The organism is Aeromonas sp. FDAARGOS 1419 (assembly GCF_019047045.1).
In the GTDB taxonomy this organism is placed as follows: Bacteria; Pseudomonadota; Gammaproteobacteria; order Enterobacterales; family Aeromonadaceae; genus Aeromonas; species Aeromonas veronii.
Genome location: NZ_CP077209.1, coordinates 1,381,088 through 1,436,490, shown reverse-complemented (window position 1 = coordinate 1,436,490; position 55,403 = coordinate 1,381,088). Strand labels below are relative to the sequence as shown.

The window sequence follows — 55,403 nt, the reverse complement described above, 5'->3', positions numbered from 1 at the left end:
GCCGCAGGCGGTGACGCCAACCCTCTCCTGGGTGTCGCTGGATGTGGAGTGCGCCATGGACGGGGCGCTGTTCTCGATCGGCCTTTACAGCGAGCAGGATGCACGGGTCATCATGATCGGCACCCCGGAGGCGGATGCCGAGAGCTGGGGAACCCAGGTCCAGTGGGTGGCGGACGAGAGCGCCCTGCTTGGTGCGCTGGAGAGCTGGTTCAGTCTGCATGACCCCGACTTGGTGATTGGCTGGAACGTGGTTAATTTTGACTTTCGCCTGCTGCTACGCCGCGCCGAGCTTAACAAGCGGCGACTGCGGCTCGGGCGGGGGCGCGAGCTCTGCTTCTGGCGCTCGTCACGGGGCGATCCCCAAACCGGCAACGTTATTATCCCCGGGCGCATGGTGCTCGACGGCATCGATACCCTGAAAAGCGCCACCTGGCAGTTCCCGAGCTACAGTCTGGATGCGGTGGCGAGCGAGCTGCTCGGCCGTGGCAAGGATATCGAGGATGTGGCCAACCGGGGGGAGAAGATCACCGAGCTGTTCCACTCCGACAAGGAGGCGCTCGCTCGCTATAACCTGGAAGATTGCAAGCTGGTGTGGGAGATCTTCGATTACTGCCACCTTATCCCTTTTGCCATCGAGCGCGCCTCCCTCACCGGTCTTGAGCTTGACAGGGTGGGGGGCTCGGTGGCGGCCTTTACCAACCTCTATCTGCCGCGGCTGCATCGTGGCGGCTACGTGGCGCCCAATCTGCCAGCCGACGGGGGGCTGGCGAGCCCTGGCGGCTATGTGATGGACTCCAAACCCGGTCTCTATCGCCATGTGCTGGTGCTCGATTTCAAGAGCCTCTACCCCAGCATCATCCGCACCTTTTGCATCGACCCCATGGGACTTATCGAAGGGCTGCAGCATCCCGAGCACGCCATTCCGGGCTTTCGCGGCGCCATGTTCTCCCGCGAGCGGCACTTCTTGCCGGATCTCATCGCTACCTTGTGGGCGGCGCGGGACAGAGCCAAGGCTGCCAGCAATAAGGCACTCTCCCAGGCCATCAAGATCATCATGAACTCCTTCTACGGCGTGCTGGGGTCGGGGGGCTGCCGTTTCTATGATCCGCGCCTAGCCTCATCTATCACCCTGCGTGGCCACAGCATCATGCAGCAGACCCGCGAGTGGATTGAAGAGAAGGGGTTCGAGGTGATTTATGGCGATACTGACTCCACCTTTGTCCATCTGGGGCGCGAGACCAGCCCGGATGAGGCGGACGAGATCGGCCAGCGACTGGCGCAAATGATCAACGATAACTGGGCTGCACTGATCAGGCGCGAGTTCGACCTGCCGAGTTATCTCGAGATCCAGTACGAGACCCACTACCGCCGCTTTCTGATGCCCACCATTCGCGGCTTGGAGAAGGGGAGCAAGAAGCGCTATGCGGGGCTGGTTGGCAAGGCCAGTGAGGGGAGTGAACAGCTGGTATTCAAGGGGCTCGAATCGGTGCGCACCGACTGGACCATGCTGGCCAAGCAGTTCCAGACCCGCCTCTATGAGCTGGTGTTTCACGATGAAGATCCCAGCGGCTATGTGCGCACCATGGTGGATGAGACCCGCGCCGGTCGTCACGACGATCTGCTTATCTACCGCAAACGGCTGCGCCAGAAGCTCGAAGAGTATCAGAAGAATGTGCCGCCCCATGTGCGGGCGGCGCGGCTGGCCGATGAGGAGAACCTGCGCCGCGGTCTGCCCCAGCGCTATCAGCATCGGGGCGCCATCGCCTATCTGATGACTCTCAATGGCCCAGAGCCGCTGGAGTACCGGCGCAGCGCCATCGATTACGAACACTATATCGACAAGCAGTTGCGGCCCATTGCCGATGCCATCCTGCCCTTTATCGGCGAGTCGTTCGACCGGATCTGTGGTCAGCAGCTGGATCTTTTCTGATTGGTGCAAGATGGCACTTTACTTCCCATAAATACTGTATAAAAATACAGTTATAAATCATGGAGAAGTTTCCTATGCGTCTTGAAATCATCATCGACAGAAAACATCAGATCCCGACCTCGACCATGGAGGCGCTGCGTCAGGAGCTGCTCAAGCAGCTTGGCGAAAAATTTCCCGACATCCATGTGCGGGTCGCACCGGGCAGTGCCATGGCCCTGACCGTCAGCCGTGCCAGCAAGGAAGACAAAGAGCTGGCCGAAGCCATGGTACAGGAGGTGTGGGAGAACGCCGACAGCTGGATGCCGGAAGAGAACGTCGCCTCCTGATCCCGCACGGTCAGTGGATAACACGGGCGTTGGATAAATGGGCGGCGGATAAACAGGCATGCCCGCTAATGCACTGCTGATACCCATACAACAAAAAACGCAGCCAAGTGGCTGCGTTTTTTGTTGGTGATGAGTTCGCGATGGCTTGTCTGGCTCTGGGTTGAGCCATGCCCGTTACAACCCCGCCCAGCTTTTCAGGCTCTGCTGCTGCACCCGGCGATTGGCTTCGCGGATCTCCCCTTTGGCGCGCAGGTCGGCCAGTGCGATAGGCAGTGCGGCGCGGATCTCTGCACTGCTCATTCCGGCTTTGAGGGCCGGGTGATAGGCCATCTTGAGCAGCACATAGTCCAGCCCGGTCAAAAAGCTGTCGATGCTGTTGTCATTGAAGATGGAGGGAAACACCTTGTCCGAATCGTTGGGCAGCCCCATCACCTGGGTGAACTCCTCCACTACACAGTCGAGAAAACGCCCCTTGGCCCGGCTGTAGTCTACCGGAATGATGATGGTGGCACGGCTGATCTCGTGTTTCGCATTGGTTGCGAAGTTGGCAAGGCAGAGCCCCTCCTTGAGCGCCATCTTGACCGATGGATCCCCCCCCATGGTGCGGTTGGCCCAGCTCTTCATCTTGCTGTAGTCGGTCATGATCAGGGTGAGGTTGGGCTTTGCGGCCACCATGCTGATGGGGTGGCCGGTGATGCGGGCCAGATGGACCGCCTGTACCTTCACCACGTCGGCCTGCAGCGGCTTGTCACCCGACTCGTTGATAAGTTGCAGCCGGATCGGCTGCTGCCAGCGGGCAAAACGGGTCTGCCTGGCTTCGCCATACTCCCGCTCCATGGCGATGGCCATAAAGCTCTCGGTGAGATAGCTGTCGCTCTGCCAGCGCTCATCGGCACGGGCGCTGTGGCCCGCGAGCAGAAGCAGCAGCGCCAGCAGCCCGCGTGACGCGCGGCGGGGATGGGCAGCGCAGCCCAAGTTGGCCATTACCAAAGTGGCAATAAAGCGGGTGGCACCAAAGGGGGTTGCGGCAAATGACATGTTTCCTCCCTGAAACGGTTGTCAGCCTAGCGGTTGGCCTTGTCGATATCGCGCCAGGTGAGCCAGAGCCTGAGATCAAACTCCAGTTGATGATAGTCGGGCTCCATGTGCTGGCAGAGCTGGTAGAAGCTCTTGTTGTGATCCTTCTCTTTGATATGGGCCAGCTCGTGCACCACGATCATTTTCAGGAACGGGGGCGGTGCCTCCTTGAACAGGGCGGCGATGCGGATCTCGTTCTTGGCCTTGAGCTTGCTGCCCTGTACCCGGCTGACGTAGGTGTGCAGGCCGAGGGCATCCTTGATCACGTTGATCTTGCCATCGAACACCACCTTTGACAGGGGCGCCGAGCTCTTGAGGTAGCGGTTCTTCAGCTCCATGGTGTAGGCGAGCAGCGCCTTGTCGCTCTGGATCTGGTGGCTCTCCGGATAGCGTTTGGCCAGCATCTCCCCCAGCTTGCCTGCCGCAATCAGCTGCTGTACCTGTGCCTTGAGAGGGTCGGGATAGCCGCCCAGATAAGTCAGTTCCGCCATGGTGTCACTCGTTACATCAAAAAGAGCGTCATTGTAGTTATCTCGGGCGGGCTTGCCTACTGCGGGCCGCCGCTGCAAGGCGAGCTGGCGCAATAAAAAGGGCGACCATTGCAACAATGGCCGCCCTGCGGGGCGTATTGACGATCAGCGTCGGCGATAGAGACCCGGATCCACCTCTTCGTAGTGGCTGGTCAGGAATTGATAGAAGGCGAGATGGGAAGGGGAGCTCGGCTTTTTCAGCTCCTCGCTTACCCGATCCGGCTTGGCGATGATGAACTTCGGATTCTGGCGCTGGATATCGGCCAGCACCCGTTCGCGTACGTCATAGGGCGGATTGACGTTGGCAAAGAAGAGATAGGCGGACGCCGGCTGGCGATCGGTCCAGAGATAATATTGCGGCTGGATACCATCGACCCAGATCTTGTCGCTCGGGACTGTCTCGGCCTTGATGCGATCAACCCGTACCTGCGCCGCCGGATTGAAAGGGCGACCCTTGAGGGTCCCTTCCCAGGCGTTGTTGATCATCAGCAGCAGCATGGCCAGCGTCGCCAGCCAAGGGGTGGCAGTGCGCACATCCCAGGCGCGCCAGAGGGGGATGAGGATCAGCACCGGCAGCGCCCACAGCAGGCTGGTGCCGAGCACCTCGTTGACCCGCTCGAGGGACCACTCCTTAGTGCTCCAGCCAAAGGCGAGTTGCTGGGCCAGCAGCCAGCTGGCGGTAAGCACCACCAGCGAGATGCAGAGCAGGCCGATGGCATCAGCCTGCTGTTCGCTGCGATCCAGCAATACCGCCAGCGGTAGCACCGCCAGTTGCAGATAGAGCACGTCGTAGTGATCGAACACATGGCCGGAAACCGAGTTGGCGATCAGGGTGAACAGCACCCCAAACAGGGTCGCCAGCAAGGCGGGCAGATACCACTCTTGGCGGCGGCTCAGCATCAGAATGATGAAGGCGGGTAGCAGCATCACAAGGCCGGTACGCAGCAGGCCGACGGCGCCCACCATGGGTGAGAAGCCATTGCCGTAGCTCCCCTCGAAGAAGATGTCGAAGGCGTAGTATTTGAAGGCCGCCAGCAGATCATGTTGCTGGAAGTAGGCGTAAAGCGGGCCGCCAATCAGCGCCAACCCCAGCAGGCTGGAGATGAGCAGCAAGATGGCGTCACGCCACTTCTCGTGCAGACACCAGTGGCAGAACAGCACCAGATACCAGGCCCCCCAGAAGGCGCCGTTGTTGGTGCGCATCCAGGCGACGATGGCGAAGGTAAGGGCCGCCACCAGCGCGGGCCACCAGCGAAATCCCTTGTCCAGCAGCAGGGTAATGAAGGCCCACTGGGCGATGAGGGCGAGGTGGAAGGTCCAGTCCTCGGTCATGTTGCCGTAGTAGTAACGGGTGCCGTAGAGAGCCAGCACCGCCAGCATGGCGCCGAGGCGCGCCTTGAACGAGAGTCCGAGCTGGGCAAAGGCCTGCCAGCTGGCCAGCAGCCCGAGCCAGCAGAGCACCCACTCCAGTGTCCAGATCCCGACAAATCCCCCCATTCGATAACCCAGCGCGTCGAGGGCGAAAATCATCGGCCCCTTGATATCGATCATGTCGCGATAGAGCACGCCCCCTTCGCTCCACATCTTGCCCATCACCGCGAACAGCGAGGCATCAAAGCCCGGCGCCATGGCGTGGAAGAGCGGATTGCGCAGACAGAAGAGCAGCGCCAGCAGGGCGGTCAGCAGCACGATGGCTGGCTTGATACCCGGGTTGACGCGAGGGGGAGTGAAACGGATGGAGTGATTCATGAAGTCGCCTGTTCCTGCAGCTGGTCTTGAAAGCGGGCCTATCTTGCCGAGCTAGTGAGTGCGATGCAATGGGGCGGGCCCGTGTGGGGCAAATATTCTCGAAAAAGCCCGGTTCTTGCAGGGAATCGGGCGCTGGCTGCGGCAATTTTGGCCGTCAGGGGGATGTGGCAAAGCCATTCCCCCTCTGCATCAATGGATGTACTCAAGCAGGGGCGGCTGCGCTTCCAGTGTCGGCAGGTGACGGGCCCAGCGGATAAAGGCGTCGGCCAGGGTGATGCCGAGCTCCTGATTGTGCTGGGTCAGGGTACGCGCCAGTGCGGTGTAGCCCTCCTTGCCGGAGGCGGTATAGGCGCTCGACACTCCGCGATAGACCTGTTCGGCATTGACCGCTTGCCACTGGCCGGGGGCGGCTTCCCACTCCAGTCGGGTGATGCGCTGACCCTTGGGCCGGTCGGCCTGATAGGTGAATCGCACCCCCGCGGTGTAGGGGAAGCTGCCGTTGCCATTTCCGACCACGCCGTTGTTGGTGGCGTTGTCGATGGCATTTTCCAGCGCTTCCGCCAACTCGTGACCGTGCACCCGATAGAGGGTGAGGGGAATGGCAAACGGCAGCAGGCGACCGGCGATATCTGCTTCGCTTAGGGGGCCCGGCTCCAGCGAGCAGCGCACGCCGCCAGCATTGTGCAGGGCAAAGTCCACCTCGCCTACCTGTTCACGGGCGGCGGTCAGCATGGCGCGGGCCACCAGCGGGGCGAGCTGGCTGCCGTGGGGCAGGGTGGCATCCGGCAGCCGCTGATGGGGCAGTGGCGCCGCCAGTCGGGTGACGATGCGCTGGCTCATGGTTTCAATCTCCGGCCGGTAGCGTTTGGCCAGATGTTGTTCAAGCTGTTGATTCGGCTCGCAGAAGGTGAGCCCGGCGGGTGGGGTGGAGGCAAATGGCCAGGGCTGCCAAGGGAGCCACTCCAGCTGACCCTCACTTTGCACGACGCGGCCCGCCTCATCGAAGGTGAGCTCGCAGACACCGAGGCAGAGGGCGCTGTGGCCAGCGTGCAAAATGGCCACTCCGTTGTTCATCAGCGGATAGCTGCCTTCGCTTGGCAGACCCAGCGGCGCGAGATCGCCGAGCAGGCTGTGGGTATGGCCACCGATGATGAGACTGAGCTCGGGGAAGCGCTCTGCCAGCAGCTTGTCCTGATCCAGCCCGAGGTGGCTCAGCAGCACGATATGCTGGATCCCTTCGCGCCTGATCTCCCGCAACACTTTAGTGAGGGTCTCGGCGACCGCGTGGAAACGGGTGTGGGGATCCGGGTTGGCGATGGCAGCCATCTGGGCGAGGGTGATGCCGAGCAGCGCAAAGGGAACCCCATCGATCACCCGGCGATGCCAGGGCTGATGGGCGTCGTAGAGGTGGGGAATATCCCACAGCCCAAGCGGCGTGTCGGCAGGCTCCTGACTGTTATCCAGATTGGCGGCCAGCACCGGAAAATCGAGCTGGCGCAAGAACTCCACCAACGGGCCATTGCCCAGATCGAACTCGTGGTTGCCGAGCACCATGGCATCGGGGGCCAGCATGGCGAGCAGGTCGGCGTTGGCACGCCCTTTGAAGCGGTTGAAATAGAGAGAGCCCTGAAAGGAGTCGCCACCGTGCAGAAACAGAAAACGCTGGCCGGCTGCTGCGGCTTTGGCACGCAGTTGGGTCAGTCGGGTCAGGATCCGGGCATAACCGCCGCACTGGGTGCGCCATTGGCCTTCACCGACAGGGGAGAAGCTCATGGGCGCGCCATCGAAGTGGGAGTGGCAATCACTGAAATGGGCAAGTTGAACCGTAATACTCATCTCGGTCCTCCTTAGGGGGAAAATGAGCACCGAGTCTACTGCAAAGGGGGGGGAGGATACCAGCCCGGCAGGGTGCCGGGCTGGTCAGCGATCAGGCGGGTACCATGATCTGGGTGGCGACGATCACCACCAGCAGGCCGACGGCGACCGGCATACTGGTGCGCTTGACCACCTCGAACGGCGAGAGCTTGCCCATCCCAGCACAGGCGACCACCACCCCGGATACCGGCGAAATGGTGCGACCCAGGTTGGAGGCTTGCAGCATCGGGATCACCAGATAGGCCGGATTGATGCCAAGGCTGCTGGCCAGGTTGGGGATCAGCTCCACGAAGGCGTAGAAGGGGGCATTGCCCGAGCCGGTGGTGAAGGCGGCCAGGGTGGTGATCACCACCAGTGACAGCATCATGATCAGGCCACCCGAACCGAGATCCTGCGCGTGAGCCAGCAGGGTATCGATAAAGCCGATGGTCATCAGACCCTGGGCGAAGACACCGGCACCGACCAGCAGCATGACCACACCGGCAAAGGCGTCAGCCATGTTGCGCCAGCAGACCTGCAGACCGTCCAGCAGCTCCTTGCCATTGCGGATCCGCACGAGCTCCAGCAGGCTGGCCAGCACCATGCACATGACGATGATGGTGACGATATCCAGCTGCGGACCCCATTTGCCGTCAAATGCCAGCACCCCGATGATGGGGGTAAAGGGCAGGATGGCGTAGAAAGCGGGGGCGGTAGTCACCAGATCACCCGGGGCGACCGGCTCGTTGTGTTCACCGGATTTTTGGTCAAGGTAGCGCTGCCAGAAGAAGTGGGTCACCGCCATGCAGGCGATCGCCACCAGCGAGATGGGCAGGGTCAGCTTGAAGGCAAAATCCAGCAGCGGCATGTTGGCGGCCTGAGCGGCCATCACCACGTCACCGGAGGTCGGTGCCAGAATGATGGCGGCTGGCGAGGCGCACACGGCCGCCGCCGCGCCACGGGAGATCCCCATGTTGACCATCAGCGGGAACAGGGTGGCCATCAACAACACGCCCAGACCGGTAGCGGAGCTGACCGCCAGCGACATGGCGCAGGCCACCAGATAGGCAGCCACCAGCAGGATATAGGGGGACTTGATGATGCCGAGCGGTTTGCTGGCCAGCTTGACCAGAATGGTGTTGGCACCGATATGGCTCATGTAGCCGGCGAAGCCGCACAGCACCATGATCAGCATCCCCAGTCCACCGCCACGGTCATTGAGCAGGAAGCGGACGTATTCGAAGATATCGGTTGCTATGTAACCGGTGCTGACCACCTTGCTCGGCAGTACCGGCTTGCCCATCATGGCGGTGATGACCAACAGCAGCAAGCCGCCGCTCAGCAGCACCCCGGTCGCGGAGTATCCTTTGAAAATGGCACGGCCCACCACCAGGGTGACCAGGGTGCCAACGATGAGTTCCAGCATATGTTGCCTTCTGATTGGATGAGAGTGGAGGGAGTCTATTCCGATAGGGGTAGAGTGGCGACTGGAAACAGGATGTTGTGTGAGCTAAATCAACGTTTAACCCCATGAACAGAATTAAAGAAAGGTAAAGGTACTTTACCCAGCGGGTTTGGCTGCCTACCCTTGCCAGCCTTGGTTGTCTTTTGAGGCTTTTATATGGTTGTTGGTGATTTTCCAGGCATTAAACGCTCTATTTTCCTGCTTGCGATGCTATTTTCACCTACTTGCGTGTTTGCGGTAACCAATGACGGTTTTCATCAAACCGGTCCTCATCAGGCGGTCGCCATGCGGCGTCTCATGGCTCCTCACTCTTACGGCGTACTGGTGGTTGCCGAGGGGAACAGACCCCGTTTTGCCGCGCTGGCATCCAAAACCACCGAAGCAAACTGCCTGGCCCGTCATGCCATCCGGGTAGATGGGGTTGCGCTGCTGGTCACCCCGAGATTCTATGCCAAAGAGGGAAAACGGGGACTTTGCGAGCTGTGGCTCAATGAGGGGGCAGATCAGGACTTTTTTGCCAACCGTCTTAAAAATGATCATTTTATTCAGATAGATGGTCATGACATCAATGTGAAAAACTATCACCTCGACTGGCAGCGCATCAGCCGTCATGCTCAATAAAAATACAGTTTTGGCCTTGTGCCATACTCTGCTCACGCAACCTGTGAGCGTGCTCTGATTTCTGGGCGCATCATTGTATTGCGCCGCCTCGTCGTCACACATAGGCTATACCCGTCATCTGTGTGGCGGTGGGGTTCACCAAGGTTGGTACTCCGCCCGTGCAATCAAGGAAGGTAGTCTGGCATGGTCAGCAAGGTTTATGGAGTAGTGGGGGTCGGGTTGTTGCTGTTGCCCCTGATGAGTCAGGCTCAGCCGAGCCGGCCGCAAGTGGTGCCAGAGTCCCGCATCAATGTCCGTTTTTATGAGGTCAATGCAACCAGTCCGGAGCAGCTTGCCCGGGCGATTGCCCAGAGTGCTCCCAAGGTGAATGGCAAGCCCGTACTCGGCAAGGCGAGTTATCAAGTGGACTGGCAGCTGGATACCGAGCAGTTGCCGGGGCGCTGCCAGCTCAACCGGGTGACGGTGACCACCAACGCCACTGTGTTACTGCCCCGCTGGCGTCAGAGCGCGAACAGTAACGATCCTGCCCGCCAGCGCTGGGGGCGGCTGCTCTCCAGCATGTTTGACTACGAATCCCGCTTCAAGGAGATGGTGCTGCAAGGGGCCAATCAGGTGGGTGGCGCTATTGCTGGGCTACCCGGACATGCAGATTGTCAGGCACTGCGCTATGCCGCGTGGGCAGCAGGCAGTGGCGAGCTGAACAAAATCAAGGGACGGCTCGACGGATTCCAGCGTCAGACAGGTTACGGCGAACAGCTCGGGGTGCACTGGCCCAAGTGAGCGCTATCTCAAGACGCAATATCCAGCATCGCACGATTTGATAAATAGAATGGCCGCCCGATGGGCGGCCATTCTATTTGCTTGCAGAGTCCGGTTTAGACCAGCGCCTTGCCTTTGAGCAGTTTGCGCACCCAGTAACGGGCTGGGTGGAGCGTTTCCAGCAGGTCGGCGGCCAGCGGCAGGGGATCGCCGCAGATCTGGCTGGCGAGCAGCTCACCACAGAGCGGCGCCGAGCAGAGGCCCCGCGAGCCGAGCGCCCCCAGCACATAGAGGCCGGGGTGAAGGGGGAGCGGCTGGGCGTTGTGCTGATCATGCTGCAGCTGCGCATAGTGATCCGCCAGACCTTGCAATCTGGCCACTGGCCCTACCACCGGAAGGTGATCCCGACTGGCACAACGCACCCCTACGCGCGCCTCGTTGCGACTCACATCCACCTCGGTGGGCCAGGTTTGCTCCGGCAGGCAGGCTTGCAACCGCACCTGATTCTGGATTTGCTCCTCGGCACGAAACTCAAGGCTGCTCTGGTTGCGGCCATAACTGGCGCCGATGCAGTGTTGATCGTTGTGCATTGGCGTGAGGTAGCCATCGTAGCAGAGCACGGTCTTGAGCTGACGCAAGCTGGCCGAGGTCGGCACATGGCTCACCTGACCGCGCACCGGATAGAGCGGCAGCTCGGCAAAGGGGAGCAGTGATGGCAGCTTGTGTCCGGCGGCGACCACCAGATTGGGGGCCTGCCAGTGGCGGCCATCCTGGCTCTCTACTTGCCAGCCATCGGTCTGCTCGGCAATGGCAACCACCTCGGTGTTGAACACCACCTCAAGCAGGCCGCTGGCTTGCGCCTCTTTCAGGGCGGCTCGGGTGAGATCGGCCGGACAGAGCCAGCCTCCCAGCGGATAACTGACGCCGCTGTGGCCACAGGGCAGGCCAACCACCTGCTCTACCTCTGATGTAGAGAGGGGATGCATCAGTTCGGACGGGAAGGGGCCCTGACTCATCTTGGCCAACTTGGCTGCCGATTTTTCGTCATAACCGAGCTGGGTTACTCCACATAATTCGAAAGCGATAGGATGGCGTTCGGCCAACGCCAGCAGCCGTTGGCGGGCATAGCCAAAAGCGAGCGAATAGAAGCGTGACAGCGCATCGTGCTCGCCGTTAAGCAGGGGATAGAGGGCACCCTGGCGGTTGCCCGAGGCGCCGGTGGCCGGTTCGCCATCTGCACACAGCAAAGTCACCTTGCGACCCCGCTCCACCAGAGAGAGCGCTGTCATGGCAGAGGCGATGCCGCCGCCGATGATCACCACCTCGCCAGCGCGCCCGGCAGGACGGGCATACCAGGGGACTATGGTCTGCTGCGGCTGCTTGTCGGTGCGATCCCCCACCAGCATCTCCCGCTTGCTACCGTGGCCCTTCACCTTCTTCATGGCAAAACCGGCGGCAATCAGGCCGCGACGGACAAAACCGGCACAGGTAAAGGTGGCGATGGAGCAATCGGGACGGGCGAGGCGAGCGAGACCATCAAACAGATCCTGTGTCCACATTTCCGGGTTCTTGGCCGGGGAGAAACCATCCAGATACCAGGCATCCACCAGCCCCTCTGCCCGGTGAGGCACCTGCGGCAGCATATCCTTGATATCGCCAAACCAGAGATCGAGGCGAATGCGGCCACCCGCAAAATGCAGGCGGTGGCAACCGGAAACCGGCAGCGGCCATTGGGCGACAAGATCCTGACTCAAGTGGCCAAGTTCAGGCCAGGCGGCCAGCGCCTTGCGCAGATCGTCTTGGGTCAGGGGGTATTTCTCGAAACTGATGAAGTGCAGACGGGAGCCGTTGCCGGATTGAGGCGCCTGTTCCAGGAAGGCTTGCATTGTCGCCAGAAAGTTAAGGCCTGTGCCGAAACCTGTTTCACCTATCACGAAATTGTCACTATCGTGGTGCGAAAATCGCGCAGGTAGCCGGTTTTGCTGCAAAAAGACGTAGCGGGTTTCACTTAGACCGTTATCATTGGAAAAGTACACATCCCCGAAGTCACTGGAGACAGGAGTTCCCGCTTCATTCCAGTCCAATCGGGCATGATGTAAGGATGTTTGACTCACGTTTTCCTCGGCTCGCGTCACAAAATCGCGGGCATTCTACGTGAAAGCAGACCAGTTTGGCAGCCGAAAGCGGGTAGACTTGGCGCCAGTTTTTCCAGACGAGATGAATTAATGAGAAGAGCAGTGATCACCGGTATCGGCGTCATCTCCAGTATCGGCAACAACAAGGAAGAAGTGCTGGCCTCCCTGAAAGCAGGTAAATCCGGCATCACCTATTCCGAGCAGTTCGAGCAGCACAACCTGCGCAGCCGTGTCTGGGGTAACATCAAACTCGATCCGTCTGAACTGATCGACCGTAAAGTCATGCGTTTCATGGGTGACGCGGCGGCCTACGCCTACCTCTCCATGCAGCAGGCCATTGAAGATGCCGGTCTGGCGGAAGATCAGGTCTCCAACGAGCGTACCGGCCTGGTGGTCGGTTCAGGTGGTGCCTCCGGCAAGAACACCTCGGAATCTGTGGATATCGCCCGCGAGAAAGGGGTCAAGCGTGTGGGTCCTTACATGGTGCCACGCACCATGTCTTCCACCACCTCTGCTTGCCTCGCGACCCCTTTCCAGATCAAGGGTGTCAACTACTCCATCAGCTCAGCTTGCGCCACCTCTGCTCATTGCATCGGTCACGCGCTTGAGCTGATCCAGCTTGGCAAACAGGATGTGGTCTTCGCCGGTGGCGGTGAAGAGCTGGACTGGTCCTCTACCATCCAGTTTGACGCCATGGGCGCGCTCTCCACCAAGTACAACGACACGCCGGAAAAAGCGTCCCGTACCTATGATGCGAACCGCGATGGTTTCGTTATCTCCGGTGGCGGCGGCATTCTGGTGATCGAAGAGCTGGAACATGCGCTGGCGCGTGGTGCTCACATCTATGCCGAGTTGACCGGTTACGGTGCCACCTCCGATGGCTATGACATGGTCGCGCCGAGCGGTGAAGGCGCGGTGCGTTGCATGAAGATGGCGATGCAGGGTGTGGGCAAGGTTGACTACATCAACACCCACGGCACCTCCACCCCGGTTGGCGATACCAAGGAGCTGGAAGCTATCCAGACTCTGTTTGGCGCCAACGGTCCCAAGATCTCTGCCACCAAGGCGATGACCGGCCATGCGCTGGGCGCTGCGGGCGTGCACGAGGCTGTCTACTCCCTGCTGATGATGGAACACGGCTTTATCGCTCCCAGCATCAACATCGAGACTCTGGACGAGAAGGCCGAAGGTCTGCCCATCGTGCGTGAGTACGAAGCGGCCGAGCTTAACACCGTCATGTCCAACAGCTTCGGCTTCGGCGGTACCAACGCCTCTCTGGTGTTCAGCAAGTTCAAAGGCTGATATCCGGTTGATCTGAAAAAAGCGCCTCAGGGCGCTTTTTTTGTTTCCGTGATCTGCCATCACTCATTGCAGAGCAGAGCAGAGCAGAGCAGAGCAGAGCAGAGCAGAGCAGAGCATCGGCCATTGTGGAATAGGAAGAGTGGGTTGGTGGCAGAGTTCAGTGCAGATGGTGGGGGGCATGTGATGTCACACCCATAAGGCTGCTCTACATCTCTCTAGTGGAGTAGATAGCAAGAAGGGAGCATGAGGCTCCCTTCTTTGTTAGCGGTAGCTTGATGGCTGCTGGTTAGAACCAGAAGCCGATGATAAAGGAGCCCGCCAGGGTCAGCATCACGTTGGCCACCGCATAGGTACCGGCATAGCCGAGCGCCGGAATGGAGCTGTTGGCTGCCTCGTTGACCACATCCATCGCCGGGGCACAGGTACGGGCACCAGTGATGGCACCGAGCAGCAGCGCCGGGTTCATCTTGAGCACCCAGACCCCGAACAGATAGCCAACCAGCACCGGCAAGGTGGTCACCAGCATGCCGGAGAAGAGCACTACCGTACCCACCTCGCTGAGGTGGTCGAGGATGCCGCCACCGGCTTTCAGACCCGTACTCACCATAAAGACCGCCAGACCGAGATCCTTGGCCAATCTGAGCGCACCGGGCGGCACATAGCCGACCGTCGGGTGGTTGGCCCTCAGGTAACCCATCAGAATACCTGCCAGCAGCAGGCCGACGGCGTTGCCGAGACCGAATTCGATCTGACCGAACACCAGCGAAACGGAGCCGATCAGCAGGCCGAGCACGAAGAAGGTGGTGAAAGCCACCAGATCCGTGGTCTGGCTGTGGATGCTGATAAAGCCGATCTTGTTGGCCAGCAGTTTGACCCGCTGCTTCTCGCCGCTGATCTGCAGTACGTCGCCTTTTTGCAGCATGATGTTGCGATCGAACGGCATCTCGATCTGGGAGCGCACTACCCGGTTGAGGAAGCACCCTTTCTCGGTGAGGTTGAGCTCCACCAGATGGCGGCCTACCACGGAGTCATTCTTTACCACTATCTCTTCGGTGACGATCTGCAGGTCAAGCAGGTTGCGATCAAACACCTCTTTACCGTTGCGGTAGTTGACGTCCAGCTTTTCGTGGCTCTCGGGATAACCCACCAGGGCGATCTCATCCCCTTCCTGAATGACGGCATCGCCATCGGGACTGGCCAGAATGCCGTTGCGGCGGATCCGCTCCACATAGCAGCCGGTATGGGGATAGATGCCGGTCTCCCGCAGGGTACGGCCACCGATCCAGGCTGCCAGCTCGGGGCCAACCCGATAGGCGCGGATGATGGGCAGATAGGTCTTGCGACTCTCGCTGTCGGAGAGCCCCCGCTCGCGGGCGATTTTTTGTGCCTCGGTATTGAGGTCGAGGCGTGCCAGCGAGGGGAGGTAGCGCACCACCAGCATCAGGCCCACCAGACCCACCAGATAGGTCAGGGCGTAGCCGATGCCCATATTGTCCAGCACCGCCTGCATATCAGTTTGATGGGGCAGGTTGAGCAGACCACTGCGCAAGGCATCCTGGGCACCCACCAGCGCTGGAGTCGAGGTGAGGGAACCCGCCAGGATCCCCGCCGCCATGCCCGGCCCCAGATTGAAGAACTTGGCCAGCCCCACCGTCAGCAGCAGGGCGGTCAGCAAGATCACCAGGGTCAGGGTGATGTAGTGGATGCCGTCGCGCAGGAAGACGCTGAAGAAGTGAGGGCCCGCCTCGATCCCCACACAGAAGATGAACAGCATAAAGCCGACGTTTTCAGTGGTGGCCGCAAATTCGAAGCCCATCTGGCCGAACAGCAGGGCGGTAAACAGCACACCTATGGTGTTGCCAATCTGAAAGTTGCCAATTCGCACCTTGCCAAGCAGCAGGCCGAAGGCCAATACCACGAACAGCAGCAGGGAGTCGCTTTGATGTAGCAGTGTCACGAAATCTATGGTCATGCCCGGAAAAACCGAGGAAAAAAGTGGGGTCGATATTGTGCCGGATCTATCCCCAATAAAGAAGCGCAAGGGAGCGATTAATCGGACGTTATCGGACGCTATTTGTGGAGCCGGCGGCGTGATAGGGAGACAAGCGGATGAAATCTGGCTATTTTTGCTGTAACCGTCGTTGTCAATTAGTGAAATCTGCTGCCCGCGACCGAAGTGCTCTGGCGCAGGCCGATATTTTAGATTCTGCTGTCCGGCCGCTTGGCGGGGATCAGTTTCAGCAGATTCAACCGATGGCCACCATGGTTGGCTGAGGGGCAAGTCAGCTTGATATTTACCCGTTCGCCCACGGGGCATGGGTTGGCAAAAAGATACCTCTGAAAAGTGCCAATAGAGCCTGTCACCTCACTGTTCCTGAGGGGGCAAAAAAACAGCATAAAATCAGGTTGGCCAGCAAAATGACTCTTCGCCGGGGGCCATCAAGGGCAATCCCGCGTCCTGACAGGGCTTGCTGCACTTACCCACAGAATCTGTGGATAACCCTGTTTATGAAACTTGTTCATCGCCCGGAAAGCCGCGCCAGCACTGGGATGCAAGGGCTGTTCAAAAAATACCGGAAGAAAAATGTTTGTATAAAAATCAAATAGTTAGGTGCGACAGAAGAAAACTCTGTCGAGCCGAGACGGGTAACAAAAGGGAGCGTCAGCAGCAAGAAGGATCTTGTGCATTAAAATTGGCAGGAGAGGGCACTAAAGTGGATAACTTGCACCGAGATGGTGAGGAATTTGGCTCCCCCGACTGGACTTGAACCAGTGACATACGGATTAACAGTCCGCCGTTCTACCGACTGAACTACGGGGGAACATCAGGCAAGGAGGAGCATCATACAGAAGGTGTCCGAGGTGGTCAAGCCATTCGCGGGATGATGGCACGGGTGTACCGCTGCCAAACCCTCGGTTACACTGCTCCTCTGCTGTTTTGTGTCGGGAGTGTTCATGAGCAAATTGTTCAAGTTAGCCAGCCAGTTTCAACCCGCCGGGGATCAGCCCACGGCGATTGCCCAACTGCTGGATGGCATCGAGTCGGGGCTGGCCCACCAGACCCTGCTCGGGGTGACCGGTTCGGGCAAGACCTTCACCATGGCCAACGTCATCGCCACCCTGAACCGCCCGACCATGATCCTGGCCCCTAACAAGACCCTGGCCGCCCAGCTCTATGGTGAGATGAAGGAGTTCTTCCCCGACAACGCGGTGGAGTATTTCGTCTCCTACTACGACTACTACCAGCCCGAAGCCTATGTGCCGACCACCGACACCTTTATAGAGAAGGATGCCTCCATCAACGATCACATCGAGCAGATGCGATTGTCCGCCACTAAGGCACTGCTGGAGCGGCGCGACGTGGTGATCGTTGCTTCGGTGTCGGCCATCTATGGTCTGGGGGATCCCCAAGCTTATCTGAGCATGATGCTGCACCTCAAAGTGGGGGATGTGATCAACCAGCGGGATATCCTGCGTCGCCTCGCAGAGTTGCAGTACACCCGTAACGACATGGCGTTTCAACGCGGCACCTTCCGGGTGCGCGGTGAAGTGATCGACATTTACCCTGCCGAATCGGACAAGCTGGCCCTGCGGGTGGAGCTGTTTGATGAGGAGGTGGAGCGCCTCTCCCTGTTCGACCCGCTGACCGGTGCCATCGAGCAGACGGTGGTGCGCTATACCATCTACCCCAAGACCCACTACGCCACCCCGCGCGAAACCATTCTGGGGGCTATCGAGCATATCAAGGAGGAGCTGCGCAGCCGCCGCGAGCAGCTGTTGTCCCTCAACAAGCTGGTGGAAGAGCAGCGCATCAGCCAGCGTACCCAGTTCGACATGGAGATGATGCAGGAGCTGGGTTACTGCTCCGGCATCGAGAACTACAGCCGCTACCTTTCCGGCCGTGCGCCGGGGGAGCCACCGCCCACCCTGTTTGACTACCTGCCGGGGGACGGCCTGCTCATCATAGACGAGTCCCACGTCACGGTGCCGCAGATTGGCGCCATGTTCAAAGGAGACCGCTCCCGCAAGGAGACCCTGGTGGAGTACGGCTTCCGGCTCCCCTCGGCGCTGGACAACCGGCCGCTCAAGTTCGACGAATTTGAAGCGCTGATGCCGCAGACGGTGTTTGTTTCGGCGACTCCCGGCCCCTACGAGCTGGAGAAGTCCGGCGGCGATGTGGTGCAGCAGGTTGTGCGCCCAACCGGCCTGCTCGATCCGGAGATCGAGGTGCGTCCTGTGACCACTCAGGTGGACGATTTGCTCTCCGAGATCCGCAAGCGGGTCGCCGTCGAGGAGCGGGTGCTGGTTACTACCCTGACCAAGCGGATGGCGGAAGACTTGACCGAGTATCTGGCGGAGCACGACGTCAAGGTGCGCTATCTCCACTCCGATATCGATACGGTCGAACGGGTGGAGATCATCCGCGATCTGCGCCTTGGCAAGTTCGATGTGCTGGTGGGTATCAACCTGCTGCGGGAAGGCCTCGACATGCCGGAGGTGTCGCTGGTGGCGATTCTGGATGCAGATAAAGAGGGCTTCCTGCGCTCCACTCGCTCGCTGATCCAGACCATCGGCCGTGCGGCGCGTAACCTCAACGGCAAGGTCATTCTCTATGGCGATACCATCACCAACTCGATGAAGGTAGCCATTGAGGAGACCGAGCGGCGCCGCGCCTTGCAGCATGCCCATAACCTCAAGCATGGGATCACCCCCAAAGGGCTCAACAAATCCATTGGCGATGTGATGGACATGGGGGGCAGCCGCACGGCAGGCAAACCAGGCAAGGGGATGCGCAAGGCAGCCGAGCCGCAAGGGGAGTACCATGTCCGCTCTGCCAGTGAGATTGCCAAAGAGATCAAACTGATGGAGGAACAGATGTTCCAACATGCCCGGGATCTGGAATTCGAACAGGCGGCGGCACTGCGGGATCAGATCCAGCGGTTGCGCAGCGAGTTGATCGAATCATGAGCCGCAAACGCTGGCTGATTTGGCAACGACTTCGTCGTCTCTATCAGGGCTTTCGCCATCCCGGAACCCCCTGGTGGGCGAGGGGACTGGTGATCCTTATCCTGCTCTATGGCATTAGTCCGGTGGATCTTATCCCTGACGTGGTGCCCTTGCTGGGTTGGTTCGATGACGTGACCCTGCTGCTGTTGTTGCTGTTGTTGCTGTTGTTGCTGTTGTTGCTGTGGGGTTGGGAGCGTTGCCTTCCCCCCGCAGTGCGCAGCGATCTGGAACAGGCCTCCTAGTTCACCTTTTCAACACCACGCTCGACATCACTCTGTGCGCTCCCACCCTCGAAGGAAGCGGAAAAACGGTTTCATTTGAAGGTGGGCTCTGCAGGATGAAAAAGAGGCAGGCCCAGTGATTGTCGCCCGGATGGCATTGGCGTAGACTCCACGCCGTTCACTTTATGGGTATGGAAAAAATGGATCTGATCCTCTTTGCAATCGACTTTATTCTGCACGTTGACGTGCATTTGAAAGAGCTGTTCGAGAACTATGGCGTCTGGGTTTACGCCATCCTGTTTCTGATCATCTTCTGTGAAACCGGGTTGGTAGTGACGCCGTTCCTGCCGGGTGACTCCCTGCTGTTTGCCGCCGGTGCGCTTACCGTGGGCAGCGTGCTGGACGTCCATACCCTGGCGGCCGTGCTGATCATCGCTGCCGTGCTGGGCAACGTGGTCAACTACACCATTGGTCACTTCTTCGGCGAGCAGTTGTTCCGCAACCCGGATTCAAAAATCTTCCGCCGGGATTATCTGGAGAAGACCCACGCCTTCTATGCCAAGCATGGCGGCAAGACCATCATCATCACCCGCTTCCTGCCTATCGTGCGTACCTTTGCGCCGTTCGTGGCAGGGATGGGGGCCATGACCTATCCGCGCTTCCTGGCGTTCAACCTGGTTGGCGGTCTGCTGTGGGTACTCTCTTTCGTCTATGCCGGCCACTTCTTTGGCAATCTGCCGGTGGTGCGTCACAACTTTACCCTGCTGATCTTCGGCATCATCGGCATCTCCCTGTTGCCCATGGTGATTGGCGCGGTCAAGGCCAAGATGGGTACTGTCAAGGCGTAACCAGAAATACGGTCAGCCAGAACGAGAAAGGGGGGAGCCATTATGGCTCCCCCTTTTTATCTCCACGCGGGCATGACACTCAGTTGCAGCAGCGCCCTTTCACCAGATTGCCGATGGCCACTACGGTGAAGACCAACAGGTAAGCGGCGAAGATGACGACCAGCCACTGGGGCATGGAGTAACCGAAGAACTGCCAGGTGATCTGGGCACAATCCCCTTCCGGCATAAAGAGCCAGGGGAGCCACTGATCGAGTGGAGCCCAGCTCGGGAAGTCGGCAAACGGGCTGCAGACGTTGAACGGTGAGGGGTTGACCTGATAGTCCACATGCTTGAGGGCCAGCTGGAAGCCGCGGAAGGCACTGTAGCCCCACAGCAACATGGCACTCCAGCGAACATACCACTTATCCGGCGCCACCATGCCGAGCAGACCAGCGGCCAGCACACCCAGGGTCGCCAACCGTTCGTAAACGCACATCACGCACGGGGAGAGGCCCAGCACATGCTGGAAGAAGAGGGCGCACAACTCGAGGAACAGGGCTGATGCTGCCAACAGGCCCCAAGCCAGCCGATGGGCGGCAATACGGCGGAGAAACTCGATCATCTCATTGATCTCTCAGAAAAAACAGTGGCTGAATTAGAGCAGAGCGGAACCGAAAAGAAAAGGGCCCTGAAAGGGCCCTCGGAAACCGTCGCAACGGATTAATGCAGCGCTGGCTGTACCGCTGGCAGCGTACTCTCCATCACCAGCCATCCGTGCTGATAGAACCACTCGGTGGCAGGACCAAGCAGCAATTCGACAGAGAAAAAGCCGATCAGCCCCAGCACCAGGGTGTAGGGCAGCGCCATCCAGACCATGCGGCCATAGGAGAGACGCAGCAGCGGCGCCAATGCCGAAGTGAGCATAAACAGGAAGGCGGCCTGACCATTGGGGGTGGCGACCGACGGCAGGTTGGTACCTGTGTTGATGGCTACCGCCAGCAGATCGAACTGGGCGCGGTCGATGGCACCATTGAGCATGGCCGTCTTCACCTCATTGATGTAGACGGTGCCGACAAAGACGTTGTCACTGACCATGGAGAGCACCCCGTTGGCCAGATAGAAAAGGGCCAGCTGGTTCTCTGGTTTGGCTGCCAGTACCAGCTGGATCACCGGCTTGAACAGCTGCTGATCGATGATGACGGCGACTACACTGAAGAAGACCGCCAGCAGGGCGGTGAAGGGGAGTGCCTCCTGGAAGGCTTTACCCAGCGAGTGCTCCTCGGTGATCCCGGTCAGAGAGGTGGCCAGCACGATGACCGAGAGGCCAATCAGACCAACGGCTGCCAGGTGCATGGCCAGACCGACAATCAGCCAGACTGCAATCAATGCCTGAACGATCAGCTTGGCCTTGTCTTGCGGGCTGCGTTTTGCCTCTTCGTAGCGGTTGTACTCCTCCATGATGGCGCGCACCGTGTCCGGCAGGCGGGCGCCATAGCCAAACCAGCGGAACTGCTCTACCAGCACGCAGGTCAGCAGACCGCAGATAAAGACGGGGACGGTCACTGGGGACATGCGAATGGCAAATTCGGCGAAGTTCCAGCTGGCTTGCTCGCCGATGATGAGGTTTTGCGGCTCGCCCACCAGGGTGCAGACACCGCCCAACGCGGTACCGATGGCGGCATGCATCATCAGGCTACGCAGGAAGGCACGAAAATCGTCGAGATCCTGGCGATTGAGCTCGGCGACTTCCTTATCATCAGTATGGTCATGGCTGTGACCAAACTCCTTGCCGGACGAGACCTTGTGATAAATGGCGTAAAAGCCGGTGGCGACGCTGATCACCACAGCAATCACAGTCAGGGCATCGAGAAAAGCCGACAGGAAGGCGGAGACCAGACAGAAGGAGAGGGAGAGCAGGATCTTGGAGCGTACACCGATCAGCAGCTTGGTGAAGACATAGAGCAGCAGCTGCTTCATGAAATAGATGCCTGCCACCATGAACACCAGCAACAACAGCACTTCAATATTGGCGACCAGCTCGTGTTTGACCTGATCGGCGGAGGTCATGCCGATCAACACGGCTTCGATCGCGAGCAGACCACCCGGTTGCAGGGGGTAGCACTTGAGGGCCATGGCCAGGGTGAAGATAAACTCAACGACCAGTAACCAGCCCGCAATGAAAGGATCAAGGTGGAAGGCAATCGGATTGATCACCAGAAATAGCAAGATGGCACTTTTATACCACTGTGGTGCATTGCCCAAGAAGTTCTTGGCGAATGCCTGCCCTAGGCTTATTGGCATGATAATGGGTCTCAACTTTGTTGTTAGGATCTGCTTCTATGCAGTCAAGGATGATTCGACCTGTGCCTCCGGATGTTGGCCTTTATCTGTCTGATTCCTCGTGATTTTAATCAAAAAGCGTGACGATTATAAATGATAGCCGATGGATCTCTGCCCATGTGTCTGTTTTATAACCACCTTGTCGGGGTTGGCTGGCTCCCTCGTGGCGATTAGATACATATTCCCAACACTATATTTGCCATATGTGAGCAGAGGACTGACCTTATGCTTGCCAGCCATCATCGCTTTGATATCATTCGTCAGCCTTTTTACGCATTACAACAGAGTCAATTCATGGTTATAAAAGCGCAGAGCCCAGCTGGGTTTGCCGAGGAATACATCATCGAGTCCATCTGGAACAATCGCTTTCCTCCCGGATCTATTCTGCCCGCCGAGCGTGAATTATCCGAGTTGATCGGGGTGACGCGGACTACCTTGCGCGAAGTGCTGCAGCGACTGGCCCGTGATGGCTGGTTGACCATACAGCATGGCAAGCCGACCAAGGTGAACAATTTCTGGGAAACCTCCGGCCTCAATATTCTGGAGACGTTGGCTCGTCTGGATCAGGACAAGGTACCTGACCTGATAGCTCAGCTGCTCTCCGCCCGTACCCACATCTGCACCATCTTTATCCGCGGGGCGATCCGTCACAATCCGGAACAGGCCGCCGAGATCCTGCGTGGCGCCGATGGGGTCGAGAACAACGCACAGGCTTATGCCGAGTTCGATTATCGCCTGCACCACCAGCTGGCGTTTGCTTCCGGCAATCCGATCTACGCTTTGATCCTGAACGGTTTCAAAGGGTTGTACAGCCGGGTTGGCAGCTACTACTTCTCCGACAAGCAGGCCCGCGAGACCGCAGATGCCTACTACAAGACCCTGCTCAATCTGGCGGAGACCAAGAACCACGAAGCCGTGTTCATGACGGTGCGTCAGTACGGTATCGAGTCCGGCAAGCTGTGGACCCGCCTGCGTCAGGACATGCCAAGCGATCTGTGCGACAACTGATCCCTTGCCTGTGCTGTCCAAGAAACGCGCCATCCGGCGCGTTTTTTTATTCTGCCGTGTTTGTGTCTATCCTTGATTGGCGGTGGTAATTGCTTGAACTGCATGGATATTTGGCCAAAAAGCTTGATCCAGCGCAAATGAACCCTGCATTTATCACTTTGGTGGCATAGGACCCAACCGCTGATTGAGGTCAAATGGAGGCATCAAGAGCGGAGCCAATATCCGCCAGAAGGAACACACCTTTCACCGGATGAAGGACACAACAATGAGTCTTCTTGAACACACCATCTGGACAGTACTGGGATACGGGGCCATGCCCTTTATCTTTCTGAGCGGATTCGTGGCGGTGGCAGTGACCTGTTGCATGCTGCTGAATGCGTTCGGGGTACAGTCCGCCGAGAAGTGAGTCGCTTCTCCATGCCGCCAAATGCCAGTCTTCGGACTGGCATTTGTTTTTTGTGTCTTTTAAAGCACTTATCCCGGCAGGGAAGGGAAAATCTATGGTCAGGATGGTCGAACCTGCCGCCGATTTTGATTACACTGGCGCCCGTATTTCCCACTCACCCTTCTCTTATCAGGTGTTCAAGGTTTTCTATGGCTCTCAAGGCAACCGTATTCAAGGCCCAGATCAGTTTGTCTGATATGGATCGCAATCTGTATCAGGACTTCTCCCTCACGCTGGCGCGCCACCCCTCCGAAACCGATGAGCGGATGATGATCCGGCTGGCGGCTTTTGCCTGGCACGCCGCTGAGCGACTGGAGTTCACCAAGGGATTGAGCGCCGATGACGAACCCGAGCTCTGGTGCAAGAACTACTCGGACGAAATAGAGCTCTGGATCGAGCTGGGCCAACCCGATGAAAAACGGCTGAAAAAGGCCTGTAACCGCGCCCGTCAGGTGGTGCTCTATCTCTACGGTGGTCGTGGTACAGCCGTCTGGTGGAAGCAGAACCAGGGCAAGCTGAGCCAGCATGACAACCTCAGCATCATCGAACTCTCCGACAGCCAGACTCTGCCGCTCACCGCCATGGTCGAGCGTACCATGCAGCTCACCTGCACTATTTCCGATGGTCAGCTCTGGGTCAGTAACGGCGCACTGGAAGTGACGCTGGATCCGGTGGTGCTGATGGGCAAACCGGCCCGCGAACTGTAACGGACGCAGCCCATGTTCAGCGCCTTGCTCAATATCGTCATTCCGGTGTTCGGTGTGGTCGGGCTCGGTGCACTCTACGGGCGATTGCGACCGGGGGCTGCGCTCGGTTACGTCAATCGGGCCAATATCGAGCTGTTTACCCCTGCGCTGGTCTTCTCCGCGCTGGTCAAGTATCCGCTGGCGCTGGCGGAGCATCTGCCGCTGATTGCGGCGGGGGCGCTGGTTATTCTGTTACCCGGTCTGCTGCTCGCGCTGCTCAAACTCAAAGGGATTGAGCGGGCAGCGCTGATCTTGCCCGCCATGTTCCGAAATACCGGCAATCTTGGTATCCCCTTGATGGTGCTGGCATTTGGCGAGCAGCAACTGGGGGCCATCGTGATCCTCTTTGTGCTCTCCAATCTGCTGCACTTCTCGGTCGGCATGTTTATCCTCTCGGCCAATACCTCCCGCTGGCTGTGGCTGCGCAGCCCGGTACTGTGGTCCGCGCTGGCCGGTTTGCTGGTGGCCAACTTGCACATTATGCTGCCGGAATATGTGGTGACCACGGCCTCGCTGCTCGGCCAGATCTCGGTGCCCCTGATGCTCTTTGCGCTGGGCATTCGCCTGATGGAGGGAGAACTCGATCACCTTGGCCTCGCGCTCAAGTGCAACCTGCTCTATCTGCTGGCGGGGGGATTGTCGCTGCTGCTGGCGATCTGGCTGTTGCCGCTCAAGACGGAGTGGATCCCGCTGTTGATGTTGTCGGTTTCCTTGCCCCCTGCGGTGTTGAATTACATGCTCTGCGAGCAGTATCACTGCCAGCCGGACAAGGTGGCCAGTATCGTGCTCGGCGGCAATGCCCTCTCTGTGCTGGTGATCCCGCTGGCGGTCTGGCTGGCACTTCATCTGCCTGGCTAAGTCAGATTGCATCGCTGCGGCTCTTCTCGTGGAAACGGTTCGTACCACATCATTGCCTCGTGATACATCTGTCGTCCCCCTATCCAACCCTGAGCCCCGGGCCTAACGGCGACAGCTATAGTATGAAAAAGAGCTGACTGACACTGTTTAACCAATGCCAGTGAGGGAAACCGGATGAGCACAAGTGAGCAATCTGATCCTGTGGGGCAGGCAAAATCGCGCTATGATCCGGCACTGCCTACCGGTTATGACTGGCGCAGACACCGCCGTTTTATCCTCAGTGGGGGGGGTTACAAGGCAGAATGTCGCCGTCGCAACTGGTTTCTGGAGTTGCTCAACCCCGTGCCCTATGTGGTGGTGCGTGACATAGCCATCGGCGGCATCGGCATCCTGGGGGCCATACGGTTGAAAGAGGGTGATGAGCTGGTGATTGCCATTCCCTCTGGCGAGAAGCTGCGCGGTCTGGTCGTGAGATCCCAGCCAGACCCACTCTTTCCCAAACTCTATCGCACCGGTATTCGTCTGCATCGTTATCCGACGGCCGAGTTGTTTGCCCGCTGGCAAAATTACATTCAGCCGCAAGATAAAGCGGATTTCGACCATGAGTGCCAAGTCTTGAAACAGGTACGCGGCGCGTGAACCAAATGTCATATCAGAGGTCGCTTTTCCCACATTCAGCATGATCTGTCGATGGAGTCCGCAGATCAGCAGGCTTGGCTGACCCGAGTGGTTTATCTCACTGCATGTGTTTTCATCTTTATGTTTTTATTGAATTTTATCTGTGCCTCTGAAGTCGCGGAGGATGCAGATCATTTTCCCTTTTCGTGATCCCCCCCGAAGTAGTTCCCCCTGATATCCCTTAGTATCTGGCCAGCATGACTCCCTTTAGGGGGAGGATAACAAGAACAAAAAGGAATGATGGATGAGATCCGTGAGCAACCAGTGTCTGTTGATGCAGATCCAGCCGACCATCTTGCGCTTTGCCAAGATGCTGGCGAGTGTGCTGCAGCTTGAGGTCGAAATTGTGGATGCCGATATGGTTCGGGTGGCTGGCACCGGGCCCTATGGCAAGTTCTTCGGACGTCAGCTGGAGGGCGACTCCCGCCTGCTGCGCTATGTGATTGATAACCAGCGGGAGAAGATCGTTACCCACACCAGTGATGATCCCGTGTGTGACGGTTGTACCTGCAAGGAGAGCTGCCGTGAGCGCGCCTTCCTCGGGGTGCCCATCATGGTGGACGAGCGCTGCATCGGGGTGATCAGTTTGGTGGCTTTCAGCGACGAGCAGCAGGCGCGCCTCAACAACAATCTGCAGGATGTGTGCGACTATGTGCGCCACATCTCCACCATCTTTGTGGCCAAGTTGCTCGATTCGCGCGGGCTGTCGGACGGGGTCAACAAGGTGTTCCTCAATCTGATGACCAACATGGATCAGGGCTGCCTGCTGCTCGATGACAAGAGTCAACTGCTCTACGCCAACGAGGCGGCGCTCCATCATCTGGGTTGCCAGCAGGAACAGCTGCAGGGGCGCGAAGTGGGGATCCGCCCGCTCACTTTCTCCCAACAGGGGCTGAGTGGTCATCTTCAGCACATCATCACCTTTGAGGGGCGTCAGGAGCTGATCATCGGTCAATTGCACCATGTGCAGGGCCAGCAGCTCTTTCTGATGGCGTTTCACCAGTCCCACTCCGGTCAGGTGCAGGAGCCGGATCCGGATGTGCGGATCGATCAGCTGATCGGCGAGAGCAAGCCGATGCGCACCCTCAAGCGGCTACTGCACCGCATCGCCCAGAGCCCCTCCAGCGTGCTGATTTGTGGCGAGAGCGGCACCGGTAAAGAGGTGGTGGCACGCGCTGTCCATCGCCTGAGTCCGCGGCAGGATAAGCCGTTCATCGCCATCAACTGTGCCGCCATTCCCGAACAACTGCTGGAGAGCGAGCTGTTTGGTTATGTGAAGGGCTCCTTTACCGGTGCCTCCAGCGGTGGCAAACAGGGCCTGATCCAGGCAGCCCATCAGGGCACCCTGTTCCTCGACGAGATTGGCGACATGCCGCTCACCATGCAGGCCAAGCTGCTGCGGGTGCTGGAGCTGCGGGAGGTGACCCCCATCGGGGCCAGCCGACCGGTGCCGGTGGATATTCGCATCATCGCCGCTACTCACCAGCATCTCGATCAATACATCGCCGAAGGGAAGTTTCGCGAGGATCTCTACTACCGCATCAACGTCATCCCCCTCAACCTGCCGCCACTGCGGGAGCGGGAAGGGGACGTGGAGCTGCTGACCCACTACTTCCTCAACCTGCACACCAGCCGCATTGGCATTGTCTATCCCGGTCTGGCGCCCGAGGTGATGGCGCTGCTCAAGGGGTATCGCTGGCCGGGCAATGTCCGTGAGCTCAGCAACCTCATCGAATATCTGGTCAACGTCAGCCAGGCGGGCGAGGTGATTGACGCCAGCCTGCTGCCCCCCAACATCATCCGCAATCAGGAGCCCCATCGCGTCACCGCCCAGTCGATCCCGGTGACCAACCTGGATACGGCGTTCAATGTGCCTGCCACCGCTCCGCTCGCCGCCATGCCGGAGAAACTGCCTGAACCCGCTCCGGGTGAGAGCGGCCTTGAGAGCATGGAAAAACAGATGATTGAAGAGACCCTGCAGCGGCTTGGCAACAAGAAATTGGCCGCACAGGCGCTGGGGATAGGGATTGCCACCCTCTATCGCAAGATAAAGAAGTACGAGATTGCCGTGCAGAGTTGAAGATCTGGCGGCGTCTATCTGGCCCGTGTCGTTTATCGGATGACACGGGCTTTTTATTGGAACAAGGTTCTGCGCCATTGCCCTGTCGGTGCTGAACGGATTGGCGGGGTAGGGGAGTGGTTGGATAGAATGCAAAAAGCCCGCTCGATGAGCGGGCTTTTTTAATCTGGTGCGTCCTAGTGGATTCGAACCACCGACCCCCACCATGTCAAGGTGATGCTCTAACCAGCTGAGCTAAGGACGCAAGGTGCGCAATGCGACTTTTGACTTCTTTATGCAGGAAAGTGGTGGGTTTAATTGGATTCGAACCAACGACCCCTACCATGTCAAGGTAGTGCTCTAACCAACTGAGCTATAAACCCACATCTGGAATATCTGCATATCTTTCAAACTGAATGGTGCGTCCTAGTGGATTCGAACCACCGACCCCCACCATGTCAAGGTGATGCTCTAACCAGCTGAGCTAAGGACGCATAATCAGTGTTCTGTAATGGTGCGTCCTAGTGGATTCGAACCACCGACCCCCACCATGTCAAGGTGGTGCTCTAACCAGCTGAGCTAAGGACGCATCACAGAAAAAGTGGTGGGTTTAATTGGATTCGAACCAACGACCCCTACCATGTCAAGGTAGTGCTCTAACCAACTGAGCTATAAACCCACTTCACTACGCCAGCATTGCTGGCGTGGTCGGCATACTACCCATGCCCCCCAAGGCTGTCAACAGGCCATACGCACAAAGGAGACTGTTTGCCCAGTTCTTGCGCAGCCTGTTGATTTTGCAGGCGAGTTGTCGCTTGCCAAGCCCTGTTACTGAGATCGCGACAGGGTAGTGCAGGCTTCCGGAGTGGCAAAACGGCCATAGATGTAGCGCAATCTCGCCCCCAGCATCAGGGCCGCACTGGTGAGGCCGACGATAAAGCCGATCCAGAAACCCTGCGGCCCCATCCGCGGCACCAGCCAGTCGGTCAGACCCAGGATCATGCCGGTGGGCAGCCCCAGTCCCCAGTAGGCGACGATGGTGACGTAGAAGATCGCCTGGGTATCCTTGTAACCGCGCAGTGCGGCGGCCGCGACCACCTGCACCGAGTCGGAGATTTGATAGATGGCGGCGAAGAACAGCAAAATGGCAGCCAGGACGATCACCTGCTGATCATCGGTATAGATGGAGGCGATCTGCTCGCGCAGCAGTACCGTCATGGCGGCAGTGGCAGCAGCGATGGCCATCCCCAGCATCAAGCCGGTGCGAGCTGCCACCCGAGCGTGATGGGGTTGCCCTTCACCGATACTGTGGCCGACCCGGATGGTGACACCCACCCCGATGGAGAGGGGTAGCATAAAGACCAGGCTGGAGAAGTTCAGCGCAATCTGGTGGCTCGCCACCGTCTCGGCACCGAAAGGAGCCAGCATCAGGGCCACCACGGTAAACAGGGTCACCTCGCAGAAGATCGCCATGGCGATGGGGAACCCCAAGCGAAACAGGCGCCAGATCCGGCTGCCGTTGGGGCGTGCGAGTCGGGAGAAGAGGTTGATCTCCTTGAAATGGGAGGAGAGCTTCACATAGAGGATCATCGCCAGCAGCATGGCCCACAGCACAATGGCCGTAGCCACGCCACAACCCACCCCGCCCAGTTTCGGCATGCCGAAGTGGCCGTGAATAAAGATGTAGTTGGCGGGAATATTGACCGCCAGCCCGACAAAGCCGATCACCATGGTGGGCATGGTGTGGGAGAGCCCCTCACTGAAGTTGCGCAGCACCTGGAACAGCACGAACGCGGGAAGGCCCCACAGAATTGCGTGCAGATAACCAGTGGTCTTGGCCGCCATCACCGGCTCCACATCCATGAACTGCAACGCCAGCGGGCTGTAATAAAGCGCAATCATCGCCAGCGGGGTGACGATCAGTGCCAGCCAGAAACCCTGATGAACGGCCGGGCGAATTGCCTCCCGTTTACGGGCGCCATTGAGCTGGGAGACGATGGGGGTGAGCGCCATGATGATCCCCTGCACCAGCAGGATCACCGGTAGCCAGAAGCTGGACGCCACCGACACGGCGGCCAGATCGACCGCACTCACCTGACCCGCCATCACGGTATCGACGAAGTTCATGGCGACCTGGGCCACCTGGGCGACCAGAATGGGGCTGGCTAGACGGACGAGCTGCTTCGCCTCGGACCAATAACGTTGCACTGACACCTCCGAGTGGATCAGATAAGAGTAAAAAAGAGCGGAAATCGGGAAGAGCCTTTGCACTTTCGGACGAAAGTGCAAAGGGTGGGGGAGGCATTCTAGCCTGAAATTCAGCCAGGACGAAATAGTTGCCGCCCCGGCTGCGGGATCAGGCGTCTTCGTGATCGCTGATCAGCAGGTTGGCAGCGGCATAGGCAGCCTGCTCGCGCAGTTCGGCGGGTACCCGCTCATCGGCGGCGACCGCGTTGAGGGCACGGATGGTAGCGGCGATGGCCTTCGGCACATAGCCCTGCTCGCCGGAGCCAATCTGGTTATAGGCGATACGGATCGCTTCACAGCACTCATAAACCATCATGATTTGCTTCCTTGAAAGTAAAAAGGCGAGCAAATATAGCGGTTTTGCTCCCATTTTGTCATTCTCGCGGTTGTAATTTACGGCAAGCCCGTTAGTTTGATTACCCCCTTTTCCTGTTTCGGCCTCTTCGATGCTGCTCTCTTTGCGCAACTCACTGGCGATCTTTCTGACGCTGTTTGCACTTCTCGCCCTGACGCTTAAGGATGGCGCGGACAAGTATCTGGTACTCCATGGCTACTCCGTGATGGAGATGGTCTGGTTTCGCTTCTTTGTTCCTTTCCTTGGTCTGCTGATGTTGTTGCCAAGGCGCACCATGTCGGCGCTGCTGGCGGTGGATCGCTGGCTATTGTTGCGCTCGCTGCTGTTTCTGGTCTGTGCGCTGGTCTCGGTGATTGCGCTGGCCCATGTACCGCTCAACGTCTACACCATGATTTGTCAGCTCGGTTCGCTGGCCTTCGTGGTGGCGGGCGTGATCTTTTTCAGGGAGCGTCTGACCCGGACCAAGGTGGCGGCCGTGCTGCTGGGGTTGTTTGGCGTGCTGGTGGTGACCCATCCTGACGAGGGCGACGCGAACCTCTACTATCTGCTGCCACTGGTCATTGTACTGGCCAACACCGGCTACAACCTCATCACCAAGCTGGTGGATCCACGTCTGACCACCCTCGATATCCTAATCGTCACCTGCTTCATGCTGGGGATGGTGGCAATGGTCGCACTCTGCTGGCAGCCCGCACTGTGGCGCTTTCCGGCGCTTGCCGACTGGCCCTATCTGCTGGCGCTACCAGTGGTGACCCTGCTCTCCCAATATTGCCTTATCAAGGCGATGCAGTATGCGCAGGCCTCTACTCTGGCGCCCTTCTTCTATTTCCAGATCTTTTTTTCTACCCTCTGCGGCTATCTGATGTTTGGTGAAATGCCGACCCTCAGTAGTATGGCGGGGTGTCTGCTCATCGTGCTGGCTGGCATAGTGGTCATCCATTCCCAGCACCGGACTCGTGTGCTGGCGCGGTCTGAGGCGGCGGAGCAGGTGTGACAGTTTGTACGAAACGAATTGTGTAAAAAACGGATTATGTAAAAGAAGCGGCCACAGGCCGCGATAAAAAACAGAGCGTGTTACCAGAAACAAAGAGGTGATGATGTTTACCGGAATTGTGCAAGGTGTGGCCGAACTGGTCGCCATCGAAGAGCAACCCAACTTCCGTACCCATGTGATCCGCATGCCAAGCCCGGTGTGGGGGGAAGGGTTGGCCCTCGGCGCCTCGGTCGCTCACAACGGCTGCTGCCTGACCGTCACCCGGGTCGAGGGGGAGCTGGTCAGCTTCGATTTGATGCAGGAGACCCTGCGTCTCACCAACCTCGGCCTGTTAAAGGTGGGGGACAAGGTCAATGTGGAGCGGGCTGCCCGCTTTGGTGACGAGATCGGCGGTCATGCCATGTCGGGCCACATTATCGGGATGGCGGAAGTAACCTCGGTGATCGACACCCCCAACAACCGTCAGGTGTGGTATCGCCTCGCCCCCGAGCTGATGAAATATGTGCTGACCAAGGGGTATATCGGCATCGACGGCATCAGCCTGACCATCGGCGAGGTGCGCGAGCGGGAGTTCTGCGTCCACCTGATCCCCGAGACCCTGGCCCGCACCAACCTGGGTTGGGTCAAGGCTGGCTGGCAGACCAATATCGAGATCGATCCCCAGACCCAGGCCATCGTCGATACCGTGGAGCGGGTGCTGGCGGCACGCGGGGGTCACTGAAAGAAAACGGCTCGGTTTCAATCGCCTCATAAGCAAGGGCCTGCAGTGTGCAGGCCCTTGTTATTTATATGGTGAAAATATCCACTCAACTTTTTATGACTCGCAGTCACAACATCTGCACAGTTCTTTGCGACTTGCAGGCACAGCAGCTGCTCGGCTTTTTGTGACTCGCAATCAAAACAGTTGCTCGTCGTCTGCATCCACAAACAACTGCAAACAGTCGCGTGCTTCGTCGCGGTGAAGCCGCAGATGGATCGGATTGCAACAGGCCATGCAATCTTCGTAAAACTCCTGATCACCCTGGCTGGCATCCAGCTCGACCCGGGTATGGTGACCGCAGTGGGGGCAGACGATGCGCTTGCTGGTGTACTCGATCATGATAACCTCCTCGGGCCCTGAGGCCGCCTATCTACCCTGATTCTAGTCGGGCTGCAGGGGGTTAACCGCGAGCAAACGCACGTTTATGACAGAGATCAAGCCTGATGGATGGCAAGGTGCAACCGGTTGGAGTGGTCGTGTGCGAGAGGAACAATCTGGTTGTGAATGACGGGTGAAAAGAGGGGGATTACCAACGGTTTTGTCTGGCAATCACAGGGGGCAGGAGCCCCCTGCGGGTATGAGAATGCGAGCGCAACAAGGCTCCGATAGGCGCTATTTGACCCAGCAGGCCAACATGTCGGCATTCAGCTCGGCCAGCGAGCCGAGCTGGTAGTTGGCGATGGCCAAGCGTGGATCACCCACTAAAGCGGGATCCGGCACGATCAGCGCAGTCATGGAGGCCGCCTTGGCCGCCAGCAGGCCGGTGAAGCTGTCCTCGATGGCCAGACAATGAACCGGCTCTACCCCCAGTTTCTCGGCGGCGTGGATATAGACATCCGGGTGCGGTTTGCCGAAACGCTCGATTTCCGCAGAGTGAACCGCCATAAAGCGATCGCGAATGCCGAGTTTGCCGAGCACAGCTTCTACCATGGCAAAGGGTGAGGAGGTAGCCAGACCCACTTTCAGCCCGCGGGCCTCGATAAGGTCGAGCGCCTCCAGCACGCCGGCCTTGGCCTGACCTTCGGAGAGGATCAGTGCGTTGACCCGATCCAGAATGCGCTGTACCACCTCTTCCTGAGTCGGGCCGCTCCACGGGCGCAGGCGATACCAGTGGGCAACCAGCTGATCTATGCGCACGCCGATGGTCGACTCACAATCCTCGACGGTGTGGGGGTGACCCAGTTCGGAGAAAACGGCGATTTGGGCCCGTTGCCAAAAGGGTTCCGAGTCGATCAGAACACCATCCATATCGAAGATCACGGCAGCTAACATCTTGTACTCCTGACAAATTTGAAGAGGGGATTATAAGCCTGACGGGGAAATGCATAAGGGGCATTGCCATGCCCCTTGCGCCCGATCACATCGGCAAACGTTTGTTTTGCTGTGGCAAAAAAGCCCTTAGAACAGCACATCGACCTTGGCGGCCACGGCTTTGGCTTTCTCTACCGCATCCTGGCAATCCGCTGCGCGTGCCAGCGCCACGCCAAGACGGCGGCGACCGGCGATCTCCGGTTTGCCAAACAGCCGCAGCTGGGCGCCCGGCACCAGCGCCAATGCCTCACCAATTCCCTGATAGCGGATATCCTGGCTATGCCCTTCGCGCAGTACCACGGCGGAGGCGCTCGGCCCGTACTGGGTGATGGTGCCGACCGGCAGCCCCAGAATGGCGCGTACGTGCAGGGCGAACTCGGAGAGATCCTGAGAGATCAGGGTCACCATGCCGGTATCGTGGGGACGCGGCGAGACTTCGCTAAACCACACCTCATCCCCCTTGATGAAGAGTTCGACCCCGAACAGGCCGTAACCACCGAGCGTCTCGACCACCTTGGCCGCTACCTCTTTGGATCGGGCCAGCGCCAGTTCGCTCATCATCTGCGGCTGCCAGGATTCGCGGTAGTCGCCATCTTCCTGCCGGTGGCCGATCGGCTCGCAGAAGTGAATGCCATCGACGGCGCGTACCGTGAGCAGGGTGATTTCGTACTCGAAGGGAACGAAGCCCTCGACGATCACCTTGCCACGGCCGGCGCGGCCACCCTCCTGGGCGTAGGTCCAGCTCTCATCCAGTTTGGCGAGATCGCGCAGTACACTCTGCCCCTTGCCGGACGAACTCATCACAGGTTTCACCACGCAGGGCAGGCCGATAGCCTCGACGGCGGCGACAAACTCCTCCTTGCTCTGGGCAAAGCGGTAGGGGGAGGTGGGCAGACCCAGGGTCTCGGCGGCGAGACGGCGGATCCCTTCCCGGTTCATGGTGAGCTGGGTAGCGCGGGCGTTGGGCACTACCTTGACCCCTTCTTGCTCAAGGGCAGCAAGGGTATCGGTGGCAATCGCTTCAATCTCGGGGATGATGAGGTCGGGTTTAACCTTGGCAACCAGGGCACGCAGGGCGTTGCCATCGAGCATGTCCAGCACGTGGGCAGCGTGGGCCACCTGCATGGCGGGGGCATTGGGGTAGCGGTCGGCGGCGATTACTTCGATCCCGAACCGTTGCAACTCGATGGCCACTTCCTTGCCAAGTTCGCCGGAGCCCAGCAGCAGGGCACGGGTGGCGCCGGGGCGGGTTGCGGTTCCAAACATACGATCTCTCCTGATGTCGATGGTGATTGTTGATGATCGCTATTACACAAATAGCGGACAAAAAAAGAGGCACGCATGGCGTACCTCAGGAAACGGGTTTGTGAGCGCGCTGCTCCAGATGGGTCAGCAAGGTAATGGCGCCAATGATGATGGCGGCGCCAAGCCACAGACGGCCGGGGGGCGCCCAGCCAAATACCAGCCAGCCCGCCAGCACGTTCATCGGCAGCTTGGCAAAATCGAAAGGTTGTACGAAGGAGGCCTCCGCCACGCTGTAAGCGCGGGCGATGGACATCTGGGCCAGCGCCGTCAGCACGCCGGAAGCGGCTACCAGCAGCCACTGGCTCTCGCTTGGCCACTGCCACTCCGGCAGGGCCAGCATGACGTTGAACGGGGTACTGAAGATAAGCAGATACACCACTATGGTGTGGGATGATTCGTTGGCCGCCTGATAGCGTACCATCAGGGAGTAGCCGGCCCAGAACAGCGCCGCTGCCACCGGCAGCAGGGAGGCCCAGTTGAATTCGTCAGTCCAGGGGGCGAGGATCAGCATGGCGCCGGCAAAGCCCGCCAGGGTGGCCAGAATGCGGGCGCGGCTCACCTGCTCCTTGAGCAGCAGGGCGGAGCCCAGGGTGGCAAACAGCGGCGAGGTCATCAGCAGAGCGATCCCCTGCCAGATGGGGACGGGGTACGCCAGTGCCCAGAGCCAGAGCTGGATGCCGACTACCGCCAGCAATACCCGCAACAGGTGCAGCCGGAACTGATTGGTCATCAGGGATTGGCGCAGGCCGTGGCGGACCAGCCAGGGCAGCAGGCAGATCAGGGCGATCAGGTATTGATGGAAAGCGACCTGGGTAGAGGCAAGGCCGAGTTTGAAGCTGACATACTGGCTCAGGCTGTTGACGGCGGCGAAGCAGAGTCCTGCCACCATCATCCAGACTGCACCGGCCAGAGGAGAGTGCCTGCGCGAGGGTATCATGGGATCCGGGTCGCTGGAAAAAAGTGCGGCGGATCATAACGGCAATCGTTTGTTCTGCCAAGGGTTGAAGCGCGGCCGCAGGGTTGGCTGGCGAGGAAGTGGCCTTGCATCAAAAAATTTGAACAAGTTGAGCATCTATTTTCGCTATCAGCAAATAAGCACCATGTTTAGAGTGACCTCCATCGACAGCAACGCTGTTCAACCGACAACCAAATGGAGTTTCACCATGGCCAATATCCTCGTACTCAAATCCAGCATCCTGGGTCAATATTCCCAATCCAACGCCCTGATAGACGGTTTCCTGGCTGACCATCAGGATGATGCCGTCACCGTGCGTGATCTGGCGGCCCTCAACTTGCCGGTGCTGGATGGCGAGTTGGCCTCCGGCCTGCGCGGTGGTGACAACCTCAATGAGCGTCAACTGGCGGTGATCGCCCAGTCCGACGAGCTGATTGCCGAACTCAAAGCGAGCGACTTGGTGGTGATTGCGGCCCCCATGTACAACTTCAACATCCCGACCCAGCTGAAAAACTGGATTGATCTGGTGGCTCGCGCTGGCGTCACCTTCCGCTATACCGAGACCGGTCCGGTCGGTATGGTTGAAAATACCCGTGCGCTGGTGATCAGCCCTCGTGGCGGCATGCACGTTGGCAGTGCCACCGATCTGGTGACCCCCTACATGCGTACCGTGCTCGGTTTCATCGGTATCAAAGAGGTGGATTTCATCTACGCCGAGGGGATGGGTATGGGTCCGGATGCCCAGAGCAAGGGGATGGAAGCGGCCAAAGCGCAGCTTGAGGCTCTGGCTATCTAAGGGCTCTCGATCCCGTCAGGGATTATCTCTTCAAGGGGTTGCCCCGCCAGGTACAAGAACGCAGCCATCAGGCTGCGTTTGTTTTTTGGTTAGATATGATTGCGACAGACGTTGCTGCTACAGAGAGTATCGTGGCAGGTCGGTACAGACGTTCCGGCGGAGTCACTACTCCATCATAAAGCGGCGACAACCGCGCACCAGCAGCAATGCCACCGCGACCAGCAGGCCAAGCAAGAGGGTGGTCAGCCACTGTTCGGTACTTTGCGGCAAGTGGGGCGTGAAGAGGCTGATCATCAACAGGGTAAAGAGCGTGATCAACAGGCTCTGTCGGGTCATCAATATCATGGGGTCATCCTTGGTTTGCTCACCTGAAACGATTTTAATGCCCTCTTGTGACAGGGTGATGTATCCGTGCATCACCCTGTTGGGGCTCTTCAGACCATATCAGGTTTTTACCGCAGAGCCAGCGCCATCACTGGCGCTGTGATCCCGATCCCGCTAGCTCTCTTTATCTGAACTGTTTCTGCGCTGGCTGGTAGTGAAAATCGCCGCCGGCGAGCCGCGCTTCCAGTGCAGCCTGATCGATCTCCTGCGCCTTGCAGAGATCATCCAGATCGTCATAGCGATCACGCAGCTGCATATTGACGACGCTCAGCAGCATGTTGATGTCCATGGTGGCGAACTTTTTCAAATCCATGATTATTTCTCCCGATCCAGTGATTGCAGCTGCTCAATGGCGGCGCTGACGCTGTGCAGATGCTGGCGGATCGCCTCGCGGGATTCGCTCGGCAGATAGTCGGTCAGGGTGTGTTGCCAGCTGCCCGCTTCACTCTTGAGCTGCAGGAAGAGGGCGAGCCCGGCATTGGTGAGGGAGACCAGGCTGATGCGTTTGTCCTGCTCGCTGCTCTCGGTGAAGATGATCCCTTTTTCGACCAGACGGCGGATCTCGCGGGAGATGCGCACCTTGTCCATGCCGCTCGCCTCGACCAGCTCTTTCTGGCTGATGGGGTAGTTGGGGCCGAGCACCATCATCAGGCGCCACTGCGGCACGGTCAGCTGGTAACGCTGTTCATAAAACTGTTCGAAGGTATCCCGTAGCATCTCGGCGGCATGTACCAACTGATAGGGCGGGTAGTGAGCGAGTAACGCTATGATTTTTGACATATTACACCCTGCTGTGACGGCTGCATAAGATGCAGTTTCTTTTGATACTTTGACATTGATGATACGAAACTCAAGCTGATTTGTCTGACCCAGTTGCGATGAAATGTGCGGTGGCGCACGCCCTCAAGGAAAAACCGGGTCTGACCGACGGGATTTTAAGCCAACGCTGTTCAGCCTTTACGCAACCAGATGAGGGCGTTCTGCTTGAGCCAGGCCTCGCGAGTGTGGATAGCGTAGAGCGCGGCCTCGTCGCGGCTACCCGCTTGCCAGCTTTGTGGCTCCTGTTTGGGCAGCTTGCGCTGACCCAGCAGGCAGGCCGGAATGTGCGGGTTAGCCTCGATGGCGACCAGCAGATGGGGCTTGGCTGCCTCGGCACCCTCGGTAGCAAAGACCATCAGTGCCTTGTTATAGAGCAACCAGCTGGAGGCTTCATCGAAGCGCACCAGCAGGGCGGCCAACGCCTGCCAATCCCCTTGCAGTGCATAGAGGCTGGAGAGGTTGTAGCGGCAACCCAGCTCATCGGCCACGCAGATTGTCAGCAGCGCTAGATACTCCGCTTTGGCCTCGCCCAGCTTGCCAAGGCGTAGCAGGCAGTCGGCGCGGCCGGCTCTGGCGGCCAGCAGAGGACGCAGCTCGGGGGCACTCCAGCCGTGGCCGGCGATTTGCTGCCAGAAGGCTTCATCAAACAGCGGAGTGGCATCGGCGATGATCTTCTCGAACCAGCCGAGGCGGGCCTGATGATCGCGGCAGCTGTCGGCCAGCTCGAACCAGGTCTGCCACTGCTGGGCCTGCTCGCCATTGAGGGTGACATCAGCGCTGGGGGCGGCCTGATACTGGTCGAGGTTGAGCAGCTGGTTGAGGGCGGTTTTCATATTCTGGCGCTGGCGTTTGCAGAACTCGACAAAGGGGAGTTCACTGGCGGCGGCGCTATAGAGCATCTGGGCCATCTGCTTGTCGCGAAACAGGCTCAGCTCGGCGGCCAGACTGAAGCGGTACTGGGTGGTCGGGTCGTTCAAATCCTTCGGCTTGGGCCAGGTGGCAAAACCCATGCTGAAGCCATAACACCATTGACCGAGGGGGTGGCTCTGTTCGAACACCTGCTCGGGGTTATCGCTGGGCAGGCGGCATTGGCTCGGCAGGGCCAGCTGGGCGTCGTCGGCCTGGGATTCCAGCTCGGCGATCAGGTGGTTGAGGGCTTCTGCGCTTTTTTCATCCAACTCGGCATCCTGTTCCAGCAGACCAGCCAGCGGGCGTTGCCAGTCAGGGCTTTCCGGCCCCACCAGACGAGCACAGAGAAAACCGTGCAGGGCCGGGTAGGTCATATCCTGATCGCTGTGGCTCTGGATCCATTGATTAAGATGGCGGGTACGAGTGGATGGGTTCATCGACAGTTCCTCTGGATTTGAACAGCCGCGAAGTCTACCTAAAAGTGGGGTTATTTGCAGCAAATGGCCGCCTGTTTGGCGATTTAATCACCATTGGCGGATAAGATAGGGGCGAAAGGGCGGCTCGTGGTGGCTTGGGGACTAGGCCGGATCACCGCTCTTGAGGTAACATGCGCGCCCATAGGGGCCATGTTCAGTTGGCCCATCCGGGTAATGAAAAAAGAGAGCACCATGATACAGATTGGCAAGATGAACACCCTCACCGTTGTTGAACTCGAAGACCGTGGCGCCTGGCTTGCGGCCGATGAGTACGGTGAACTGCTGCTGCCCAAGCGTCAACTGCCGGAAGGGGTGAAAGAGGGGGATAGCGTGCAGGTTTTCCTCTATCTGGATGCCGATTGCGAGCCGGTGATCACCACCGACAAGCCATTTGCCATGGTGGACGAATTTGCCGGTCTGAAAGTGGTTAATGCCAACAAGATTGGTGCCTTCCTCGACTGGGGCATGAAAAAGGATCTGTTTGTGCCCAGCCGCGAGCAGAACAAGCCGATGCAAGTGGGCCACGTTTATCTGGTGCGTCTGCAACTGGATAACGAAGGGCGCATGGTCGGCACCAGCCGCATCGAGCGTTTCCTGACTCCGGCCGGCAGCAACTTCAAGGTTGGTGACGAAGTGACCGCGCTGCCGGGTGAGCACTCGCCCCTTGGCATCAAGGTGATCGTCAACGGTCAGTATCCCGGCATGCTGTTCAAGAACGAGGTGTTTGGCCGGGTGATGACCGGTCGGCCGCAAACCGCCTGGGTCAAGCAGGTGCGCGAGGATGGCAAGCTCGATCTGACCCTGCAAAAGCCGGGTCTGGCACGGGTTGATGATGCCGGTGAACGCATTCTGAGCCGGATGAAAAAGCAGGGCGGCAGTCTGGCGGTGGGTGACAAGAGCGAACCAGAGCTCATCTACAAGCTGTTCAGCATGAGCAAGGGCACCTTCAAGAAGGCGATCGGCGGCCTCTACAAGCAGGGCAAGATTGTCATCGAAGATAACGCCATCACTCTGGTGGCCACAGAGACCGACTCGGCAGTGGATAGCGAATAAGATGCCGAGCCCCTGTGTTGGCCTCTGCAAGGCGAAAGACGGGCTTTGCCTTGGTTGTGGCCGCACCCTGAGCGAGATCGGCCACTGGTCGGCGATGGATAGCAAGGCCCAGCTGGCGGTGATGGCCGAGCTGAATGGCTCGAAAAGTACTCACCGCTGCCCGGGTTGTGGCGAACCGGCCTATTGCGCCGTCTCTGCCGGTCAGACCATTGCGCAGTGCTGGTGCAGCCAGTTGCCGGCAATGCCGATGCAGGAGGCCAGCGCTTGCTGGTGCCGCCGCTGTCTGGCCAAGGCCATCGCGGCGCAGGATGAGCAGAGAACAGCAATAAGAGAACAGCAATAAGAGTGCACAGAAACAAGAAAGGCGCCGATGGCGCCTTTCTTATGCCTGCTGCTGGCGATGCCAGCGCACATGCACTTGATCTTCGGTCAACAGACGGGGCAGCAGGAAGGTGGCGAAGATCACCTCAAACTCATCCTGATGATCCAGCAAACCGACCCACACTTCGACCCAGCGCTCCATATCGACCGGCTCACCCAGCTCGGTCGACCAGTCGGCATTGGGCAAGGTTGCCTCCACGGCGCCACGCTGCTCAAACTCCAGGGTGATGTCGACTATTTGTTCGGGGGCCAGCATATCGGCGGCCTGCTCAAGAAACTGATCATAGGCCCATTCGACCAGCTGATCCGGGGTACGCTGTTCCATGAAATCACTCCAGATACATCGAGGTTCGCTACTGTAACAATTATTGGCTGTGGCGGCCAGACCAGTGCGCCGGGCGTGGCTGGCCTGTCCAAGTTGCCGTTGGGGGAGTATGGTTAAGGCGCGGATCATCTGGCAGGGGGTAAGGGGATGAAGCAGCGGGGACGGCGGCAACAGATCAAGCGACGGCGCGAGGCCTGGTGGTGGCACTATCTGCCGCTTCACCGCGAGATGGTGGGCGGCCATCTGGGCCCACCGGAGAAACCCGATGAGCCCTGAGGATCAGTCGGCCTGATGCACCCGATTGAGGGTGATCTGGCCCAGTTGTCCCATCTGGCGGCGGATCCAGACCGAGCGCTTCTGCACATAGGGTGAAGGGGGCTTGACCCGATAACGCCACGGATTGGGCAGGGCGGCGGCCAGCAGGGATGACTCGTAGCGGGTCAAGCGGCTGGCCGGTTTGCCAAAGTAGGTGCGGGCAGCGGCTTCGGCGCCATAGATGCCGGGGCCGAACTCCACGATATTGAGATAGACCTCGAGAATGCGGGCCTTGTCCCAACCCAGCTCCATCAGCAGGGTAAACCAGGCCTCCAGCCCCTTGCGCAGGAAGCTGCGATCACTCCACATAAAGAGGTTCTTGGCGGTCTGCTGGCTAAGGGTGCTGGCGCCGCGCACCCGTTCGCTGTGCTGGTTGTGCTTGAGCGCGGCGTTGATGGCATCCATGTCAAAGCCGTTGTGATCGGCAAAGCGCTGATCCTCGGCGGCGATCACCGCCAGTTGCAGCTCCTTGGAGATGGACTCCAGATCTACCCATTGATGGCGCACCTGGGTGATCTTGGCGGGCGGAAAGAGGGCCCGCTCGATACGCCAGCTCCACATCGGCGGATCGATAAAGCGCAGCAAGGCGACCGAGCCGACCGAGCAGAGCAGCCCGGCCAGCGCGATCTTGCCTGCCCACCTCAACACCCGACGCCCAAGCGATGCAGATGGACGCTCAGGGGCCACAGAGTCAGGGTCAGACTCCCACTGATAGTGGCTGGGATCATCGGGATCCGGAATTATTGGGGCAGCCATTCGATGTGGCAGAACTTCTCGTCAACACGGCGGGAGAGCAGCATGCGGGCAAACAGATGCTCATACTCTTGTTCTTCATTGCCAAGGCCAACCCAGATCTCGGCATAGTCGGTGTCGCTCACGGCAAAACCCACGTCCGCCTCCCAGTCATCGGCCGGGTCGGTTTCGGCCAGCAGGCCGCGGTCGTTGAACTCCTGATTGAAACGGGCGATCTCCTGCTCCGGCAGGTTGTCAGAGGCCAGCTCCATAAAGAGTTCGAGGGCGGTATCGAGCAGTTCCTCGACGCTGTGCATTTCGTCATTCATAGACATAAGCGGTCTGTTCCAGAAAAGAGAAAAAGGTGCCGACGCAGATCACTGCCTGCGGGGCGGCGCTATTCTAGCGGTCGGCAGACCCCTTGGCGAGATGAGGCGAGCCGCTGTGACCTGTTTTTGTGCCAATAAAAAACCGGATCCTGCCAGGGGATCCGGTCTTCATTGGGGGAAGGGGTCACGCATAGGGCGTCAGCTCATCCCTTCTTGTCATCGGCGAAGGTGATGTTGAGCTCCAGTACCGACAGCTCATCACTCTTCTGATCCAGTTGGACGGTTATCTTCTCCGGATCAATGTTGACGTATTTGCGGATCACATCGAGGATGTCCTGCTTGAGCTGGGGCAGGTAATCCGGCCCCCCTCTGGATGAACGCTCATGAGCAACAATGATCTGCAACCGCTCTTTGGCCAGTTGTGCGGTGTTCTGTTTCTTGTTGGAACGAAAATAATCCAATAATGACATGTTTAACTCCCGAACAGTCGGCTAAAGAAGCCCTTCTTCTCTTCTTCCAGAAAACGAAATTCCTTGGCATCGCCCAGTAGGCGGGACACCGCATCTTCGTAGGCCTGACCGGCATCGGACTCCTTGTCCAGAATAACCGGTTCGCCGGAGTTGGAGGCGCGCAGCACCGCCTGGGACTCCGGGATCACCCCGAGCAGCGGGATGGCCAGGATCTCCTGCACATCCTGCACGCTCAGCATGTCGCCGCGGTTGACGCGGGTCGGGCAGTAGCGGGTCAGCAGCAGGTGCTCCTTGATGGGGTCTTCGCCACGCTCGGCGCGGCGGGACTTGGAGGCCAGGATGCCAAGGATGCGGTCGGAGTCACGCACGGAAGAGACTTCCGGATTGGTGGTGACGATCGCTTCATCGGCAAAATAGAGCGCCATCAGCGCGCCCGCCTCGATCCCCGCCGGGGAGTCGCAGACGATGTAATCGAACTTCATCTCCGCCAGCTGATCCAGGATCTTCTCGACACCCTCACGGGTGAGGGCATCTTTGTCCCGGGTCTGGGAGGCGGGCAGGATAAACAGATTTTCCGAGCGTTTGTCCTTGATCAGCGCCTGATTGAGGTTTGCTTCCCCATTGATGACGTTGACGAAGTCATACACCACACGCCGCTCGCAGCCCATGATGAGATCCAGGTTTCTCAGACCGATGTCAAAGTCAATGACCACTGTCTTGTGACCACGCTGGGCTAAGCCGGTGCTCAGGGCCGCACTGGTTGTGGTCTTGCCAACGCCACCTTTACCCGATGTAACGACTATGATTCGCGCCATTCTCGCTTCCTTGTAACTCTATTTGATACGGTCTATTCGGAGTTGTTCATTGTCCAGCCGGACGTGTACCGGTTGCTGGATCAGGCCTGCCGGCAATGCATCGCTCAGCTGGAATGTGCCCGCGATGGAGAGCAGCTCGGCCTGTAATTGCTGGCAATAGATCCGGGCCTGGGTGTTTCCCCGGGCACCGGCAATGGCTCTGCCACGCAGGGTGCCATAAATATGAATGCTGTCGTCTGCGAGCACTTCGGCTCCCGGACTGACGGACCCCAGCACCACCAACGAGGTGCCTGCGGCGTAAATCTGCTGGCCGGAACGAACCGGTCCCACATGTACCTTGCTCGGGATCAAGGGGGCGGGTTCGGGCTCGGGAACCACCACAGGCGCGGCTGGCACTGGGGCTGGCTCGGGTTCCGGTTCGCTCTTGCGACTCTTGCCCGAGGCCATCACGGCCAGTCCCACCGCCTTGGCGGCTGTCTTCATCTCTTCACTGCGCGCCCCCGTGATGCCGACCAGCACAAACTCTTCGGACTCCACCAGCTCCTTGAGCTGTTCGAAATCGGGAATATGTTCCAGTCGGGAAACATTGATCACCAGCGGCGCACAATTAAAAAAGTAGGGTGCCTGGGCCACTTTTTCGGCCAACAACTGACGTATCCGCTCAGGCTCGCCATCGCTGATATGCAACACAGAAATAGTGAAGGTGGTCCCTTTCAATTCGTTATCGCGCTCAACCATGAATCTTCCCCGAGGCAGAGATGCTAATCCGTTATTGTTATTCAATTCCTGATGTTATAGTTTGCCCCCATCAGAGGCAATAAACTCGTCGGATTATATCAATTTCCATGTTGTGTGCAGTCTATAAAAGTCGCAAAAAAGCCGAGACCTACCTTTTTGTTGAAAAAAGAGAGGATTTCTCCCGTGTTCCCGAGCCACTGCTGAGCGCATTCGGGCGTCCCGAGCTGGTGCTGATGACCAAGCTGGATCCGGCCAAGCCCTTGGGGCTGGCTGATGTCGGCAAGGTGATGGCCGCGCTGACCAACCAGGGGTTCTACCTGCAGGTGCCACCGCCTCCCGAAAATTTGCTGGAGCAGCACAAGGCCAGCCTGAAAAAACCATCCTGAATATCCAGCCCCGTTGTGCGTTCTGCCCAGCGGGGCTAATTCTTTGTGACTCTGCATGACGCCTTCCGGCCCCGGAGAGGTGGCCTGCGATAATCCCGTGACAGGAACTGGCCAAATTAAACCCTCCCTTTGGTGATATTCACTTTTCGTTGTTTAAATAGAAAGTCAATCTGCTCCCAACACCATATCCTCAACCTTTGCTGGCGCTCACAAAAATAGAGAGTGGCGCGTACTCATATCCTCCATTTCAACGGCTATTGGCTCATTCATCGATTATTTTCAGCCTCTTCCTTGGGCGCTTTTTTGGCCTCCACTGCGTGATGAGTTGTCCATCAAAGGGCGCGTAAAGAGGGCGGTGATAACGGTGCTAAAACCAGTTTGCGCGATGCGCTGTGGCCAAAATGATGAACTAACCCCCTGTTTGTGTACTTGATTGTTTGCCCTGATCACGAAAGTGCCACATAGGAGGCAATCGATGTGGCGGCGTGATAATCCGCAGGGTGAGCGGTAACCGCGTCTTGCCAAACAAGGGTATGACCAAAGGGGGATATTGAGCTGAGGGGCCATCTCTATATCGATTAGTTGTGAAAACGTGACCGGGGTAGAACGTCGCTTCCAATCCATTGAGACGAGTTAATCAAGGTATGTAATTAGAGAGGTATGCAGACAAGGCAATCCGCATTGCGGTGGCGTAGCAGGGAATATCAGCGACGCCCTACAGTGAAATGGTCGGTATGCCGGTATAAGTGCCCGGTATCCCATTCGGGCAATAAAAAAGGCGGGATATCCCGCCTTTGTTCAGATGAGGGTCGCAACCCTTATTTATTCGCAAGCAACCTGCATCACCTTGATGGCCAGACCACCACGGGAGGTTTCACGGTACTTGGAGTCCATGTCCTTGCCGGTGATGTACATGGTCTCGATCACCTTGTCCAGAGAGACGCGCGGCTTGGAGGTACGACGCAGGGCCATACGGGAGGCGTTGACTGCCTTCATGGCGGCGATGGCGTTACGCTCGATGCAAGGCACCTGTACCTGACCGGCAACCGGATCACAGGTCAGACCCAGGTTGTGCTCCATACCGATTTCAGCGGCTTCGCAAACGTGCTCCGGGCTACCGCCCATCAGCTCGGTCAGACCGGCAGCGGCCATAGAGCAGGAGACACCCACTTCACCCTGGCAGCCCACTTCGGCGCCGGAGATGGAGGCGTTCATCTTGTAGAGGATGCCGACGGCACCGGCAGCCAGGTAGAAACGGGTGTACTCGTCGCGGCCAACCGGCTGGATGAACTTGTCGTAGTAAGCCAGTACGGCCGGGATGATACCGGCAGCGCCGTTGGTCGGGGCGGTGACCACTCGGCCACCGGCAGCATTTTCTTCACTCACGGCCAGAGCGAACATGTTGACCCAGTCAACGATGTTCATCGGGTCGCTCGAGAGGTTCTCGTTGGTGTTGAGTTGACGGTAGAGCGGTGCGGCACGACGGGGTACGCGCAGCGGGCCGGAGAGAACGCCTTCGGTACGGCAGCCGCGCTCGATACCTTCGCGCATGGTGTTCCAGATCTTGCCGAACTTCTTGTAGATCTCTTCTGGAGTGTTGAAGCACTTCTCGTTTTCCATCATCAGGGCAGAGATGGAGAGACCGGTCTGGCTGCAATGGGCAACCAGCTCAGCGGCGCTCTTGAACGGATAGCGTACGGACATGTCGCCGCTGTCAGCCTTGCCGAAGTTCTCTTCGTCAACGATGAAACCGCCACCGATGGAGTAGTAGGTCTTGCTGTAGACCACTTCATCTTCGATCAGGGCAGTCAGCTTCATGCCGTTTTCGTGCAGCGGCAGGGCTTCGTCGTGGAATACCATGGCGTCACGCGGGAAGCTGACGGTGTGGCAGTGCAGGCCGATCGGTAGGCGCTCGGTCTGCTCAACACGGGAGATAAACTCGGGGATGGCATCGATATCGACATTTTCCGGCAGGTTGCCAGCCAGGCCCATGATGATGGCGGTGTCGGTATGGTGGCCTTTGCCGGTCCAAGAGAGGGAGCCGTAAACATCGACATTGATCCGGGTTACATCGCGGATCTTGCCGCCCGCGCGCAGCTCGTCAACAAACTGTTTGGCCGCTTTCATCGGGCCAACAGTGTGGGAAGAAGAGGGGCCTACACCGATTTTGAAGATATCAAAAACGCTGATCATGTCACTATTACCTCAGGGTAGAAGGGGGCGGCATGCCCACTCACAGAAATTTGGGAGATCCATGGAACGCGCTTGTCAGCGCAGGTCACAGAACCAGATAACCGTAGTGTAACGGCTCCAGACCTAAAAAAAGTTGAAATAGATCTATTTTTGTTGAATCTGAGGCGCGAGTATAAAATTTATTTTTGTGCTTATCCATTTTGTTAAGCGTTTGCCCATAAAAATACCCGGCGATGCCGGGCATTTCGGAACCAAATGGAGTCATTTGCCGTTTTTTAACATTCGGTAATGTTAACGGCGAGGCCGCCACGGGCCGTCTCCTTGTATTTGGTCTTCATATCGTTGCCGGTCTCCCACATGGTTTTGATCACCTTGTCGAGCGACACCTTGTGCTCGCCGGTGCCGCGCAGGGCGAGGCGGGCAGCATTGATCGCCTTGACTGCGCCCATGGCGTTGCGCTCGATGCAGGGCACCTGAACCAGCCCGCCAATGGGATCGCAGGTGAGCCCGAGGTTGTGCTCCATGCCGATCTCGGCGGCGTTTTCCACCATGGCCGGGCTGCCCCCCAGCAGTTCGGTCAGCGCGCCAGCCGCCATGGAGCAGGCGACACCCACTTCCCCCTGACAGCCCACTTCGGCCCCGGAGAGGGAGGCGTTCTTCTTATATAAGATGCCGATGGCTGCCGCGGTGAGGAAGTAGCGGATCAGCGTCTCGTCATCCACCTTGTGCACGAAGCGATCGTAGTAGTGCAGCACGGCGGGGATGATGCCCGCAGCGCCATTGGTGGGGGCGGTCACCACCCTGCCACCGGCGGCGTTCTCTTCGTTGACGGCCAGCGCAAAGAGGTCGACCCACTCCATCACCATCAGCGGATCCTTGTTGAAGTTGGTCTCGCAGCTGAGCTGGCGGAACAGCCCCGGGGCGCGGCGCCGAACCTTGAGGCCGCCCGGCAGCACCCCTTCGCTTTTGCAGCCTCGCTCGACGCAGCCCTGCATCGCCTGCCAGATCTTGCGTAGCCCCGCTTTTATCTGTTCATCGCTGCGAAATACCCGCTCATTGGCGAGGATAAGCCCCGAGATGGAGAGGCCGCTCTCCTGACAGTGGGCCAGCAGTTGGGCGCCGCTGTCGAACGGGTAGGGGACAGGGTGCTCGGCATCGGACTTGGCGGCCTCTTCTTTGGCGGTGGCAAAGTGGCTCTCTTCAATGATGAAGCCGCCACCGATGGAGTAGTAGGTCTGGCTGAAGCGCAGGTTTTCCTCTTTATCAAAGGCCCGCAGAGTCATGCCGTTGGTGTGGGCCGGCAAGGTTTTGCGACGGTTGAAAATGATGGCTCCGGTACGGGGAAAATGGCTTGGTTGCTCGCCTGCCAACTGCAGGCTCAGCTCATTTTCCACTTGAGCCAGAATGGCGGGAATCGCATCGATATCGACCGATTCCGGTTCAAAGCCCGACAACCCCAGAATGATCGCCTTGCCAGTGCCGTGTCCTTTGCCGGTCTGGCCCAGCGAGCCGTAACACTCCACTTCGACCCGTGTGATCTGCGGCAGATGGCCTTGCAGCTTGAGCTGCTGAACGAAGGCATAGGAGGCACGCATGGGGCCGACGGTATGGGAAGAGGAGGGGCCAATTCCGATGGAAAACAGGTCAAACACGCTGATCATGACATCAATCCGGTGATGGTTTATGTCTGTTTATTCTAGGATTTTTGCCATGGATAGGAAGCGGGGATGTGCGGTGCTGTGACATGGACACAGATAATGGGGCTGGGGGGCCAATAAGGTTGAAGGGGCTGATCCCCTTCAACCGGCCTGATCAGTCGAGAAATTCGCACAGATAAGCTGTGGGGGTTTTCACTTCCAGTTTGAAGGAGGAGTGACCGGCCACCAGGAAGGATTCACCCTGGCTGTAGGTGTGCCACTCATCTTCATCAGCCAGCTGGATGGTGAGGGCGCCCTTGATCACTGTCATCCGTTCGGGGGCGGCGGTGTTGAACAGGTAGTCACCGACGTTCATCACCCCGACGGTTGATTTCTCGCCTTTTTGTTCGAAACCGATGGATTTTACATTTCCGTCGAAATACTCGTTAACTTTCAGCATCTTTACATCCCTGTGTGTACGTTTGTGCAGCCAAACTAGCACAATCTTTTGCCAGTTGTCATGGGGGATGAGGTAAAAATCGCCGAGACCGCTTTGAATCTTCACTTTTTCGCAAACTTATTAATAGCCAAGGTTAATGATTTGCTGATTTAAAACAGCAATTAAATGTGAGATAACACGCGCAAACAGGGGAATGGGCAGACGCTCATTCCCCTGTTTGGTTAATTGCACTGGGAAAAGTGTGAATTTTGCTACATAAAGGAACGTATTGTGTTAACTAAAGGACTCATTAAAAACATCGGCTTCCAGGTTGTGGTCGCCATGGTACTGGGCGCAGTGGTCGGCGCGTTCATGGGTGAACAAGCCACCGTGTTTGCACCGCTCGGTACCCTGTTTATCCAGCTGATCAAGATGCTGGTGATCCCGCTGGTGGCGGTTGCCATCCTCTCCGGCGCCGCCAATCTGGGCGCCAGCCCGGCTGCGGGCAAGATCGGGGCAGCCACGCTGGCCTTCTTCCTCGTGACCTCAGCGTTGGCCGTGTTGCTGGCGCTGGTGATGGGGCAGATCTTCAAGCCGGGTGTCGGGGTCGATTTCGCTTCCGTCGCCTCCATGTTTGGCGGTGACTACGCCGATAAAGGGGCGTTGCCGGATGCAGTCGCCACCTTGCTTGGCATGATCCCCACCAACGTCTTCAACTCCCTCAACGAAGCGAACATCCTGCAGATCCTGGTGTTCTGCATGTTCCTCGGCATTGCGCTGGCCAAACAGCCGCGCGAGCGGGCCAAGCCACTGGTCGATGGGCTCAATACCCTGGTGGATGCCTTCGTCTGGATGATCAACAAGGTGATGATCATCGCGCCGCTCGGGGTGTTCGGTCTGATGGCGGAAGCCATCGGTACCTACGGCTTCGATGTGCTGACCCTGGTGCTCAAGCTGTTCGTGGTTTATGTGGCTGCCATCCTCATCTTCGGCTTTGTGGTCTACCCGCTGCTGGTGATGATGTTCTCCAACACGCCGGTAATGAAGTACCTCTCTGCCATGAAGAAGCCACAGATCGTGGCCTTCTCCACCGCCTCTTCCATGGCGACCCTGCCGGTCAATATGGAGACCTGCGAGCATGATCTGAAAGTGACCAACGCGACCGCCTCCTTCGTGTTGCCGCTGGGTGCCACCATCAACATGAGCGGCAACGCCATCTATTACGGTCTGGTCGCCATTTTCTTCGCGCAGGTTTACAACATCGATCTGAGCGTCGGTGCCTGGGCGGCCATCATTGTGACCTCCACTCTGGGGGCGATCGGCCAGGCCGGTGTGCCGGGCCCAAGCTTCCTGGTGGTTGCCGTGCTGCTGGCGGCCGGGATCCCCATCGAAGGGTTGCCGCTGCTGTTCGCGCTGGATCGTCTGTTCGACATGATCCGCACCTCCCTCAATATCACCGGCGATGCGGCCTGTGCTGTCATTGTTGACCGCTTCAGCCCGGAATATGACCCAGAGCGCTGGAACAAGGCATAACTGCTTTGGGCTGGGCTGAGATATAACAGCCCTAAACTGACACTGGGTAACGCGAGCCCCTGCCATGATGGCGGGGGCTTTTTTATATCTGCCGGAGAAGTATCAGAGCAAAGGTGTGCACAAGAGATTGCTGACGGATGTAGCTGTGTTGAATGGAGAGTACAGGAGGGGAAAACATCAGTTGTGGGCATGGCCGTATGGCGTCAACCGGCCTGTTATAGATGCTGGGGTAGGGGATTGTCAAACGGCGGGTAACAAAAAGGGGAGCCTTGCTCCCCTCGGATATGATCTACTGCTGGTTCTACTCCATCAGGCCATATGGTTAAACCATCCTGGTTACACCCTTGTGGCGAAAGAAACAGCGTCAACGTGATGAAATCATATCTATGTTGACCATCTCGGCATTATTACTGAAAAGCGCCAGTTGGTGGCGATTAAACAGACATGGCAAAAAGGGTCGGTCCGGATTGATGCCTCTCTATCCGGCTCAGAACTGTGACAGTGAGGGCAGAGAGACAGCAACCAGGGTGAAAAACACCGTGAAAACGGCAGTAACGACAAACTCTTTCATTTTTCTCTCCCTAAGTTGTTGGTTGATGTAGTCAAGATACCATAACAAGGCGGTAAAACAAGGTGTAAATTGATAAAATAGCTGTTTTGTGTGTGTGGTTGGTTGAGATGGCTATTTTTGTCATATTGAGCTGATTTTATCACCTGATCTGGTATGCCAGGCATTCAAGATTCTGCCTTTATGATTATTTCATTTAAATTCAATTGGTTGTTGAGCTACTGGTTGGTTTTGTGATGGGCTTTGTATGGAGCTTAGATGGCTTTTTATAAGTTTTCACCCTTGTAATAGTGTCATTGAGGCCATAAAAAGTGTTCAAGACCATAGTTTGACGATTCCTGACGTAGATAGCCCATCCAAAAGAAGTCTATGGAGAGAGTCTGGTTGCCAACCCTTGTCGCACCATCACTTTATCAGTCCAGAGTCTCCGCATTTTTACAGCAAAACACTGGGGCATAGGGAGGAGATTCGTGCATCGGGGGGATATAGAGTGGCAGCTGGCTGTTTTATCACCGCCAATTTCCCCGTCGGCCTCGGAGTCGACATGGCCGCAGCAAGAGTGAGGTGCGCAATAGGCCAGAGGCGTATTCTCTGGCTGGGCTGGGCTGGGCTGGGCTGGGCGCGAGCAGCGATCTGCGTGGCCGGTGCATCTGCGTGAGTCATGTGATTACAATAGGAGAGCAGAGCCGGAGCATGGTTGGGGAAGATATCTGAGTCCCTTCTACAAGATTGAGATATAAAAAGCGGCGTATGACGAGGAGGCTGAACAAGCTCGCATCAGGGGCGACAGAGCACAGGTCAACGCAAGCCGGTTCGCAGTGATAAAACATCCACGACAATACCGGAACTCTGTTCGTAGGCAGATGCTGGTTGGTGTGAGGAGGGGAAGGCTAGTGATCAGTCAGATGGCGCAAGGGTTGGTAATCAGGCAACCCGTATGGTGATGGCCACACAGCGTGCCGATGCCCCCGTTTTTGTAAGATATTAAAAAACCCTCCGATGGAGGGTTTTTGTCATCAACAGCCGGTAAAAAGCCGCGAGGCTTAGAACAGGGTGGTGGAGAGGTTGTAAAGCTCCTGATCGAACGGACGCTTCATGTTCTCGATGCAGTCGATGATGTCGTGGTGTACCAGCTCGTTGCGCTGGATACCGACGCAGCGACCACCGTGACCAGCCAGCAGCTGCTCAACGGCATAAGCACCCATACGGCTGGACATGATGCGGTCACGGGCAGTCGGGGCACCGCCACGCTGGATATGACCCAGGATGGTGGCGCGGGTTTCACGACCGGTCAGGGCTTCGATATCCTTGGCCAGCGCGTTCACGTCGGTAACGTGCTCGCAGATGGTGATGATGGCGTGCTTCTTGCCCTTGGCTTCGCCTTCCTTGATCTGCTTGAGCAGCTTCTCTTTGTCGAAAGCCACTTCCGGTACGATCACATATTCGGCACCACCGGCAACGGCGGCAGACATGGCCAGATCGCCACAGTGGCGACCCATAATCTCGACCACGGAGATACGGTGGTGGGAGCTGCAGGTGTCGCGCAGACGGTCGATGGCGTCAACCACCACGTTCAGAGCAGTATCAAAACCGATGGTGAAGTCGGTACCGGCGATGTCGTTGTCGATGGTGCCCGGCAGGCCGATGCAGGGGAAACCCTCTTCGGTCAGCTTCTTGGCCCCCATGTAGGAGCCGTCACCACCGATGACGACCAGCGCATCGATACCGTGCTTTTTCAGGTTTTCGATCGCTTCGGCGCGCACAGCGGGGTCTTTGAAGGCTGGGAAACGGGCGGAGCCGAGGAAAGTACCACCACGGTTCACCACGTCGGAGACGCTGTGACGCTCCAGCTTGACGATACGATCCTGGTGCAGACCGAGGTAGCCATCATAAATACCGTAAACTTCCAGGCCATGATGCAAACCGGCGCGAACCACGGCGCGAATGGCTGCGTTCATACCCGGTGCGTCGCCACCACTGGTCAAAACACCAATACGTTTGATTTGTTTGGTCATGAGTGCCTCTGGATCTGAGTTGTCAAATACGAATGTTTAAATAGACAAGCCACTTTTACTATATCGGCTTTCATATGGGATGCGGGGGCCACCATAGGAAAAGCGATACAAGAGAGGGGACGAGCCCCTCTCTTTGCCGTAATCAGCGATTACTTGGCAGCGCCAGCGATGATCTGGGAGAAGTCGTCCACTTTCAGGGACGCACCACCGACCAGGCCACCGTCGATGTCCGGCTGACCGAACAGGTCGGCTGCAGTGGCGCCAGTGACGGAACCGCCGTACAGGATCTGTACTTTGGCAGCAACGGCGGCATCAAAACCGGCCAAGTACTGACGGATGTGAGCGTGAACTGACTGAGCGATCTCCGGAGTGGCAGTCTTGCCAGTACCGATGGCCCATACCGGCTCGTAAGCGATAACGGCGTTGTTGAAGGAGGCGATGCCGCAACGGTCGATAACAGCTTTCAGCTGGGTCTCAACCACGTTTTTGGTCACGCCGGCTTCGAACTGCTCCAGAGTTTCACCGATGCACAGAACCGGCACCAGGCCGCCTTTCTGGATCGCTTCGTACTTGGCAGCAACCACGTCGTCAGTCTCTGCGTGCAGGGTACGACGCTCGCTGTGGCCGACCAGAGAGTAGGTGCAACCAAAGGCTTTCAGCATGGAGGGGGCGTTTTCGCCGGTGAAGGCGCCAGACTCGTGAACGTCAGCGTTCTGGGCACCGTAGGCAATCTTGCTGCCAGCGGTCAGTTGCTCAACCAGACCCAAAAAGATAACCGGCGGGCAGACGGCGACTTGTACAGAAGGATGAGCGGCAGCAGCCGGGGTCAGTCCTTTGATCAGAGCTTCTACAGAAGCTTTGGTGCCGTTCAGTTTCCAGTTACCCATTACCAGGTGCTGTCTCATCTTCTTAATCTCCTAGGCATTTGATTGCGCGACATTATATGAATTGAACCGAGCCCAAGATAGCTGACCCGGCGGCAAATGACGTAATTTTTTTTCGCTTTCCTGATCCAAATCAGGAATGAAACGCTTGATCGCTCATTCGTTAACCTGCCCCCGCAAGCGAGCCCACCATACCCCAATCCATTCGTGGATGGCAGCTTCGGAATACATCAAATAACGCCCTTTGGGTAAATAACTGTAGAGGGGCTGGGGTACCTGGCTCTGCTTGGCGGTGTAGTCGGTGGGGGCTGGCACGGCCTTGAGTCCCTGACCCTGATAGAGGGCCATGGCACGTGGCAAATGAGTGGCCGAACTGACCAGCGCCACCTCTTTTCCTTTCAGATGGTGGCTGATACTGACCGCTTCATCATGAGTGTCTTTGTTGTTTTCAAACAACGTCATCCGCGAACGGGGAATGCCGAGGCTCTCGGCCATCCGGGCATTGACCTCGGCATTGGAGAGGGGATCACCCGACACATAGCCGGAGAAAACCAGCTCGGCGTCGGGATAGGCCTGGGCAAGGCGAACCCCTTCGAGAGTGCGGGCCAGGGCTATATTGTTCTGCCAACTGCGCATCGGTACAGCCGGATCGCTGACATGACCATTGCCGAGCACCACGATGGCGTCGATGTTGGGATGCTGACTCACCTCGAACGGCGGGTAGGTCTGCTCCAGCCCGCGGGCCAGTTCATAGCTCACCGGCCGCATCCCCATCAGGGCCACAATGAGCAGCGAGAGGGTGGCCAGCAGCTTGCCGGTTTTCTGAAGTCGGGTGAACCAGAGCAGCAGCAGGGCGACCAGCAGCAGGGAGAGGGAGAAGGGGAGCGGCATCAACAGCTGACCCAGCCACTTTTTGAGCACAAACACGACAGACACTTCCTTGAGTTTTCAGCAAATTCGGGATGTGACAGAATACCTCTCTTTTTTGGGATGGCCACAACCCTGTGGCGCTAATGTTGAGTTTCTCCTTGAAGCACGATCAGAGTTTTGACGGGCGCGCCGACAAGTTCGCCCGCAACATTTACGACTCCACCAAGGGGCGCATCCGCACCACCATTGTCTGGAGTGACATCGAAGCCTGCCTGGCTCGCCTTGGCAACCGACCACTGCGCATCCTCGATGCAGGGGGCGGTTTTGGCTATTTCGCCCAGAAGTTGGCGGCCATGGGTCATCAGGTGGAGCTGTGCGATCTGTCAGCAGAAATGCTGGAACTGGCCCGCAGCCAGATCGCCGAGAAGGGGCTGGAAGACAAAATCCGTCTCATCCATTGCCCCATTCAGGA

55 protein-coding genes and 6 tRNA genes (2 of these 61 running past the window's edge) are annotated in these 55,403 nt (G+C 58.2%); 24 read left to right on the top strand and 37 right to left on the bottom strand.

All coding sequences use genetic code 11. From position 1 onward, the window contains the following. Window positions 1–1,930 carry the 3' portion of a DNA polymerase II gene (locus tag I6L49_RS06315; RefSeq protein WP_216950873.1) on the top strand. 497 nt of this gene lie to the left of the window's left edge, so only the last 1,930 of its 2,427 coding nucleotides appear in the window; the start codon falls outside the window, past its left edge; it ends in the stop codon at window positions 1,928–1,930. 74 nt (window positions 1,931–2,004) lie between these two features. After that, window positions 2,005–2,256, top strand: coding sequence for a DinI family protein (locus I6L49_RS06310; RefSeq protein ID WP_005352362.1), 252 nt, complete (start codon window positions 2,005–2,007; stop codon window positions 2,254–2,256). Between the two features lie 174 nt (window positions 2,257–2,430). On the opposite strand, the gene I6L49_RS06305 is transcribed toward I6L49_RS06310, so the two are convergent. The 5 genes from I6L49_RS06305 to dcuC all read right to left on the bottom strand — a co-directional run bounded on the left by I6L49_RS06305 (window position 2,431) and on the right by dcuC (window position 8,892). Continuing rightward, a complete protein-coding gene (locus tag I6L49_RS06305; protein WP_216950872.1) occupies window positions 2,431–3,294 on the bottom strand; it encodes a DUF2927 domain-containing protein in 864 nt (287 codons plus the stop codon). Between the two features lie 26 nt (window positions 3,295–3,320). Further along, window positions 3,321–3,824, bottom strand: coding sequence for a M48 family metallopeptidase (locus I6L49_RS06300; RefSeq protein ID WP_005333421.1), 504 nt, complete (start codon window positions 3,822–3,824; stop codon window positions 3,321–3,323). A gap of 144 nt (window positions 3,825–3,968) precedes the next feature. Next, the gene (locus I6L49_RS06295) at window positions 3,969–5,612 is read right to left on the bottom strand and encodes a hypothetical protein (protein ID WP_216950871.1); all 1,644 of its coding nucleotides are present in this window, start codon (window positions 5,610–5,612) and stop codon (window positions 3,969–3,971) included. Window positions 5,613–5,801: 189 nt separating this feature from the next. Next, the gene (locus I6L49_RS06290; protein ID WP_216950870.1) at window positions 5,802–7,448 is read right to left on the bottom strand and encodes a bifunctional UDP-sugar hydrolase/5'-nucleotidase; all 1,647 of its coding nucleotides are present in this window, start codon (window positions 7,446–7,448) and stop codon (window positions 5,802–5,804) included. 91 nt (window positions 7,449–7,539) lie between these two features. Continuing rightward, complete coding sequence (dcuC, locus tag I6L49_RS06285) at window positions 7,540–8,892, bottom strand: anaerobic C4-dicarboxylate transporter DcuC (protein WP_216950869.1); 1,353 nt, start codon at window positions 8,890–8,892, stop codon at window positions 7,540–7,542. A gap of 195 nt (window positions 8,893–9,087) precedes the next feature. Between dcuC and I6L49_RS06280 the strand changes: the two genes are divergently transcribed. Beyond that, complete coding sequence (locus tag I6L49_RS06280; protein ID WP_216950868.1) at window positions 9,088–9,552, top strand: hypothetical protein; 465 nt, start codon at window positions 9,088–9,090, stop codon at window positions 9,550–9,552. A 183-nt stretch (window positions 9,553–9,735) separates the two neighbouring features. Beyond that, complete coding sequence (locus I6L49_RS06275) at window positions 9,736–10,332, top strand: DUF922 domain-containing protein (protein ID WP_064335946.1); 597 nt, start codon at window positions 9,736–9,738, stop codon at window positions 10,330–10,332. A gap of 95 nt (window positions 10,333–10,427) precedes the next feature. Here the strand turns inward: I6L49_RS06275 and mnmC are convergent, their stop codons facing one another. Further along, window positions 10,428–12,446, bottom strand: a complete 2,019-nt coding sequence (gene mnmC / locus I6L49_RS06270; protein ID WP_216950867.1) for a bifunctional tRNA (5-methylaminomethyl-2-thiouridine)(34)-methyltransferase MnmD/FAD-dependent 5-carboxymethylaminomethyl-2-thiouridine(34) oxidoreductase MnmC — start codon at window positions 12,444–12,446, stop codon at window positions 10,428–10,430. Window positions 12,447–12,536: 90 nt separating this feature from the next. Here mnmC and fabB point away from each other — a divergent pair, with 90 nt between their 5' ends. After that, entirely contained in the window at window positions 12,537–13,748 is a 1,212-nt protein-coding gene (fabB, locus tag I6L49_RS06265; RefSeq protein WP_100645761.1) for a beta-ketoacyl-ACP synthase I, read from the top strand. 286 nt (window positions 13,749–14,034) lie between these two features. Here the strand turns inward: fabB and I6L49_RS06260 are convergent, their stop codons facing one another. After that, window positions 14,035–15,720, bottom strand: a complete 1,686-nt coding sequence (locus tag I6L49_RS06260; protein ID WP_005336899.1) for an aspartate:alanine antiporter — start codon at window positions 15,718–15,720, stop codon at window positions 14,035–14,037. A gap of 137 nt (window positions 15,721–15,857) precedes the next feature. Between I6L49_RS06260 and I6L49_RS06255 the strand changes: the two genes are divergently transcribed. Beyond that, entirely contained in the window at window positions 15,858–16,022 is a 165-nt protein-coding gene (locus I6L49_RS06255) for a hypothetical protein (protein WP_162519568.1), read from the top strand. Between the two features lie 472 nt (window positions 16,023–16,494). Here the strand turns inward: I6L49_RS06255 and I6L49_RS06250 are convergent. After that, window positions 16,495–16,570, bottom strand: a tRNA-Asn gene (locus I6L49_RS06250). Window positions 16,571–16,703: 133 nt separating this feature from the next. Here I6L49_RS06250 and uvrB point away from each other — a divergent pair. The 3 genes from uvrB to I6L49_RS06235 all read left to right on the top strand — a co-directional run bounded on the left by uvrB (window position 16,704) and on the right by I6L49_RS06235 (window position 19,824). After that, complete coding sequence (uvrB, locus tag I6L49_RS06245) at window positions 16,704–18,716, top strand: excinuclease ABC subunit UvrB (RefSeq protein ID WP_216950866.1); 2,013 nt, start codon at window positions 16,704–16,706, stop codon at window positions 18,714–18,716. Continuing rightward, window positions 18,713–18,997, top strand: a complete 285-nt coding sequence (locus I6L49_RS06240) for a YkvA family protein (protein ID WP_216950865.1) — start codon at window positions 18,713–18,715, stop codon at window positions 18,995–18,997. Before uvrB ends, I6L49_RS06240 begins: the two co-directional genes overlap by 4 nt. A gap of 179 nt (window positions 18,998–19,176) precedes the next feature. Then, the gene (locus I6L49_RS06235; protein ID WP_216950864.1) at window positions 19,177–19,824 is read left to right on the top strand and encodes a DedA family protein; all 648 of its coding nucleotides are present in this window, start codon (window positions 19,177–19,179) and stop codon (window positions 19,822–19,824) included. A 79-nt stretch (window positions 19,825–19,903) separates the two neighbouring features. Here the strand turns inward: I6L49_RS06235 and dsbB are convergent, their stop codons facing one another. Further along, complete coding sequence (gene dsbB / locus I6L49_RS06230) at window positions 19,904–20,425, bottom strand: disulfide bond formation protein DsbB (RefSeq protein ID WP_005336895.1); 522 nt, start codon at window positions 20,423–20,425, stop codon at window positions 19,904–19,906. Window positions 20,426–20,523: 98 nt separating this feature from the next. Then, on the bottom strand, window positions 20,524–22,104 hold the full coding sequence (nhaB, locus tag I6L49_RS06225) for a Na(+)/H(+) antiporter NhaB (protein ID WP_120414355.1): 1,581 nt from the start codon (window positions 22,102–22,104) through the stop codon (window positions 20,524–20,526). A 333-nt stretch (window positions 22,105–22,437) separates the two neighbouring features. Between nhaB and fadR the strand changes: the two genes are divergently transcribed. The 6 genes from fadR to I6L49_RS06195 all read left to right on the top strand — a co-directional run bounded on the left by fadR (window position 22,438) and on the right by I6L49_RS06195 (window position 27,958). After that, entirely contained in the window at window positions 22,438–23,151 is a 714-nt protein-coding gene (gene fadR / locus I6L49_RS06220) for a fatty acid metabolism transcriptional regulator FadR (protein WP_026034983.1), read from the top strand. A gap of 265 nt (window positions 23,152–23,416) precedes the next feature. Then, window positions 23,417–23,557, top strand: a complete 141-nt coding sequence (locus I6L49_RS06215) for a TIGR02808 family protein (protein ID WP_005345965.1) — start codon at window positions 23,417–23,419, stop codon at window positions 23,555–23,557. A gap of 188 nt (window positions 23,558–23,745) precedes the next feature. Beyond that, on the top strand, window positions 23,746–24,303 hold the full coding sequence (locus I6L49_RS06210) for a YaeQ family protein (RefSeq protein WP_005352343.1): 558 nt from the start codon (window positions 23,746–23,748) through the stop codon (window positions 24,301–24,303). Between the two features lie 12 nt (window positions 24,304–24,315). Beyond that, window positions 24,316–25,200: an AEC family transporter gene (locus I6L49_RS06205; RefSeq protein WP_216950863.1), complete on the top strand. Its 885-nt coding sequence runs from the start codon at window positions 24,316–24,318 to the stop codon at window positions 25,198–25,200. Between the two features lie 174 nt (window positions 25,201–25,374). Then, window positions 25,375–25,839 carry a hypothetical protein gene (locus I6L49_RS06200; RefSeq protein ID WP_216950862.1) on the top strand — a complete coding sequence of 155 codons (465 nt, stop codon included), beginning with the start codon at window positions 25,375–25,377 and terminating at the stop codon, window positions 25,837–25,839. Window positions 25,840–26,122: 283 nt separating this feature from the next. Further along, window positions 26,123–27,958 carry a sigma 54-interacting transcriptional regulator gene (locus I6L49_RS06195; protein WP_216950861.1) on the top strand — a complete coding sequence of 612 codons (1,836 nt, stop codon included), beginning with the start codon at window positions 26,123–26,125 and terminating at the stop codon, window positions 27,956–27,958. Between the two features lie 167 nt (window positions 27,959–28,125). Here the strand turns inward: I6L49_RS06195 and I6L49_RS06190 are convergent. The 7 genes from I6L49_RS06190 to I6L49_RS06160 all read right to left on the bottom strand — a co-directional run bounded on the left by I6L49_RS06190 (window position 28,126) and on the right by I6L49_RS06160 (window position 30,500). Next, window positions 28,126–28,202, bottom strand: a tRNA-Val gene (locus I6L49_RS06190). 41 nt (window positions 28,203–28,243) lie between these two features. Next, window positions 28,244–28,320 (bottom strand) — tRNA-Val (locus I6L49_RS06185). A gap of 34 nt (window positions 28,321–28,354) precedes the next feature. Then, a tRNA-Val gene (locus tag I6L49_RS06180) sits at window positions 28,355–28,431 on the bottom strand. A gap of 18 nt (window positions 28,432–28,449) precedes the next feature. After that, window positions 28,450–28,526 (bottom strand) — tRNA-Val (locus I6L49_RS06175). A 13-nt stretch (window positions 28,527–28,539) separates the two neighbouring features. Further along, a tRNA-Val gene (locus I6L49_RS06170) sits at window positions 28,540–28,616 on the bottom strand. 149 nt (window positions 28,617–28,765) lie between these two features. Continuing rightward, window positions 28,766–30,145: an MATE family efflux transporter gene (locus tag I6L49_RS06165; protein WP_216950860.1), complete on the bottom strand. Its 1,380-nt coding sequence runs from the start codon at window positions 30,143–30,145 to the stop codon at window positions 28,766–28,768. A 148-nt stretch (window positions 30,146–30,293) separates the two neighbouring features. Next, window positions 30,294–30,500: a YaeP family protein gene (locus I6L49_RS06160; RefSeq protein WP_005352334.1), complete on the bottom strand. Its 207-nt coding sequence runs from the start codon at window positions 30,498–30,500 to the stop codon at window positions 30,294–30,296. A gap of 130 nt (window positions 30,501–30,630) precedes the next feature. On the opposite strand from I6L49_RS06160, the gene I6L49_RS06155 reads away from it, so the two are divergent. Further along, the gene (locus I6L49_RS06155; protein WP_216950859.1) at window positions 30,631–31,533 is read left to right on the top strand and encodes a DMT family transporter; all 903 of its coding nucleotides are present in this window, start codon (window positions 30,631–30,633) and stop codon (window positions 31,531–31,533) included. Window positions 31,534–31,636: 103 nt separating this feature from the next. Continuing rightward, window positions 31,637–32,254, top strand: a complete 618-nt coding sequence (locus I6L49_RS06150) for a riboflavin synthase subunit alpha (protein WP_216951601.1) — start codon at window positions 31,637–31,639, stop codon at window positions 32,252–32,254. Between the two features lie 174 nt (window positions 32,255–32,428). On the opposite strand, the gene I6L49_RS06145 is transcribed toward I6L49_RS06150, so the two are convergent. The 4 genes from I6L49_RS06145 to I6L49_RS06130 all read right to left on the bottom strand — a co-directional run bounded on the left by I6L49_RS06145 (window position 32,429) and on the right by I6L49_RS06130 (window position 35,846). After that, window positions 32,429–32,632, bottom strand: coding sequence for a CPXCG motif-containing cysteine-rich protein (locus I6L49_RS06145; RefSeq protein ID WP_005336871.1), 204 nt, complete (start codon window positions 32,630–32,632; stop codon window positions 32,429–32,431). Between the two features lie 273 nt (window positions 32,633–32,905). After that, a complete protein-coding gene (gene hxpB / locus I6L49_RS06140; RefSeq protein WP_157160712.1) occupies window positions 32,906–33,565 on the bottom strand; it encodes a hexitol phosphatase HxpB in 660 nt (219 codons plus the stop codon). A 126-nt stretch (window positions 33,566–33,691) separates the two neighbouring features. After that, complete coding sequence (purT, locus tag I6L49_RS06135) at window positions 33,692–34,870, bottom strand: formate-dependent phosphoribosylglycinamide formyltransferase (protein ID WP_216950858.1); 1,179 nt, start codon at window positions 34,868–34,870, stop codon at window positions 33,692–33,694. A gap of 85 nt (window positions 34,871–34,955) precedes the next feature. Further along, the gene (locus tag I6L49_RS06130; protein ID WP_139732184.1) at window positions 34,956–35,846 is read right to left on the bottom strand and encodes a DMT family transporter; all 891 of its coding nucleotides are present in this window, start codon (window positions 35,844–35,846) and stop codon (window positions 34,956–34,958) included. Window positions 35,847–36,072: 226 nt separating this feature from the next. Between I6L49_RS06130 and I6L49_RS06125 the strand changes: the two genes are divergently transcribed. Then, entirely contained in the window at window positions 36,073–36,660 is a 588-nt protein-coding gene (locus I6L49_RS06125) for an FMN-dependent NADH-azoreductase (protein ID WP_005352326.1), read from the top strand. Between the two features lie 165 nt (window positions 36,661–36,825). Here I6L49_RS06125 and I6L49_RS06120 read toward each other — a convergent pair whose 3' ends face one another. From I6L49_RS06120 to I6L49_RS06105, 4 genes are all read right to left on the bottom strand, one after another. Next, window positions 36,826–37,005, bottom strand: coding sequence for a hypothetical protein (locus tag I6L49_RS06120; protein ID WP_216950857.1), 180 nt, complete (start codon window positions 37,003–37,005; stop codon window positions 36,826–36,828). 163 nt (window positions 37,006–37,168) lie between these two features. Further along, a complete protein-coding gene (locus I6L49_RS06115) occupies window positions 37,169–37,357 on the bottom strand; it encodes a DUF4250 domain-containing protein (RefSeq protein WP_110303770.1) in 189 nt (62 codons plus the stop codon). A 2-nt stretch (window positions 37,358–37,359) separates the two neighbouring features. Next, a complete protein-coding gene (locus I6L49_RS06110) occupies window positions 37,360–37,824 on the bottom strand; it encodes a MarR family winged helix-turn-helix transcriptional regulator (RefSeq protein ID WP_005336856.1) in 465 nt (154 codons plus the stop codon). A gap of 170 nt (window positions 37,825–37,994) precedes the next feature. Continuing rightward, on the bottom strand, window positions 37,995–39,209 hold the full coding sequence (locus tag I6L49_RS06105) for a UPF0149 family protein (RefSeq protein ID WP_216950856.1): 1,215 nt from the start codon (window positions 39,207–39,209) through the stop codon (window positions 37,995–37,997). A gap of 231 nt (window positions 39,210–39,440) precedes the next feature. Between I6L49_RS06105 and I6L49_RS06100 the strand changes: the two genes are divergently transcribed. Next, a complete protein-coding gene (locus I6L49_RS06100; RefSeq protein ID WP_005336853.1) occupies window positions 39,441–40,301 on the top strand; it encodes a S1 RNA-binding domain-containing protein in 861 nt (286 codons plus the stop codon). Between the two features lies 1 nt (window position 40,302). After that, the gene (locus I6L49_RS06095) at window positions 40,303–40,644 is read left to right on the top strand and encodes a DUF1289 domain-containing protein (protein WP_216950855.1); all 342 of its coding nucleotides are present in this window, start codon (window positions 40,303–40,305) and stop codon (window positions 40,642–40,644) included. Between the two features lie 39 nt (window positions 40,645–40,683). On the opposite strand, the gene I6L49_RS06090 is transcribed toward I6L49_RS06095, so the two are convergent. After that, window positions 40,684–41,007 carry an HI1450 family dsDNA-mimic protein gene (locus tag I6L49_RS06090; RefSeq protein WP_005336851.1) on the bottom strand — a complete coding sequence of 108 codons (324 nt, stop codon included), beginning with the start codon at window positions 41,005–41,007 and terminating at the stop codon, window positions 40,684–40,686. Window positions 41,008–41,154: 147 nt separating this feature from the next. Here I6L49_RS06090 and I6L49_RS21085 point away from each other — a divergent pair, with 147 nt between their 5' ends. Further along, window positions 41,155–41,283 (top strand): hypothetical protein, encoded by a 129-nt coding sequence (locus I6L49_RS21085; protein ID WP_256689486.1) that lies wholly within the window; start codon window positions 41,155–41,157, stop codon window positions 41,281–41,283. Window positions 41,284–41,286: 3 nt separating this feature from the next. Here the strand turns inward: I6L49_RS21085 and mtgA are convergent, their stop codons facing one another. The 5 genes from mtgA to minC all read right to left on the bottom strand — a co-directional run bounded on the left by mtgA (window position 41,287) and on the right by minC (window position 44,406). After that, on the bottom strand, window positions 41,287–42,078 hold the full coding sequence (mtgA, locus tag I6L49_RS06085; RefSeq protein WP_162632605.1) for a monofunctional biosynthetic peptidoglycan transglycosylase: 792 nt from the start codon (window positions 42,076–42,078) through the stop codon (window positions 41,287–41,289). Further along, entirely contained in the window at window positions 42,063–42,389 is a 327-nt protein-coding gene (locus tag I6L49_RS06080; protein WP_005352317.1) for an HI1450 family dsDNA-mimic protein, read from the bottom strand. Before I6L49_RS06080 ends, mtgA begins: the two co-directional genes overlap by 16 nt. A gap of 197 nt (window positions 42,390–42,586) precedes the next feature. After that, a complete protein-coding gene (gene minE / locus I6L49_RS06075) occupies window positions 42,587–42,853 on the bottom strand; it encodes a cell division topological specificity factor MinE (RefSeq protein ID WP_005336848.1) in 267 nt (88 codons plus the stop codon). 2 nt (window positions 42,854–42,855) lie between these two features. Beyond that, complete coding sequence (gene minD / locus I6L49_RS06070) at window positions 42,856–43,668, bottom strand: septum site-determining protein MinD (RefSeq protein ID WP_005336847.1); 813 nt, start codon at window positions 43,666–43,668, stop codon at window positions 42,856–42,858. Window positions 43,669–43,686: 18 nt separating this feature from the next. Next, complete coding sequence (gene minC, locus I6L49_RS06065; RefSeq protein WP_159158865.1) at window positions 43,687–44,406, bottom strand: septum site-determining protein MinC; 720 nt, start codon at window positions 44,404–44,406, stop codon at window positions 43,687–43,689. 107 nt (window positions 44,407–44,513) lie between these two features. Here minC and I6L49_RS06060 point away from each other — a divergent pair, with 107 nt between their 5' ends. Beyond that, the gene (locus tag I6L49_RS06060; RefSeq protein WP_005360946.1) at window positions 44,514–44,792 is read left to right on the top strand and encodes a YcgL domain-containing protein; all 279 of its coding nucleotides are present in this window, start codon (window positions 44,514–44,516) and stop codon (window positions 44,790–44,792) included. An 822-nt stretch (window positions 44,793–45,614) separates the two neighbouring features. Here the strand turns inward: I6L49_RS06060 and I6L49_RS06055 are convergent. The 3 genes from I6L49_RS06055 to I6L49_RS06045 all read right to left on the bottom strand — a co-directional run bounded on the left by I6L49_RS06055 (window position 45,615) and on the right by I6L49_RS06045 (window position 49,082). After that, window positions 45,615–46,985: an L-serine ammonia-lyase gene (locus I6L49_RS06055; RefSeq protein WP_005336844.1), complete on the bottom strand. Its 1,371-nt coding sequence runs from the start codon at window positions 46,983–46,985 to the stop codon at window positions 45,615–45,617. 275 nt (window positions 46,986–47,260) lie between these two features. After that, window positions 47,261–48,646 (bottom strand): L-serine ammonia-lyase, encoded by a 1,386-nt coding sequence (locus I6L49_RS06050; RefSeq protein ID WP_216950854.1) that lies wholly within the window; start codon window positions 48,644–48,646, stop codon window positions 47,261–47,263. Between the two features lie 151 nt (window positions 48,647–48,797). Further along, a complete protein-coding gene (locus tag I6L49_RS06045) occupies window positions 48,798–49,082 on the bottom strand; it encodes a pyrimidine/purine nucleoside phosphorylase (RefSeq protein WP_167556500.1) in 285 nt (94 codons plus the stop codon). 270 nt (window positions 49,083–49,352) lie between these two features. Between I6L49_RS06045 and I6L49_RS06040 the strand changes: the two genes are divergently transcribed. Next, window positions 49,353–50,594, top strand: coding sequence for a dicarboxylate/amino acid:cation symporter (locus I6L49_RS06040; protein ID WP_005360943.1), 1,242 nt, complete (start codon window positions 49,353–49,355; stop codon window positions 50,592–50,594). Between the two features lie 1,611 nt (window positions 50,595–52,205). Here I6L49_RS06040 and pfkA read toward each other — a convergent pair. The 3 genes from pfkA to elyC all read right to left on the bottom strand — a co-directional run bounded on the left by pfkA (window position 52,206) and on the right by elyC (window position 54,988). After that, window positions 52,206–53,177, bottom strand: coding sequence for a 6-phosphofructokinase (gene pfkA / locus I6L49_RS06035; protein WP_005336840.1), 972 nt, complete (start codon window positions 53,175–53,177; stop codon window positions 52,206–52,208). 149 nt (window positions 53,178–53,326) lie between these two features. Continuing rightward, window positions 53,327–54,082 carry a triose-phosphate isomerase gene (tpiA, locus tag I6L49_RS06030; RefSeq protein WP_005336839.1) on the bottom strand — a complete coding sequence of 252 codons (756 nt, stop codon included), beginning with the start codon at window positions 54,080–54,082 and terminating at the stop codon, window positions 53,327–53,329. Window positions 54,083–54,217: 135 nt separating this feature from the next. Further along, a complete protein-coding gene (elyC, locus tag I6L49_RS06025; protein WP_216950853.1) occupies window positions 54,218–54,988 on the bottom strand; it encodes an envelope biogenesis factor ElyC in 771 nt (256 codons plus the stop codon). Window positions 54,989–55,089: 101 nt separating this feature from the next. On the opposite strand from elyC, the gene cmoM reads away from it, so the two are divergent. Further along, window positions 55,090–55,403 carry the 5' end (the start) of a tRNA uridine 5-oxyacetic acid(34) methyltransferase CmoM gene (cmoM, locus tag I6L49_RS06020; RefSeq protein WP_033113262.1) on the top strand. The gene runs 463 nt beyond the window's last position, so 314 of the gene's 777 nt are visible here — the first part of the coding sequence; its start codon is at window positions 55,090–55,092; the stop codon falls past the right edge of the window.

What these genes read in the sequence shown, in the direction of transcription:
- I6L49_RS06310 (WP_005352362.1), top strand. Translation starts at nt 2,005, where the DNA reads ATGCGTCTTGAAATCATCATCGACAGAAAACATCAGATCCCGACCTCG.
- I6L49_RS06305 (WP_216950872.1), bottom strand. Translation starts at nt 3,294, where the DNA reads ATGTCATTTGCCGCAACCCCCTTTGGTGCCACCCGCTTTATTGCCACT.
- I6L49_RS06300 (WP_005333421.1), bottom strand. Translation starts at nt 3,824, where the DNA reads ATGGCGGAACTGACTTATCTGGGCGGCTATCCCGACCCTCTCAAGGCA.
- I6L49_RS06295 (WP_216950871.1), bottom strand. Translation starts at nt 5,612, where the DNA reads ATGAATCACTCCATCCGTTTCACTCCCCCTCGCGTCAACCCGGGTATC.
- I6L49_RS06290 (WP_216950870.1), bottom strand. Translation starts at nt 7,448, where the DNA reads ATGAGTATTACGGTTCAACTTGCCCATTTCAGTGATTGCCACTCCCAC.
- dcuC (WP_216950869.1), bottom strand. Translation starts at nt 8,892, where the DNA reads ATGCTGGAACTCATCGTTGGCACCCTGGTCACCCTGGTGGTGGGCCGT.
- I6L49_RS06280 (WP_216950868.1), top strand. Translation starts at nt 9,088, where the DNA reads ATGGTTGTTGGTGATTTTCCAGGCATTAAACGCTCTATTTTCCTGCTT.
- I6L49_RS06275 (WP_064335946.1), top strand. Translation starts at nt 9,736, where the DNA reads ATGGTCAGCAAGGTTTATGGAGTAGTGGGGGTCGGGTTGTTGCTGTTG.
- fabB (WP_100645761.1), top strand. Translation starts at nt 12,537, where the DNA reads ATGAGAAGAGCAGTGATCACCGGTATCGGCGTCATCTCCAGTATCGGC.
- I6L49_RS06260 (WP_005336899.1), bottom strand. Translation starts at nt 15,720, where the DNA reads ATGACCATAGATTTCGTGACACTGCTACATCAAAGCGACTCCCTGCTG.
- I6L49_RS06255 (WP_162519568.1), top strand. Translation starts at nt 15,858, where the DNA reads ATGAAATCTGGCTATTTTTGCTGTAACCGTCGTTGTCAATTAGTGAAA.
- uvrB (WP_216950866.1), top strand. Translation starts at nt 16,704, where the DNA reads ATGAGCAAATTGTTCAAGTTAGCCAGCCAGTTTCAACCCGCCGGGGAT.
- I6L49_RS06240 (WP_216950865.1), top strand. Translation starts at nt 18,713, where the DNA reads ATGAGCCGCAAACGCTGGCTGATTTGGCAACGACTTCGTCGTCTCTAT.
- I6L49_RS06235 (WP_216950864.1), top strand. Translation starts at nt 19,177, where the DNA reads ATGGATCTGATCCTCTTTGCAATCGACTTTATTCTGCACGTTGACGTG.
- dsbB (WP_005336895.1), bottom strand. Translation starts at nt 20,425, where the DNA reads ATGATCGAGTTTCTCCGCCGTATTGCCGCCCATCGGCTGGCTTGGGGC.
- nhaB (WP_120414355.1), bottom strand. Translation starts at nt 22,104, where the DNA reads ATGCCAATAAGCCTAGGGCAGGCATTCGCCAAGAACTTCTTGGGCAAT.
- fadR (WP_026034983.1), top strand. Translation starts at nt 22,438, where the DNA reads ATGGTTATAAAAGCGCAGAGCCCAGCTGGGTTTGCCGAGGAATACATC.
- I6L49_RS06215 (WP_005345965.1), top strand. Translation starts at nt 23,417, where the DNA reads ATGAGTCTTCTTGAACACACCATCTGGACAGTACTGGGATACGGGGCC.
- I6L49_RS06210 (WP_005352343.1), top strand. Translation starts at nt 23,746, where the DNA reads ATGGCTCTCAAGGCAACCGTATTCAAGGCCCAGATCAGTTTGTCTGAT.
- I6L49_RS06205 (WP_216950863.1), top strand. Translation starts at nt 24,316, where the DNA reads ATGTTCAGCGCCTTGCTCAATATCGTCATTCCGGTGTTCGGTGTGGTC.
- I6L49_RS06200 (WP_216950862.1), top strand. Translation starts at nt 25,375, where the DNA reads ATGAGCACAAGTGAGCAATCTGATCCTGTGGGGCAGGCAAAATCGCGC.
- I6L49_RS06195 (WP_216950861.1), top strand. Translation starts at nt 26,123, where the DNA reads ATGAGATCCGTGAGCAACCAGTGTCTGTTGATGCAGATCCAGCCGACC.
- I6L49_RS06160 (WP_005352334.1), bottom strand. Translation starts at nt 30,500, where the DNA reads ATGATGGTTTATGAGTGCTGTGAAGCGATCCGTATCGCCTATAACCAG.
- I6L49_RS06155 (WP_216950859.1), top strand. Translation starts at nt 30,631, where the DNA reads ATGCTGCTCTCTTTGCGCAACTCACTGGCGATCTTTCTGACGCTGTTT.
- I6L49_RS06150 (WP_216951601.1), top strand. Translation starts at nt 31,637, where the DNA reads ATGTTTACCGGAATTGTGCAAGGTGTGGCCGAACTGGTCGCCATCGAA.
- I6L49_RS06145 (WP_005336871.1), bottom strand. Translation starts at nt 32,632, where the DNA reads ATGATCGAGTACACCAGCAAGCGCATCGTCTGCCCCCACTGCGGTCAC.
- hxpB (WP_157160712.1), bottom strand. Translation starts at nt 33,565, where the DNA reads ATGTTAGCTGCCGTGATCTTCGATATGGATGGTGTTCTGATCGACTCG.
- purT (WP_216950858.1), bottom strand. Translation starts at nt 34,870, where the DNA reads ATGTTTGGAACCGCAACCCGCCCCGGCGCCACCCGTGCCCTGCTGCTG.
- I6L49_RS06130 (WP_139732184.1), bottom strand. Translation starts at nt 35,846, where the DNA reads ATGATACCCTCGCGCAGGCACTCTCCTCTGGCCGGTGCAGTCTGGATG.
- I6L49_RS06125 (WP_005352326.1), top strand. Translation starts at nt 36,073, where the DNA reads ATGGCCAATATCCTCGTACTCAAATCCAGCATCCTGGGTCAATATTCC.
- I6L49_RS06120 (WP_216950857.1), bottom strand. Translation starts at nt 37,005, where the DNA reads ATGATATTGATGACCCGACAGAGCCTGTTGATCACGCTCTTTACCCTG.
- I6L49_RS06115 (WP_110303770.1), bottom strand. Translation starts at nt 37,357, where the DNA reads ATGGATTTGAAAAAGTTCGCCACCATGGACATCAACATGCTGCTGAGC.
- I6L49_RS06110 (WP_005336856.1), bottom strand. Translation starts at nt 37,824, where the DNA reads ATGTCAAAAATCATAGCGTTACTCGCTCACTACCCGCCCTATCAGTTG.
- I6L49_RS06105 (WP_216950856.1), bottom strand. Translation starts at nt 39,209, where the DNA reads ATGAACCCATCCACTCGTACCCGCCATCTTAATCAATGGATCCAGAGC.
- I6L49_RS06100 (WP_005336853.1), top strand. Translation starts at nt 39,441, where the DNA reads ATGATACAGATTGGCAAGATGAACACCCTCACCGTTGTTGAACTCGAA.
- I6L49_RS06095 (WP_216950855.1), top strand. Translation starts at nt 40,303, where the DNA reads ATGCCGAGCCCCTGTGTTGGCCTCTGCAAGGCGAAAGACGGGCTTTGC.
- I6L49_RS06090 (WP_005336851.1), bottom strand. Translation starts at nt 41,007, where the DNA reads ATGGAACAGCGTACCCCGGATCAGCTGGTCGAATGGGCCTATGATCAG.
- I6L49_RS21085 (WP_256689486.1), top strand. Translation starts at nt 41,155, where the DNA reads ATGAAGCAGCGGGGACGGCGGCAACAGATCAAGCGACGGCGCGAGGCC.
- mtgA (WP_162632605.1), bottom strand. Translation starts at nt 42,078, where the DNA reads ATGGCTGCCCCAATAATTCCGGATCCCGATGATCCCAGCCACTATCAG.
- I6L49_RS06080 (WP_005352317.1), bottom strand. Translation starts at nt 42,389, where the DNA reads ATGTCTATGAATGACGAAATGCACAGCGTCGAGGAACTGCTCGATACC.
- minE (WP_005336848.1), bottom strand. Translation starts at nt 42,853, where the DNA reads ATGTCATTATTGGATTATTTTCGTTCCAACAAGAAACAGAACACCGCA.
- minD (WP_005336847.1), bottom strand. Translation starts at nt 43,668, where the DNA reads ATGGCGCGAATCATAGTCGTTACATCGGGTAAAGGTGGCGTTGGCAAG.
- minC (WP_159158865.1), bottom strand. Translation starts at nt 44,406, where the DNA reads ATGGTTGAGCGCGATAACGAATTGAAAGGGACCACCTTCACTATTTCT.
- I6L49_RS06060 (WP_005360946.1), top strand. Translation starts at nt 44,514, where the DNA reads ATGTTGTGTGCAGTCTATAAAAGTCGCAAAAAAGCCGAGACCTACCTT.
- I6L49_RS06055 (WP_005336844.1), bottom strand. Translation starts at nt 46,985, where the DNA reads ATGATCAGCGTTTTTGATATCTTCAAAATCGGTGTAGGCCCCTCTTCT.
- I6L49_RS06050 (WP_216950854.1), bottom strand. Translation starts at nt 48,646, where the DNA reads ATGATCAGCGTGTTTGACCTGTTTTCCATCGGAATTGGCCCCTCCTCT.
- I6L49_RS06045 (WP_167556500.1), bottom strand. Translation starts at nt 49,082, where the DNA reads ATGCTGAAAGTTAACGAGTATTTCGACGGAAATGTAAAATCCATCGGT.
- pfkA (WP_005336840.1), bottom strand. Translation starts at nt 53,177, where the DNA reads ATGACCAAACAAATCAAACGTATTGGTGTTTTGACCAGTGGTGGCGAC.
- tpiA (WP_005336839.1), bottom strand. Translation starts at nt 54,082, where the DNA reads ATGAGACAGCACCTGGTAATGGGTAACTGGAAACTGAACGGCACCAAA.